General features: G+C 60.2%; 53 protein-coding genes and 1 pseudogene (1 of these 54 cut by a window edge). 22 read left to right on the top strand and 32 right to left on the bottom strand.

All coding sequences use genetic code 11. The features are described 5' to 3' along the window. From KM295_RS10465 to KM295_RS10430, 8 genes are all read right to left on the bottom strand, one after another. A protein-coding gene (locus KM295_RS10465) for a potassium channel family protein (protein ID WP_256029898.1) crosses the window boundary here: on the bottom strand, window positions 1-972 show its 5' portion. It extends 687 nt beyond the left edge of the window; only the first 972 of its 1,659 coding nucleotides appear in the window; its start codon is at window positions 970-972; its stop codon lies off the left edge, out of view. Between the two features lie 96 nt (window positions 973-1,068). Beyond that, window positions 1,069-2,661: a TrkH family potassium uptake protein gene (locus KM295_RS10460; protein ID WP_256029897.1), complete on the bottom strand. Its 1,593-nt coding sequence runs from the start codon at window positions 2,659-2,661 to the stop codon at window positions 1,069-1,071. A gap of 99 nt (window positions 2,662-2,760) precedes the next feature. After that, entirely contained in the window at window positions 2,761-4,263 is a 1,503-nt protein-coding gene (locus KM295_RS10455; RefSeq protein WP_256029896.1) for a TrkH family potassium uptake protein, read from the bottom strand. Between the two features lies 1 nt (window position 4,264). Next, window positions 4,265-5,602, bottom strand: coding sequence for a Trk system potassium transporter TrkA (gene trkA, locus KM295_RS10450; RefSeq protein ID WP_256029895.1), 1,338 nt, complete (start codon window positions 5,600-5,602; stop codon window positions 4,265-4,267). 88 nt (window positions 5,603-5,690) lie between these two features. Beyond that, window positions 5,691-6,116 (bottom strand): DUF2391 family protein, encoded by a 426-nt coding sequence (locus KM295_RS10445; protein WP_256029894.1) that lies wholly within the window; start codon window positions 6,114-6,116, stop codon window positions 5,691-5,693. A 62-nt stretch (window positions 6,117-6,178) separates the two neighbouring features. Further along, entirely contained in the window at window positions 6,179-6,913 is a 735-nt protein-coding gene (locus KM295_RS10440) for a profilin-fold protein (protein ID WP_256029893.1), read from the bottom strand. Between the two features lie 84 nt (window positions 6,914-6,997). Beyond that, window positions 6,998-8,875 carry a molybdopterin biosynthesis protein gene (locus KM295_RS10435; RefSeq protein WP_256029892.1) on the bottom strand — a complete coding sequence of 626 codons (1,878 nt, stop codon included), beginning with the start codon at window positions 8,873-8,875 and terminating at the stop codon, window positions 6,998-7,000. Beyond that, a complete protein-coding gene (locus tag KM295_RS10430) occupies window positions 8,868-10,076 on the bottom strand; it encodes a molybdopterin molybdotransferase MoeA (protein ID WP_256029891.1) in 1,209 nt (402 codons plus the stop codon). The genes KM295_RS10435 and KM295_RS10430 overlap by 8 nt, the downstream gene beginning before the upstream one ends. Before the next feature lie 106 nt (window positions 10,077-10,182). Between KM295_RS10430 and KM295_RS10425 the strand changes: the two genes are divergently transcribed. Beyond that, window positions 10,183-10,467: an amphi-Trp domain-containing protein gene (locus tag KM295_RS10425; protein WP_256029890.1), complete on the top strand. Its 285-nt coding sequence runs from the start codon at window positions 10,183-10,185 to the stop codon at window positions 10,465-10,467. Between the two features lie 9 nt (window positions 10,468-10,476). Here the strand turns inward: KM295_RS10425 and KM295_RS10420 are convergent, their stop codons facing one another. Beyond that, window positions 10,477-10,908 (bottom strand): universal stress protein, encoded by a 432-nt coding sequence (locus KM295_RS10420; RefSeq protein WP_256029889.1) that lies wholly within the window; start codon window positions 10,906-10,908, stop codon window positions 10,477-10,479. A 176-nt stretch (window positions 10,909-11,084) separates the two neighbouring features. Between KM295_RS10420 and KM295_RS10415 the strand changes: the two genes are divergently transcribed. Both KM295_RS10415 and KM295_RS10410 read left to right on the top strand, forming a co-directional pair. Then, entirely contained in the window at window positions 11,085-12,197 is a 1,113-nt protein-coding gene (locus KM295_RS10415) for a thiamine pyrophosphate-dependent enzyme (RefSeq protein ID WP_256029888.1), read from the top strand. 2 nt (window positions 12,198-12,199) lie between these two features. Next, a complete protein-coding gene (locus KM295_RS10410) occupies window positions 12,200-13,183 on the top strand; it encodes an alpha-ketoacid dehydrogenase subunit beta (RefSeq protein ID WP_256029887.1) in 984 nt (327 codons plus the stop codon). A gap of 30 nt (window positions 13,184-13,213) precedes the next feature. Here KM295_RS10410 and KM295_RS10405 read toward each other — a convergent pair whose 3' ends face one another. Continuing rightward, window positions 13,214-14,656 carry an MATE family efflux transporter gene (locus tag KM295_RS10405; protein WP_272494375.1) on the bottom strand — a complete coding sequence of 481 codons (1,443 nt, stop codon included), beginning with the start codon at window positions 14,654-14,656 and terminating at the stop codon, window positions 13,214-13,216. Between the two features lie 55 nt (window positions 14,657-14,711). On the opposite strand from KM295_RS10405, the gene KM295_RS10400 reads away from it, so the two are divergent. The 4 genes from KM295_RS10400 to KM295_RS10385 all read left to right on the top strand — a co-directional run bounded on the left by KM295_RS10400 (window position 14,712) and on the right by KM295_RS10385 (window position 18,722). Next, window positions 14,712-14,909, top strand: a complete 198-nt coding sequence (locus tag KM295_RS10400) for a hypothetical protein (protein WP_256029885.1) — start codon at window positions 14,712-14,714, stop codon at window positions 14,907-14,909. A 142-nt stretch (window positions 14,910-15,051) separates the two neighbouring features. Continuing rightward, window positions 15,052-16,008: a transcription initiation factor IIB gene (locus KM295_RS10395; protein WP_256029884.1), complete on the top strand. Its 957-nt coding sequence runs from the start codon at window positions 15,052-15,054 to the stop codon at window positions 16,006-16,008. 348 nt (window positions 16,009-16,356) lie between these two features. Beyond that, window positions 16,357-18,267, top strand: a complete 1,911-nt coding sequence (locus tag KM295_RS10390; protein ID WP_256029883.1) for a methyl-accepting chemotaxis protein — start codon at window positions 16,357-16,359, stop codon at window positions 18,265-18,267. Between the two features lie 50 nt (window positions 18,268-18,317). Beyond that, entirely contained in the window at window positions 18,318-18,722 is a 405-nt protein-coding gene (locus KM295_RS10385; protein WP_256029882.1) for a hypothetical protein, read from the top strand. On the opposite strand, the gene KM295_RS10380 is transcribed toward KM295_RS10385, so the two are convergent. Further along, complete coding sequence (locus KM295_RS10380; RefSeq protein WP_256029881.1) at window positions 18,719-20,089, bottom strand: adenylosuccinate synthase; 1,371 nt, start codon at window positions 20,087-20,089, stop codon at window positions 18,719-18,721. The two genes, KM295_RS10385 and KM295_RS10380, sit on opposite strands and share 4 nt — an antisense overlap. 308 nt (window positions 20,090-20,397) lie before the next feature. On the opposite strand from KM295_RS10380, the gene KM295_RS10375 reads away from it, so the two are divergent. Continuing rightward, entirely contained in the window at window positions 20,398-20,703 is a 306-nt protein-coding gene (locus KM295_RS10375; RefSeq protein ID WP_256029880.1) for a hypothetical protein, read from the top strand. 50 nt (window positions 20,704-20,753) lie between these two features. Here the strand turns inward: KM295_RS10375 and KM295_RS10370 are convergent, their stop codons facing one another. Further along, window positions 20,754-23,075, bottom strand: coding sequence for a DUF7527 domain-containing protein (locus KM295_RS10370; RefSeq protein WP_256029879.1), 2,322 nt, complete (start codon window positions 23,073-23,075; stop codon window positions 20,754-20,756). An 80-nt stretch (window positions 23,076-23,155) separates the two neighbouring features. Beyond that, window positions 23,156-23,425 (bottom strand): DUF7111 family protein, encoded by a 270-nt coding sequence (locus KM295_RS10365; protein ID WP_256029878.1) that lies wholly within the window; start codon window positions 23,423-23,425, stop codon window positions 23,156-23,158. A 91-nt stretch (window positions 23,426-23,516) separates the two neighbouring features. On the opposite strand from KM295_RS10365, the gene KM295_RS10360 reads away from it, so the two are divergent. Then, window positions 23,517-23,813, top strand: coding sequence for a PadR family transcriptional regulator (locus KM295_RS10360; RefSeq protein ID WP_256029877.1), 297 nt, complete (start codon window positions 23,517-23,519; stop codon window positions 23,811-23,813). A 98-nt stretch (window positions 23,814-23,911) separates the two neighbouring features. Here the strand turns inward: KM295_RS10360 and KM295_RS10355 are convergent, their stop codons facing one another. From KM295_RS10355 to KM295_RS10345, 3 genes are all read right to left on the bottom strand, one after another. Next, entirely contained in the window at window positions 23,912-24,421 is a 510-nt protein-coding gene (locus KM295_RS10355; RefSeq protein WP_256029876.1) for a PIN domain-containing protein, read from the bottom strand. After that, window positions 24,422-24,745 (bottom strand): hypothetical protein, encoded by a 324-nt coding sequence (locus tag KM295_RS10350; RefSeq protein ID WP_256029875.1) that lies wholly within the window; start codon window positions 24,743-24,745, stop codon window positions 24,422-24,424. Between the two features lie 85 nt (window positions 24,746-24,830). Then, the gene (locus KM295_RS10345; RefSeq protein ID WP_256029874.1) at window positions 24,831-25,973 is read right to left on the bottom strand and encodes an acyl-CoA dehydrogenase; all 1,143 of its coding nucleotides are present in this window, start codon (window positions 25,971-25,973) and stop codon (window positions 24,831-24,833) included. Window positions 25,974-26,239: 266 nt separating this feature from the next. Here KM295_RS10345 and KM295_RS10340 point away from each other — a divergent pair, with 266 nt between their 5' ends. Further along, window positions 26,240-27,580 (top strand): outer membrane protein assembly factor BamB family protein, encoded by a 1,341-nt coding sequence (locus KM295_RS10340; RefSeq protein ID WP_256029873.1) that lies wholly within the window; start codon window positions 26,240-26,242, stop codon window positions 27,578-27,580. A 4-nt stretch (window positions 27,581-27,584) separates the two neighbouring features. Here the strand turns inward: KM295_RS10340 and KM295_RS10335 are convergent, their stop codons facing one another. Beyond that, window positions 27,585-28,721, bottom strand: a complete 1,137-nt coding sequence (locus KM295_RS10335) for a CapA family protein (RefSeq protein ID WP_256029872.1) — start codon at window positions 28,719-28,721, stop codon at window positions 27,585-27,587. Window positions 28,722-28,784: 63 nt separating this feature from the next. Further along, complete coding sequence (locus KM295_RS10330; RefSeq protein WP_418904784.1) at window positions 28,785-28,946, bottom strand: hypothetical protein; 162 nt, start codon at window positions 28,944-28,946, stop codon at window positions 28,785-28,787. Window positions 28,947-29,044: 98 nt separating this feature from the next. On the opposite strand from KM295_RS10330, the gene KM295_RS10325 reads away from it, so the two are divergent. Together KM295_RS10325 and KM295_RS10320 are read left to right on the top strand one after the other, a co-directional pair. Continuing rightward, on the top strand, window positions 29,045-30,430 hold the full coding sequence (locus KM295_RS10325) for an ATP-binding protein (protein ID WP_256029871.1): 1,386 nt from the start codon (window positions 29,045-29,047) through the stop codon (window positions 30,428-30,430). A gap of 176 nt (window positions 30,431-30,606) precedes the next feature. Beyond that, on the top strand, window positions 30,607-31,593 hold the full coding sequence (locus KM295_RS10320; protein WP_256029870.1) for an SDR family oxidoreductase: 987 nt from the start codon (window positions 30,607-30,609) through the stop codon (window positions 31,591-31,593). A 67-nt stretch (window positions 31,594-31,660) separates the two neighbouring features. Here KM295_RS10320 and KM295_RS10315 read toward each other — a convergent pair whose 3' ends face one another. Next, the gene (locus KM295_RS10315; RefSeq protein WP_256029869.1) at window positions 31,661-32,056 is read right to left on the bottom strand and encodes a PIN domain-containing protein; all 396 of its coding nucleotides are present in this window, start codon (window positions 32,054-32,056) and stop codon (window positions 31,661-31,663) included. After that, complete coding sequence (locus tag KM295_RS10310) at window positions 32,053-32,301, bottom strand: hypothetical protein (RefSeq protein WP_256029868.1); 249 nt, start codon at window positions 32,299-32,301, stop codon at window positions 32,053-32,055. Before KM295_RS10310 ends, KM295_RS10315 begins: the two co-directional genes overlap by 4 nt. Before the next feature lie 339 nt (window positions 32,302-32,640). Between KM295_RS10310 and KM295_RS10305 the strand changes: the two genes are divergently transcribed. Together KM295_RS10305 and KM295_RS10300 are read left to right on the top strand one after the other, a co-directional pair. Next, on the top strand, window positions 32,641-33,813 hold the full coding sequence (locus tag KM295_RS10305; protein ID WP_256029867.1) for an NAD-dependent epimerase/dehydratase family protein: 1,173 nt from the start codon (window positions 32,641-32,643) through the stop codon (window positions 33,811-33,813). 106 nt (window positions 33,814-33,919) lie between these two features. After that, complete coding sequence (locus KM295_RS10300; protein WP_256029866.1) at window positions 33,920-35,713, top strand: ABC transporter ATP-binding protein; 1,794 nt, start codon at window positions 33,920-33,922, stop codon at window positions 35,711-35,713. A 117-nt stretch (window positions 35,714-35,830) separates the two neighbouring features. On the opposite strand, the gene KM295_RS10295 is transcribed toward KM295_RS10300, so the two are convergent. Further along, on the bottom strand, window positions 35,831-36,205 hold the full coding sequence (locus KM295_RS10295; protein WP_256029865.1) for a DUF7718 family protein: 375 nt from the start codon (window positions 36,203-36,205) through the stop codon (window positions 35,831-35,833). Between the two features lie 416 nt (window positions 36,206-36,621). Here KM295_RS10295 and KM295_RS10290 point away from each other — a divergent pair, with 416 nt between their 5' ends. Beyond that, window positions 36,622-37,038 (top strand): hypothetical protein, encoded by a 417-nt coding sequence (locus KM295_RS10290; RefSeq protein WP_256029864.1) that lies wholly within the window; start codon window positions 36,622-36,624, stop codon window positions 37,036-37,038. Here KM295_RS10290 and KM295_RS10285 read toward each other — a convergent pair whose 3' ends face one another. Both KM295_RS10285 and KM295_RS10280 read right to left on the bottom strand, forming a co-directional pair. Further along, window positions 37,039-37,923: an NAD(P)H-binding protein gene (locus KM295_RS10285; RefSeq protein WP_256029863.1), complete on the bottom strand. Its 885-nt coding sequence runs from the start codon at window positions 37,921-37,923 to the stop codon at window positions 37,039-37,041. A gap of 42 nt (window positions 37,924-37,965) precedes the next feature. Beyond that, window positions 37,966-38,382 (bottom strand): PadR family transcriptional regulator, encoded by a 417-nt coding sequence (locus tag KM295_RS10280; protein WP_256029862.1) that lies wholly within the window; start codon window positions 38,380-38,382, stop codon window positions 37,966-37,968. Window positions 38,383-38,844: 462 nt separating this feature from the next. Here KM295_RS10280 and KM295_RS10275 point away from each other — a divergent pair, with 462 nt between their 5' ends. The 5 genes from KM295_RS10275 (at window position 38,845) to KM295_RS10255 (ending at window position 45,983) form a co-directional block, all read left to right on the top strand. Further along, window positions 38,845-39,981: a hypothetical protein gene (locus KM295_RS10275; RefSeq protein ID WP_256029861.1), complete on the top strand. Its 1,137-nt coding sequence runs from the start codon at window positions 38,845-38,847 to the stop codon at window positions 39,979-39,981. Between the two features lie 1,751 nt (window positions 39,982-41,732). Further along, entirely contained in the window at window positions 41,733-42,761 is a 1,029-nt protein-coding gene (locus tag KM295_RS10270; protein WP_256029860.1) for an SDR family NAD(P)-dependent oxidoreductase, read from the top strand. Next, window positions 42,758-43,702, top strand: a complete 945-nt coding sequence (locus tag KM295_RS10265) for a dTDP-glucose 4,6-dehydratase (protein ID WP_256029859.1) — start codon at window positions 42,758-42,760, stop codon at window positions 43,700-43,702. Before KM295_RS10270 ends, KM295_RS10265 begins: the two co-directional genes overlap by 4 nt. Window positions 43,703-43,707: 5 nt before the next feature. Next, window positions 43,708-44,895 (top strand): DegT/DnrJ/EryC1/StrS family aminotransferase, encoded by a 1,188-nt coding sequence (locus KM295_RS10260; RefSeq protein ID WP_256029918.1) that lies wholly within the window; start codon window positions 43,708-43,710, stop codon window positions 44,893-44,895. A 35-nt stretch (window positions 44,896-44,930) separates the two neighbouring features. Beyond that, the gene (locus KM295_RS10255) at window positions 44,931-45,983 is read left to right on the top strand and encodes an N-acetylneuraminate synthase family protein (RefSeq protein WP_256029858.1); all 1,053 of its coding nucleotides are present in this window, start codon (window positions 44,931-44,933) and stop codon (window positions 45,981-45,983) included. Here KM295_RS10255 and KM295_RS10250 read toward each other — a convergent pair. Continuing rightward, on the bottom strand, window positions 45,977-46,687 hold the full coding sequence (locus tag KM295_RS10250) for a methionyl-tRNA formyltransferase (RefSeq protein WP_256029857.1): 711 nt from the start codon (window positions 46,685-46,687) through the stop codon (window positions 45,977-45,979). The genes KM295_RS10255 and KM295_RS10250 overlap by 7 nt on opposite strands. A gap of 80 nt (window positions 46,688-46,767) precedes the next feature. Here KM295_RS10250 and KM295_RS10245 point away from each other — a divergent pair, with 80 nt between their 5' ends. Continuing rightward, window positions 46,768-47,445, top strand: coding sequence for a PIG-L deacetylase family protein (locus tag KM295_RS10245; RefSeq protein ID WP_256029856.1), 678 nt, complete (start codon window positions 46,768-46,770; stop codon window positions 47,443-47,445). Between the two features lie 22 nt (window positions 47,446-47,467). Here the strand turns inward: KM295_RS10245 and KM295_RS10240 are convergent, their stop codons facing one another. From KM295_RS10240 to KM295_RS10225, 4 genes are all read right to left on the bottom strand, one after another. Next, window positions 47,468-48,715: a methionyl-tRNA formyltransferase gene (locus KM295_RS10240; RefSeq protein WP_256029855.1), complete on the bottom strand. Its 1,248-nt coding sequence runs from the start codon at window positions 48,713-48,715 to the stop codon at window positions 47,468-47,470. A gap of 77 nt (window positions 48,716-48,792) precedes the next feature. Further along, the gene (gene pseG, locus KM295_RS10235) at window positions 48,793-49,800 is read right to left on the bottom strand and encodes a UDP-2,4-diacetamido-2,4,6-trideoxy-beta-L-altropyranose hydrolase (RefSeq protein ID WP_256029854.1); all 1,008 of its coding nucleotides are present in this window, start codon (window positions 49,798-49,800) and stop codon (window positions 48,793-48,795) included. Between the two features lie 6 nt (window positions 49,801-49,806). After that, a complete protein-coding gene (locus KM295_RS10230; protein ID WP_256029853.1) occupies window positions 49,807-50,460 on the bottom strand; it encodes a fumarylacetoacetate hydrolase family protein in 654 nt (217 codons plus the stop codon). A 36-nt stretch (window positions 50,461-50,496) separates the two neighbouring features. After that, window positions 50,497-51,147, bottom strand: a complete 651-nt coding sequence (locus tag KM295_RS10225; RefSeq protein WP_256029852.1) for a cytidylyltransferase domain-containing protein — start codon at window positions 51,145-51,147, stop codon at window positions 50,497-50,499. A gap of 170 nt (window positions 51,148-51,317) precedes the next feature. On the opposite strand from KM295_RS10225, the gene KM295_RS10220 reads away from it, so the two are divergent. Next, entirely contained in the window at window positions 51,318-52,688 is a 1,371-nt protein-coding gene (locus KM295_RS10220; RefSeq protein ID WP_256029851.1) for a surface carbohydrate biosynthesis protein, read from the top strand. Window positions 52,689-52,985: 297 nt separating this feature from the next. Here the strand turns inward: KM295_RS10220 and KM295_RS17070 are convergent, their stop codons facing one another. From KM295_RS17070 to KM295_RS10200, 4 genes and pseudogenes are all read right to left on the bottom strand, one after another. After that, window positions 52,986-53,360: a hypothetical protein gene (locus KM295_RS17070; protein WP_418904783.1), complete on the bottom strand. Its 375-nt coding sequence runs from the start codon at window positions 53,358-53,360 to the stop codon at window positions 52,986-52,988. A 657-nt stretch (window positions 53,361-54,017) separates the two neighbouring features. Beyond that, on the bottom strand, window positions 54,018-54,965 hold the full coding sequence (locus KM295_RS10210; RefSeq protein ID WP_256029850.1) for a hypothetical protein: 948 nt from the start codon (window positions 54,963-54,965) through the stop codon (window positions 54,018-54,020). Window positions 54,966-54,986: 21 nt separating this feature from the next. Further along, window positions 54,987-55,931, bottom strand: coding sequence for a hypothetical protein (locus tag KM295_RS10205; RefSeq protein WP_256029849.1), 945 nt, complete (start codon window positions 55,929-55,931; stop codon window positions 54,987-54,989). A gap of 260 nt (window positions 55,932-56,191) precedes the next feature. Continuing rightward, window positions 56,192-56,812, bottom strand: a pseudogene (locus KM295_RS10200) (hypothetical protein); the annotation flags it as partial. Window positions 56,813-56,893 lie beyond the last annotated feature (81 nt).

Raw genomic sequence — 56,893 nt, 5'->3', positions numbered from 1 at the left:
GTCTAGCTGGTCTCTGTGGCCGGAAACGAGCAGCACGGTCCCTTCGGCCAGCCGGATGTCAGGAGCGGGAGCCGGCGTGAACTCGCCGTGGAGCCACGCCCCGATCACGTTGACCCCCGACCGCTCCCGGATGCCGCTGTCGGCCAGCGTCGAGCCCGCCAGGTCGCTGCCGTGGCGGATCGATATCTCCGCGAGCTGTAGCTCGTCGCCGACCGAGATCGTCTCGTCGATTTCGGTGCGGGTGGCGGCCGTCACCTTCGCCGCCAGGCTCTCTCCGAGCAACGAGCGCGGCGAGAGGACGTGATCGGCCCCGGCGAGTCGGTGATACGTCTCGGCGTCCGGGTCCTCGACGACGCTCACGACGGGCACATCCCCGGCGATTTCTTTGGCGGCGAGGACGATGCTCGCGTCGACCTGATCGGACACGTCCGCGAACAGGGCCCGGGCCGACGACAGCCCGGCAGCGGCCAGCCCCTCGGTCGATTTGGGATCGGCGTTGATCACACGCTGGCCGTCGTCGTGCAGTTCGTTCGCCCGCCCGCCGTCGGATTCGACGATCACGTAGGGGACGGCGTTCGCGTCGAGTTCCTTGATGAGTTCCTCCGCTCGGGTCGTATCCGAACAGATGACGACGTGATCCGTGAGGGACCGCTCCAGTTCCTCGGGAGCCGACGGCGAGAGCGTGTTCTCCACGAGCGGCCCCACGAACACCGGCAACGCGCCGACGAGTATCGCCATCCCGACCAGATCGGCGACGGTAATGAAGGCTTGCATCTGGGGGCTCTCCCACGGCGAGTCCCCCCCGAACCCGGTGGTCGTGAACATCTCGACGGCGAACTGGAGCGAATCGAGGAACGTTCGGGGCCGTCCCTCGTATACGGCCATCCCCCACTGATACCCGCGTGCGGTTACCACGAGTGCCAGACCAACGAAGACGAAGTATCCGATGGCCCGCCGTTTCCATCCTTGCATAGCTGTGGATCATACCACTCCCTGCTGGAACATGAGCGTTCTCCGTCGACGGTACTCCTGGGTTATCCTCCCCACGACCGGCGGGAACCGACCGCGTCAACCTACGTCCTCGACCCCGGCGACCAGCACCGCGAGGACGGGGACGATCTCCAGCCTGCCGAGCCACATCAGAACGACCATCAGAAGCTTCGAGCTATCCGGAAAGAACAGATAGCTACCGAACGGCCCGAGCTTTCCGAACCCCGGGCCGATGTTCCCGATGGTCGCGAGCGATGCGCTGACCGCCTCGAGCGCGGAGAGTTCGACGCCGATCCGGGCCGAGTCAATCATGATGAACACGGCGCCGAAGATCAGGAGGATGAAATAAAGCAGCGTGAACACGACGATCCCCCGGACGGCATCCTCGTCGACGACCTGGCCGCCGAGACGGACCGGTCGGACGACGTCCGGGCGTGCCGTCGTGTAGAGTTCGCGTCTGATCGCCCGGAACACGACGAGCCAGCGGATGACTTTGACGCCGCCGCCGGTCGATCCCGCAGAGCCGCCGATGAACATGGCGAACAACAAAAAGAACTGCGTGTGGCCATCCCACTGGGCGAAATCCGCCGTCGCGTACCCGGTCGAGTTCAACAGCGATCCGATCTGAAACGCCGCCTGCCGGAGCGCGTTTTCGGTTACTCCCTCCGTCGTCCCCCCGAGTTCCAGCGGTGGTGCCCCGCCGCGGAACAGGAGCACCGAAAGCACGGCGGTGATGACGGCGATCGCGCCGGCGTAAGTCCGGAACTCGGCGTTTTTGAGCATGACGTCGACCTCGCCCCGAAGGAGATGCCAAAACAGCGCGAAGTTGACGCCGGCGACGATCATGAACGGGATGATGACCCACTGGACGACGGCGCCGAAGGCGGCGATGCTGTCGGCCTGCGGCGAGAACCCTCCGGTCGGGAGCGTGGTGAACCCGTGGGCGACGGCGTTGTACAGGTCCATCTCCGGGGCCAGCCCGACCACCGAAAGCGTATACAGAAGTATCACGAGCAGCACGGTGAATCCGAGGTAGATGAGCCAGAGCGCGCGGGCCGTCTCGGCGATCTTCGGGGTGAGCTTCTGTAACTCCGGGCCGGGGGCCTCCGAACTCATGAGCTGTGCGCCGTTGACCGCGAGTTCGGGCAGAATGGCGATCATGAGGACGATTATCCCCATCCCGCCGAGCCACTGGGTGAGCTGTCGCCACATCAAGAGGGCGTGGGAGTGTCGGTCGAAACTGATCTCGCCTAACACCGTCGCACCGGTCGTGGTGAACCCGCTCATCGACTCGAACAGCGCGTTGACGATCGAACTGCCGAGCGCGCCCAGGATCACCGCCGCCCCGTCACCGAGCGGTAGCTGCAGGCCGACGGTCGATTGGGTCCCGTACCCGGCGAGCAGATACGGGATCGTCCCGACGACCGCCACGCCGAACCAGGATATCGAGACGAGCACCAGCGCCTCCCGCGGGCCGAGGTCCGGCTCGGGATCGAGTCGTTCGAGCCCGACCCCGATCGCGACCGCGATCGCGATCGAGACGACGAACACCCAGACGTCTTCCATGTATACGACGGCGACGGCCAGCGGGATCACCATCGTGGCGGCGAGATACTTGATGATCGTCCCCAGAAGGCTGACGCTCGCCCGGAGATCGACTCGCCATCTCATATGGGATACCGGAGGGATTCACGGATGAGGTATGAACCCATCGATTCGACACATCACCGGGGCAGCCGGGACCCGATCCGGGCGGGCGCTCGGTCGTCTTCAGGACCGCCAGAAAGCCGCGGTGAACAACACGAGCACCGGGATGATCTCGATGCGGCCGATCCACATCAGGAGAATCATCGCCGTCTTCGTCGTCATCGGAAAGCCGTTGTAGGTTCCGTACGGTCCGGCGTCGCCGAACGCCGGGCCGATGTTGAGAAACGTCGAGGCGGCCGCGCCCATCGCCTCGAACTCCGAGACGTTCGCGCCGACCCGGGCCGAGTCGACGACGATGAAGACGGTGAGCAGCGTGAAGATGATGATGCTCAAAAGGAGATACGCGTAGATATCCCGGATCGCCTCCTCCTCGATCGGTTTTCCTGAAAGCCGGACCGGCCGGACCGCCTCGGGGTGAACGCTCGTAAAGAGGTTCCGTTTGAACGCCTTCAGCGCGACCAGCCACCGAAGCGACTTGATCGAACAGGTCGTCGACCCGACCATGCCGCCGAGGAACATACACAAAAAGAGCATGTGCTTGGCCGCCGAGGACCACAGATCGAAGTCGGTGCTCGCGTACCCGGTCGTCGTCACCATCGAGGCGACGTTGAAAACGGCGTGCCGGATCGTCGCCTCGCCGCCGAAGCCGACGGTCGGATCGATGAAAAGCGCCCCCGCGACGACCGCGGCGAAGACGGCGATGCTGCCGAGATAGAAGTGAAACTCCTCGTTTTTCAGCAGTCGCATCGGATCGCCCTTGAGTGCGAAGTACATCAGCACGAAACTCGTCGACCCCGCGATCATGAAGGGAACGACCGCCCACTGGACGATCGGCGCGAAGGCGCCGACGCTCGCGGGCTCCGGCGAGAAGCCGGCCGTCGCGACCGACGTGAACGCGTGGGCGACGGCGTTGTACAGGTCCATCTGCGGTGCGAGCCCGGTGAGATGGAGCGTATAGTAAACGACCGCCGCAAGCGCCGTCAACCCCAGATATAGCCCCCAGATGAGCCGTGCGGTCTCGGAGATGCGTGGGGTCAGCTTGCTGACGTTCTTGCTTTGGGTTTCGGTGTCCATCAGCTGTGCGCCGCCGACCCCCAGCTCCGAGAGGATCGCCGTCGCCAACACCAAAATGCCGAGCCCGCCGAGCCACTGGATGAGCTGTCGCCACATCAGGATCGATCGGCCGTGGACTGAGAAGTCCTCGAGGACGGTCGCGCCGGTCGTCGTCAGCCCGCTCATCGACTCGAAGACGGCGTTGATCGGGTGTGCGAGCGTCCCCGTCGCGGCGACGGCGAACGGGATCGACCCGACGACGGCGACGAGCAGCCAGATCGAGGCGACCGCCAGAAACGCCTCCCGCGGCCCCAGGTCCCCGGGATCGCCTGGAAGCCCCCGGAGGAGCCCGCCCAGTACGAGCGTCGCCCCGATCGCCGCGAGGAACGGAAGGGTCGACTCACCGTAGAGCATCGCCAAAAAAAGAGGAAACGAAAGCGGCCCGGCGAGATACAGGAGCACTCGGCCGGTGAGATCGAAGCTCGCCCGCCAGTCCACCCGGATCAGTCCCATACTATGCCATCGAGGCGAGCGCTTCGACGAACGAGGACTCGACGAAGACGACGATGTGATCGCCCGCCGCCAGTTCGGTGTCCCCGCGTGGGGTAATCAGTTCCCGGTCCCGGGTGATCGCGCCGAACACCAGGTTCGTGTCGATTCCGGCTGCGGCTTCCTCGATCGAGCAGCCGACCAGCTCGCTGTCTTCGGTCAACTGGAGCTCCAGCACCTCGGCCTGGTCGTTCTCCAAGACGGCGATGTTCTCGGCGACGCCGCCGTAGGTAAAGCGGATGATCTCCTCGGCGGTGACCTGCCGGGGGTTGACCGCCACGTCGATGCCGATCTCCTCGAAGAGCGTCACGTACTCGCCGTTATCGACGACAGCGACGACCCGGTCCGTCCCGAGCCGTTTGGCCAGCACCGACGCCAGCAGGTTCCGCTCGTCACTGTCGAGCGTCGCGACGACGAAATCGGACTCGTCGACGTGTTCGCGCGCCAGAAAGTCGGTATCGGTCGCGTCGTGTTCCATCACGAGCGTCCCCGGCAGCTCCTCGGCCAGCCACCGGGCGCGGTCGTGATCCTGTTCGATGAGCCGCGGGGAGAGCCCCCGTTTCTCGAGCAGTCTGGCGGTCTGATAACCGATCTCCGAGCCGCCGATGATGACGATCTCGTCGGCCTCGTCGGGTGTCTCCTCGGGCGCGAGGTCGTTCGCGAACGCCTGGACGCTCTCGGGGCTCCCGATGACGACCGCCCTATCGCCCGTCTCGATGGCGGTGTCTCCGCGGGGCAGGATGATCTCCCCGTCGCGGAACAGCCCCGCGAAGGTCAGCGACTCGAAGCGGTCGGCCTCGGCGACGGTCTGGCCGGCTACCGGGCTGTCGGCGTCGATCTCGAATTCGGCCATCTGGACGAGCCCGCCCGCGAAGGGGTCGACGTCGACCGCGGCGGGTAGCCCGACGACGTCGACGATGCTTTCGGCGCTCAGAAGGTCCGAACAGACCATAAAATCGACGCCGAAGGCGGATTCGGTCAGCTCCCACGTTCGGAGGTACTCGACGCTTTTCGTCCGGGCGATCGTGAAGGGGTCGCCCACCGTTTTCGCCGTCCCGCAGGCGACGAGGTTCGTCCGGTCGTCGTCGGTGCTGGCGATGAACATGTCCGCCGCTCCGACCTCCGCGTCTTCGAGTGTCGCCAGTGAAGCGCCATCGCCCGCCAGCGTCATCACGTCGAGTTCGTACTTGAGTTGCTCGGCGCGGTCGGGGTCGATGTCGATGACGACGACGTTGTGGTCGGCCGCCAGGTTCGCCGCGATTGAGGTTCCGACCTCGCCGGCGCCGACGACGACGACGTGCATACCGTCTCTGTCTCGGGCGTGCCTCAAGTCGGTTACTATCCGAACGGCCGAAATCGGCTGGTGCCGGAAGGCTTCGAACCGACGCCGGTCAGAAGACTGAGTCGGCGGTCGCGGCGCCGACGACGCTGAACACCGCGCCGACGCTGATCGCCTTCAGCGTGACGACGAGCCGATCGAGCCCGGAGAGGTCCGCGAGGAACGTACCCGGCGCGCCGAACGCGAGCGTCAGGATGGCGACGGCCCCATACGAGACGAGCATCAGCGAGATGAACCGTGCCGGGATGCCGCCGACCTCGACCTCGTCTTCGGGGTCCCGGTCGGCCGCCTTGTACAGCGTCGCGTACCCGATGGCGAAGACGATTACGACCGTCGAAAGCGACTGGAGAAGCGACATGTCGGTGGCGAGGACCCACACCTCCTCGGTGACGACGAAGGGTCCGGCCAGAAGGAAGCCGCCGACCACCTGCTGGGTGGAGTCGGCGATCCGGAACCGGGGGCGGGAGAACGATCGCATACCGTCCGAACGGCGCCGGGGCTAAAGAACGGTTCGACCGGAAAGCGCCGGCCGACGGCCGGTCAGGGCTCGATCCCCCGGAGGTCGGCTTCGAGTTCCGCGGCGTGTTCGTTGTAGGCGCCGACGAACCCGCCGAACCGCGGGGCGTACTCCCGGACGTCGCTCGCCGACGGCGGCCCGTACTGCGAGAGGAGGTAGGTGCCGTCGGAGCCGCCGACCCGGAGATAGGAGACGCCGCCGCCGTCGCGTTTCAGCTTCCAGCGCATCGAGCCGACCCGGACCGAGAAGGTCCCGTAATCGGTCCCCTCGTAGCGGTAGAGCTGGCCCGCGATCCGCTCACAGCAGTCCTCGATCGCCTCCACGATCCGGTCGCGCTCGGCGACGACCGAATCCGTCGAGGCGACCGCCGGAAACGACGCCTCGGCGTCGACGCCGTCGAGGATCCCGTCGACCGTTTCGACGTGTTCGTTGTACGCCTCGACGAACGCCGGATAGTCCTCGAGCGCACGCGAAAGCGCCGCCGGTTCGGCCGGCCCCTTCGTCGAGACGACGTAGGTCTCCTCGCCGCGCGTCGGATCGTACTTGAGGAACTCCAGGTCGCCAGCCTCGTGTTTGACCGTCCACTCCCCGCGGTCGGTCGAAAACGACCGACGGCCGTAGTCGCCGCCGTCGACGCGGGCGAGGTCGTAGGCGATCCGCCCGGCGTGGCTCCTGATCGCCTCGAGGATCTCCTCGCGGCGCTCGGTGATCGCCCCGATATCGGCGACGGGGACGTCCAATTCGGCGAGCGTGGTCATTACGTTCCTCTGGCGGCCCGACCGGATATCAGTTTCCGGTCCGTCGGCGGCCGTCGACACCGCGCCGGCGGGCGCGACAAGCCGTCACCGCCGGTAGCCGGACAGCGATGCGAAGATCTCCTCGTCGTCCTCGATCGCTTCGGCGAGCCGTCGAACCCCGGCCTTGTCGGCCCGGTCGGGATCGGCGACGGCGACGACGCGTTCGGTCCCGCAGTGGACAAAGCCCGTCCCGAGCGCGTCGGCGGTCGCCTCGAGTCCGAGGCCGGCGTCGGCGTCACCAGCGAGCACCTTCCTTGCGGGCGATTCGTGGGCCCGGACGGCGAGTTCGAAGCCCTCGATCGACTCGGCGAGTTCGCGCCGATCGACGCCGCGATCGGCTGCCAGTTCCTCGAGGGCGTCCTCGAGCGTCGATCGCAGCCCCGAGTCGGTCGTCCGGTTGACGAAGGCGATCTCGCCGTCGACGAGGTCGGCGAGCCCTTCGATCCCCTGGGGGTTGCCCGCCGGGACGATCAATCCCCACTCGCGGCGCCACGCGCCGAGTTCGACCGTCTCCTCGGGGGCCGACTCCCCTGTCAGGACGGCGAAGTCGGTCACGCCGTCCCGGAGCCGGCGGCGGCCCTGTCTGGCCCCGACGCCGAGATATCGGGGGCGATCGAGCCGATCGAGCAGCCGCGAGAGCGCCGGGTCGTCCTCGCCGGCCCCGAAGGCCGTCGGCGGTCGGACCTCCGGCGAGAAGAGCTGGACCTCGACGCGCTCGCCCGCATCGAGATACTCCACGTCCGGCGGGACGGCGACGATCCCGTCGGCCTCGACGAGGCTCGTCGTCGCGCCGCTGCCCTTGTCGACCGGATAGACGAGCGTCTTGCCGTCGCCGTCGGTGACGAGGCCGACGGGCATGTACCGAAGCCGACCCTCGCTGTACCGTTCCCGCCGTGCCATCGTCCCCTCGACGGTCGCTGTCTCCGGTTCGGGGCGGCCGGCCGCCCGCCGGATCGCGGGCGCGACGAACACACGGAAGATGGTCAACGCCGAGACGGGGTAGCCGGGGAGCCCGACGTAGGCGCTTTCCTTCAGCCGGCCGACGAGCATCGGCTTGCCCGGTTTGACCGCGACGCCGTGCAACAGGAGTTCGCCGGTCTCCTCGACGACCCGGTAGATCACGTCCACTGCCGAGGCCGACGTCGATCCCGACGAGAGAACGAGATCGCATTCCTCAGCCGCCGTCCGCAGCGCCGACTCCATCGCGTCGTAGTCGTCGCCGGCGTGGGGATACAGCTTCGCCTCGCCGCCGGCCTCCTCGACGGCGCTCGCGACCGTGTAGCTGTTGACGTCGTAGATCTCCCCGGCGTCGCTGTCGAGGTCCTCGCCGGGTCGGACCAGCTCGTCACCCGTCGAGATGATTCCGACGGTCAGCTCGCCGCGGACCGGAACCGACTCGACGCCGATCGCCGACAGCAGCCCGATCTCCCTGGCGGTGACGACGGTCCCCGGACCGAGCGCTCGCTCGCCGGCCGCGATGTCGGCCCCGGAAAACATCACGCTGTCGCCGGGCGCCAGCGAGGTCCGGACCAGCACGTCCCCGCCGTCGCGGTCGGTCCGCTCGACCATGACGACCGCGTCGGCGCCCGGCGGAACCACCGCGCCCGTCGATATTTCCGCACACTCGCCCGAACCGATCTCGACGTCCGGCTCGGCTCCGGCGTGGACCGTCCCGGCGTGGGTCAGCCGGGCCGGATCGGCCTCGTCGGCGCCGAAGGTATCGGCGGCCCGCACCGCGTAGCCGTCGACGCTCGCCCGATCGAACCCCGGCACGTCGAGGCCGGCGTCGAGCCGCTCGGCGAGGGCGCGCCCCCGCGCCTCCCGGAGCGAAACGGTCTCGGGGTCGGGCGTGAGATCGAGCGATCGGATCGTCTCGCGGGCCGTTTCGGGATCGGCCAGCTCGCGGAACTGTTTTCTATCCATTGTACTCCCAGTTTTCGACCGTCACTGTCTCGCCGGCCGCGATCCCCTCCGCCGATTCGGGGACGGCGACCCAGCCGTCGGCCAACGCGACGCTCGAGAGGACGCCGGAGCCGCCCGCCCGCGTCGGCGTCGCCTCGAGGCCAGCCTCGCTTTCTTCGAGTTTCACCCGGGCGAACGTCCGGACGCCGGGTTCGCTCTTGAGCTTTCGAGTGAGCGTCGCCTCCCGGCTCGGGAGTGGTTCGATCGGCATCCGGCCGAGGTGTTTGACGAGCGGCCGGAGGAACTGGACGGCGTTGACGATGCACGCGACCGGGTACCCCGGGAGCATGACGACCGTCACGCCCTCGATGCGACCCAAGGCGACCGGGTGGCCGGGCTTCAGGGCGACGCCGTGGACGAACACCTCGCCGAGGTCGGCGACGACCTCGGGGATGAGGTCCCGCTCGCCGACCGAGGAGCCGCCGGTCGTGACGACGACGTCGCGGGTGAGATCGCGCTGGACGGCCGCCCGGAGCGTTTCGTGGTCGTCGGTGACGATCTCTCTGCGGGTCACATCGGCGCCCCACCGCTCGGCGAGCCGCGATATGGTAAACCGGTTGGTCTCGACGACCTCGCCGGGCTCGGGGTCGGCCTGGACGAGTTCCTCGCCGGTCGGGATCACGGCGACCTCGGGCTTCTCGACGATCTCGACGGTGTCGATGCCGGTCCCCTTCAGCAATCCGAGATCCGAGGGCCGGAGCCGGTGGCCGGGGTCGTAGAGCCGCTGGCCGGCCTCGACGTCCTCGCCGACCGGGGCGACGTTCTCGCCGGCCGCGACGGCGTCGAAGACCTCGAGTTCCTCGCCGATCCGGTCGACGTCCTCGATCATGACGACCGCGTCGGCATCCTCGGGGAGTTCGCTGCCCGTATGCACCCGGACGGCCCGATCGGGACCGACGGTCTCGCCCGGCCGGAGGACGGCCGGCGAGCGGTCCGACGCCCCGAAGGTGTCCTCGGCTTTGAGCGCCCACCCGTCCATCGCCGCGCGGGCGTAGTGAGGGACGTTCCGGACCGCCTCGATCGGTTCGGCGACGGTCCGGCCGTCGGCGACCGAAAGCGACAGTCGTTCGGTGCGGTCGATCGGCGGGGTATCGAGCAGTCGGTCCCGGGCGTCTTCGATCCGGGTCCGGTCTTTGAACCCCGCCTCCTGCAGATCGCTCATATATCGGTGTGTGGTCTCCGTCGGCAAAAAGGGTCAGTACGGGGGACGACGACCGCGGCCCCCCCGAGGCGACCGTATTTAAGACGCTACGTCTCCAAGGGACGGTATGCCCGAGGAAGTCCTCTTCGAGTCCGAAAGCCGACAGTCCAGAGCCGATATCGCGACCTACCTCCGACGCGTCGCCGACAACCTCGAAGCCGGCGATCCGATCACGCTCTCGGCGGGCGAACAGTCCGTGACGATGGCGCCGCCGGCACGCCCGACCTTCGAGGTCAAAGCCGAACGGGAAGGCCCCGCCGACGCCCCCGGGGAGTTGAGCGTGGAGTTCGAACTCGAGTGGGACGAGGACGGCGGCGACGACGGCGACGACGGCGACCTCGAAATCCAGTGACGGACGCGCTCATTCCTCCTCGTCGTCCGGCCGGACCGTCAGCACGGGCACGTCCGAGATCCGGACGAGCTTTTCGGTGACGCTCCCGAGGAGATAGCGGCCGAGCCCGGTCCGGCCGTGGGTGCCGACCACCATGAGATCGATGTCGTTCGCGTCGGTGTACTCGAGGATCTTCCGGTGGGCGACCCCCGTTTCGACGGCCGTGACTGCCGTCAATCCCTCCGCTTCGGCCTGTTCGGCCAGTTCCGAGACGATCTCCTCGCCCGCCGCCTCCATCGCGTCGAGCACCTGGCCGGCCCCGCCCTCGGCCACCGCGACGGGTTCGACGACGTACAGTCCGTGTACCGTTGCGTCGTGTTCGGCCGCCAGGTCGATACCGAGCTGTGCGGCGTCTCGGGCCGGGTCGCTTCCGTCGACCGGAATGAGTATGCGATCGAACATGCGTGACTGTATCTCCCGTGTAGCGGTAAATATTGTTAGGCTCCGTCCCGGGCGGTGGAACCTCCCGGGCCTTCGCTGGCGGGTTTCCTCCGCGCTGGCGGGACCGGGAACCGACCGTCCGTGGCTTCCGCAGACACACGTTAACATATATATCCCGGACGCCCGACGGCTCCCCCATGGCACGCTTCCCGGAGGAGTACGACGACTGCGAGCGGATCCTCGCCCCCGACGGATCCTACGACGCCGAGGCGGTGGCGGCGCTCGATCTGACCGACGAGGAACTGCGGGGGATGTACGGGTCGATGATACAGGCGCGCGCCCTCGAAGAGCGCGGGCTGACGCTCCAGCGACAGGGCGAGTTCCACTTCTGGATGGAGTGTCGCGGGCTGGAGGCGTCCCACGTCGGCCCCGCGGCGGCGCTGTCGGATCGCGACTGGATGAACACCGAGTGGCGCCAGTACGGCGCCCAGATCCAGCGCGGCCGGCCGCTCGAGGACATCCTGCTGTTTTGGCTCCGCGGATACGAGGAGTGGGCGGCTGACTCCATCGCGGAGATGGAACCGTACGAACGGCGGATGCCACACATCGTCGCCGTCGGGACCCAACTCCCCCAGACCGCCGGGCTCATGTGGGGGCGGAAACTGCAGGGCAAAGACGAGGTCGGCCTCGTCAGCGTCGGCGACGGCGGCGCCAGCAAGGGCGATTTCCACGCCGGGTTGAACTTCGCCGGCGCCCTCGAGTTACCGGTCGTCTTCTTGTTACTCAACAACCAGTGGGCGATCTCGACGCCGGTCGAGCGACAGACCGCGGCCGACACGTACGCGGACCGGGCGGCCGGCTACGGGTTCGAGGGGACGCTCGTCGACGGCAACGACGTGCTGGCGACCTACCGGGCGACCAAGCGGGCCGTCGAGGCCGCACGGGCGGGCGAGCCGCATCTCCTGGAGGTTCTGACCTACCGCCGCGGCGCCCACTCCTCCAGTGACGCCGACGACTACCGCGAAAACGTCGACATCGAGGCCTGGCGGGAGCGGGACCCGATCGACCGCTACGAGACGTTCCTCGAAGATCGGGGGCTCCTCGGTCCGGACGATTTCGAATCGATCCGGGAGGCGGCCGAAGAGCGGGCGCGGGAGGCCGCCGAGAGCGCCCTCGAGATCGCCGAAACCCAGTCCCCCGAGGAGGTGTTCGACGAGGTGTTCGCGAACCCGCCCGACTACGTCGACGACCAGCGCGAGGAACTGCTCGATCTCGTCGATCGCCACGGCGAGGCGGCCTTCAGGTGGTAACCATGGCGGCCGAAAAACTCACCCTGGTCGAGGCGGTCGCCGAGGCGATCCACGACGAGATGGCCGAAGACGAGTCGGTCGTCCTTCTGGGCGAGGACGTCGGCCGTTCCGGCGGCGTCTTCCGGGCGACCGAGGGCGTCTACGACGCGTTCGGCCCCGAGCGGGTGATCGACACGCCGCTTTCGGAGACCGGTATCGCCGGCGCGGCGATCGGGCTGGCGGCCTCGGGGATGCGCCCGATCGCGGAGATCCAGTTCATGGGCTTTACCTACGCCGCCCTGGAGCAACTCTTCACCCGCGCCGCCCGCATGAACGCCCGCTCGCGCGGGCAGTTCCCCTGTCGGATGGTGCTGCGGGCGCCCTTCGGCGGCGGCGTCCGCGCGCCGGATCTCCACGGCGAGTCGATGGAGGCGATCTTCGTCCACCACCCCGGCTTCAAGGTCGTCGCCCCGAGTACACCACACGACGCGAAAGGGCTGCTGACGGCGGCGATCCGGGATCCCGACCCCGTGATGTTCTTCGAACCGAAGAAGATCTACCGCTCCTTCCGCGAGGACGTCCCCGAGGGGACCTACGAGACGCCGATCGGCGAGGCCGCGGTCCGGCGCGAGGGCTCGGACGTCTCGGTGTTCACCTGGGGCGCGTCGACCCGGCCGACACAGGAGGCCGCCGAGGCGGTCGCCGGCGAGGGGATCGACCCCGAGGTCGTCGACCTCCGGACGCTGTCGCCGATGGATACCGGGACGATCGTCGAGTCCTTCAAGAAGACCGGCCGGGCAGTCGTCGTCCACGAGGCGCCCAGGACGGGCGGGCTCGCCGGCGAGATCACCGCCCTGCTACAGGAGGAGGCGCTGTACTACCAGGAGGCGCCGATCGAGCGCGTCACCGGCTGGGACGCCGTCTATCCGCTGTACGAACTGGAGGACTTCCAGTTGCCGAACGCCGCCCGGATCGAGGAGGCGATCCGAAGCGTCGTCGAGGTATGACGGCGACGGGGGTGTTCGAGCCGGATCCCGTCAGTCGTTCCCCGCGTCGAGGTCCTCCGGGGGAACGGGCTTCGGATCGTCCCCGTCCTCGCCGGCCGACTCGAGGACCCCCTCGGTCCAGCCGCCACGCCGGAACCAACCGACGGCAACGAGAAAGCTGACGAACGAGCCGGCGGCGTAGGCGACCCAGACGCCGACGACGCCGACGTTCGGGCCGACATCGAGGACGAGCGCCGTCCCCGGGACCGTGACGGCGCCGAACGCGAGCACGAGCGCGATCGGCACGCGGAACACCCACCGCGAGAGAAACGACAGCACCATCGCCACCTCGGTCCGGCCGGCCCCGCGGAAGGCGCCCTGGATCACCATCGTCCCGCCGAAGAAGGCCCAGAAGGGGGCGGTGACCCGCAGAAAGACCACGCCCTCGGCGATCACGTCGGGGTCGTCGACGAAGACGCCGAGGAAAAACTCGGGGGCGAACACGCAGGCGGCCGCGACGGCAAAGAGGACGGCCATCGTCCCGCCGGTCGCGACGCCCGTGACACGCGCCGCCCGGTCCGGCGTCCCCGCGCCGAGGTTCTGGCCGACGCCGGTCGCCGTCGCCTGTCCGGCCGCCCCGGCGACGGTCCAGGAGACCGACATCAGCCGGACGCCGATCCCGTAGGCGGCGATGGCGGCCGTCCCGAAGGGCGCCACGAGGGCGGCCATGACCACCGCCGCGAAGCTTCGGGCCCAGCCGTCGATCGTCGAGGGGTAGCCGATCGAGACGAGCCGGCGGAGGACGGGCAGGTCGGGCCGGAGATCCCCCACCCGGAGCCGGACGCCGAACCCGCCGACCAACAGGACGTAAATCCCGGCGACGACGGCGACCCCGCGGGCGAGAAACGTCGCCCACGCCGCGCCGCGGGTGCCCATCGCGGGGAACGGCCCCCACCCGAGGATGAAGACGGGATCGATCACGACGTTGAGCCCGGCCGAGAGCAGCATCAGCCACATCGCGGTCCGGGTGTCGCCGGCTCCCTGCAGCGAGGCACGGAAGGCGAAAAACAGGAACGTAAATGGCAACGAGAGGAAGATGATCTCGATGTAGGCCAGCGACGCCACGAAGACGGCCCCCTCGGCGCCGATAAAGGCAAGCAGTTGTCGGCGGGCAGCGTACCCGGCCGCGGCGAGGGCGACCGAGACGGCCAGCGTCAAAAGCAGCGTCTGGGCGACGACGTGGTCTGCACGGCGATCCTCGCCGGCGCCGACGTGCTGGGAGACGAGCGCGATCGTCGCCGCCGTGATCCCGATCGCCGTCGAGACGAACATCCACGACAGCGGGAACATGAGCGAGACGGCGGCGACGGCGTCGGGGCTCACGCGGCCGACCCAGAACATATCGGCGAGGTTGTAGAACGTCTGGAGCAGGTTGCCGACGACGAGCGGCCACGCGAGTCGCGCCAGCCGCGGCGCGATCGCGCCACTCGTCATGTCGACCCGCTTGCGCTCGGTCTCTGCCACTGCCGGACCTTCGGCGGCCAGCGAAATGAACCCGGCGCCCGAGGAGGACACAGGCCGCGAGCGCGAAGAGAGCGGCCGGCGAGACGATCGGTCCTTGGTCTTCGGTCTCGACCGGCGGCTCCGTCACGGGGACCGTCGTGACGGCGGCCGCTGTCGCCACGAACGTCAAAAGGAGCGAAAGAACCACCACAGCACAGTCAATCGAGGCGAGCCGTCGTCGTGAACCCGGCGTCGGACCCATGCCCTTGCGTCGGGGCGGCCGGAAAAGCCCTTTTGTGTTGTCTCTTTTTGGTCGAAAACAAACGGGGCAAAAAGCCGGGTGTGCAAAGCATTTATATGTAGAGTAGGCAAATCATATAAGTATAATGCCAGGGCCTACCCGTCAGAGAGAGCGCACCAGCGAGGACGAGACGGAGACGGAAGAAGAGACCGGCTGTCCCGAGTGCGATTCGGACTCGCTGGTACGCAGCGCCGATGGGGGCGGCGAGTTGGTCTGTGAGGACTGTGGGCTCGTAATCGAGGAGGAAAACATCGATCGGGGGCCCGAGTGGCGGGCGTTCAACCACTCCGAGCGTCAGTCGAAATCCCGCGTCGGGGCACCGACGACCCAGACGATGCACGACAAGGGGCTGACGACCCAGATCGACTGGAAGGATAAAGACGCTTACGGGCGATCCATCTCTTCGGAAAAACGCTCCCAGATGCACCGGCTCCGGAAGTGGCAAGAGCGGATCCGGACCAAGGACGCCGGCGAGCGGAACCTCCAGTTCGCGCTCTCGGAGATCGACCGGATGTCCTCGGCGCTGGGCGTCCCCCGCTCCGTCCGGGAGGTCGCCTCGGTCATCTACCGGCGGGCGCTCGACGACGACCTCATCCGGGGCCGTTCGATCGAGGGCGTCGCCACCGCCGCGCTGTATGCGGCCTGCCGACAGGAAGGGATTCCGCGAAGCCTCGACGAGGTCGCCGAAGTCGCCCGCGTCGAGCAAAAAGAGATCGGCCGCACGTACCGCTATATCGCACAGGAACTCTCCTTGGGACTCGAACCGGTCGATCCCGTCCAGTACGTCCCTCGCTTCTGTTCGGAACTCGGCCTCAGCGAGGAGGTCGAACAGAAGACACGGGAGATCATCGAGGTCACCGCCGAGAAGGGGATGCTCTCGGGGAAATCCCCGACGGGCTATGCCGCGGCCGCCATTTACGCCGCCTCGCTTCTCTGTAACGAGAAGAAAACACAGCGGGAGGTCGCCGAGGTCGCTCAGGTGACCGAAGTGACGATCCGCAACCGGTATCAAGAGCAGATCGAAGCGCTCGGGATCCACTGATCGGGGGGATCGGTTTCGGCGGTCGGACCGACAGTTCGGCGGGAGGCGGACAACGCTTGCCCGGGCCGGAAAGTCTTGTCTCGGTCACTCGCGGTCTCGCCGGTGGCGACACGGGCAGCGATCCGATCTCGATTTTAGATTTTTGACACGTAGACGACGCTGAGTGTAACTGTTCTCGTCGCCGTCTCCGATGTACCGTCCATCGAAGAGAGTATCAGATCATCGAGAAACTGACAATAACAAGCTGAAACCGTCGGTTTCGATCGAATCCTCAGTATAAGCCTAACGGCTCATTTATACCTCGTTTTTGTTACGGTACTTATAGTCACTGGCAAAAAGAGGAGACCAATGACCACGGGTCACTCACAGTCCGCGATCGGCCAGTACATCGAAAACACACCGAACGGGACTGAAATCCCCGAGGAATCGTTCGGAAAGCGCCACCGTGGTATCATCGGATTTACCGCCGCGCTCGTCCCGTTGGTGTTCGGCATCAGTCGGATGACCGGCGTCCAATCGGTCACCGGTGCCGAACTGCCGGCCATCCCGATGACGCACTCGCTCGCCGGGAGCGGACTCGTCGTCGGCCTCCTGATCGCGGCCGCGCTGCCGCAGTTGCCGCGTCGCGCCCGGTCGGCGCTGGCGGCGATGGGATTTATGACAACCGCGTCGACCCTCGCGTACTTCACTGGGGGCTTCATCGAGGCGCACTTTCTGTACTTCGTCGGCGTCGGCGTCGTCGCGCTGTACGAGGACTGGGTTCCGTTCGGTATCACGATCGGATACGTCGCGATCCAGCACAGCGTCTTCGGGCTCATCGAGTGGTTCATGGTGTACAATCACCCGGCAGCCATGGCGAATCCCGTCGTCTGGGGTGGGATCCACGCGATCGGCGTCCTGATGCTCGCGACGGCGATCACGTTCCTCTGGCAGTCGATCGCGATCCAACGGCAACGGACCCGCGAACGGATCCAAGAGAAGGTCGACGAGATCGAGGAGGCGAAGGAGGTTGCCGAGCGGAAACAGCGGGAAGCCGACCGTCAAAAGGAAGAGATCACGGCGTTACACGAGGAACTTGAGTCTACGGCCGAGCGGTATCAGACCACCATGACGGCGTGTGCCGACGGCGATCTCACACAACGACTCGACGACGCCGTGGAGAACGACGCGATGGCCGCGATCGCCCGGGCGTTCAACGATATGATCGCTGATTTCGAGCAAACGGTGCTCGATATCCAATCGTTCGCCGACACGGTCTCGACAAACAGCACCGACATCGCCGATCGATCGACGGAGATCAAGGAGTCGAGCGCCGACGTCGAGCGATCGGTCTCGGAGGTCGCGGCTCGCGCCGAAGAACAGAACGACCAGCTCCGAACCGCGGCGGACGAGATCAGCGACATGTCGGCGACGGTCGAGGAGATCGCGTCCTCCTCACAGGAAGTCGCAGCCACGGCCAACACCGCCGTCGAGCGCGGCGAAGCGGGCCGCGAGTACGCGAACGACGCGACCGAGGAGATCGCAGCGATCGAGGCACAGGCCGAAGAAGTCGCCAAGGAGATCACGGCACTGAACGAGCAGATGAACGAGATCGGCGAGATAGCCGATATGATCGGCGAGATCGCCGCCCAGACCAACATCCTGGCGCTGAACGCCTCCATCGAGGCCGCCAGCGCCGACGGCGACGGCGACGGGTTCGCGGTCGTCGCGAGCGAGGTCAAATCCCTGGCTGAGGAAGCCGCCTCGGCCACCGACGAGATCGAGAGCCGCATCGAGACGGCGCGGAGCGCGACCGACGAAACCGTCGCCAGCATCGAGGAGATGAGCGACCGCGTAACGACCGGCGCCGAAACGATCGACGAGACGATCGCCATGTTCGACGACATCGCCGCCGCGATCGAGGAGGCCGAGGACGGGATCACCGAGATCAGCGACGCGACCGACGAACAGGCCGCCTCGGCCGAGGAGATCGCGTCCATGGTCGAGGACGTCTCGTCGACCGGGGAGTCCACCGCCCGCGACTCGGCGGACGCCGCCGAGCGGACCGCTGCGCAGGTCGACTCGCTTGAGGACACGGTCACCGACGTCCAGGAACTCGCCGACATGGCGACCGATCTCTCGGAGCAGGTCGCCGCGTTCACGACGGGGGGCCGGGACGAGACCGACGACTCGGCGGACCCGGCGTCCACGCCAGCACCGCAGGCCGAATCGGAGCCCTCGCCCGCGACGCGGGCCGACGGCGGCGAACGGGACGAATAGACCTCGCTATCGAGGACAGAATTAAACCGCCGCTGTTCGTCCTCCGGAGTATGTCTAGAGCACTGTTCGGCATCCTGGGTACTTTCCTCGCAGCGTTCCCGGATCGCACGGTAGACCTCTATGAGACGCTCGCCTTCGAGAATCCCGAGGAAGCGACGCCGAAAGGGTGGCTCGGTCCCACCGTCAGGGCCGAGGGAATCGCCTACGTCCTCGTCGCCGTCGTCGGCGGACGGGTCTACGACCGACTGCTGGACGTCGTCGGGGTCTTCGCCGCGCTCGCGCTGTGTTTCCCGCGGCGGTACCTTGAAACGGGCGGCCGTCTGGTCTACGAGGACGCCGACTCGCTGGCGTGGCGCGAGGAATTCGTCACTGCCGCACGCGTCCTCGGGGCGGTATTTCTCGTGCTGTCGGTGCGGGCCTACCGGAAGCGATCGGACGCGGACGACGGGAATTAATAGGGCGACTCGACGACGATCGTTTCCTCGCGGCCGGGGCCGACGCCCACCGCGTAGATCGGCGTGTCGAGTTCCTCGGCGATGTATTCGAGATACGTGCGGGCGTTCTCGGGAAGCGCGTCGTACCCGGATCTGGCGACGGCGTCCCACTCGACGTCGGGCCAGCCCTCGAAGGTCCGAAACTGGGCCTCACAGTCGCCCCACTGTTCGGTGGTCGGCGGCATCGTCAACAGTTCCTCGCCCGCGAGCGTGTAGGCGTGCCCGACCTCGACTTCCTCGAGCCCGGCAAGGACGTCGAGGTGATTGACGGCGAGGCCGGTGAAGCCGTTGACGCGGGCGGCGTGCCGAAGCATCGGCATGTCGAGCCAGCCGACCCGGCGCGGCCGGCCGGTGACGGTGCCGTACTCGCCGCCCTCGTCGCGGATGTACGTGGCCAGATCGGCCGCCGACGGTCGGCCGCCCTCGGCGGGAGTCTGACCGTCGACCGATCCGAGTTCGGTCGGCAGCGGTCCCGTGCCGACCCGCGAGAGGTACGCCTTGACGATCCCGATCACCTCGCCGCTCCCGACGACGGTCGGGCCGAGACCGGTGCCGACCGCCGCCCCGCCCGCGGTCGGGTTCGAGGAGGTGACGTACGGGTAGATCCCGTGGTCGATGTCGATCGAGGTGCCCTGGGCGCCCTCGAACATGATCTCATCGCCCGTCTCCAGCCGGCGATCGAGGAAGGCCCCGCAGTTTATCGCCATCCCCTCGCGTTCGAGCCGTTCGCCGAACGCGCGATAGGTCTCGAAGAGCGTCTCGGTATCGAAGGCCGCCCGGTCGACGTCCTCGCCGATCGAAAGGTCGTAGACCTCCTCGACGAGCGCGCGCTTCTGCGGGACGACGTACTCGAGCCGTTCGCGGAGCGTGTCGGGATCCAGGAGATCGCCGATCCGGATCCCCCGGCGGCCGGCCTTGTCCTCGTAGGTGGGGCCGATCCCGCGGCCGGTCGTGCCGGCCGCCAGATCGTCGTCCGATTTGACGTCCTCCTCGAGCCCATCGAGGACGCGGTGATAGGGCAAGATCGCGTGGGCGCGTTCGGCGACCCGGACGTCCGGGGAGAGCCCCCGCTCTTCGAGCGTGTCGATCTCCTCGAACAGCGTCGAGGGGTTGACGACACAGCCGTTGCCCAACACGCCGACCTTGCCGCGGACGGCACCGGAGGGCACGAGCGAGAGCTTGTACTCCTCGCCCTCGTAGACGACGGTGTGGCCGGCGTTGTCGCCGCCCTGATAGCGCACGACGACGTCCGCGGCATCGCCGTAGACGTCGACGATGCCGCCCTTCCCCTCGTCGCCGAGCTGCGAACCGACGATGGTTACGGTCATCGGACCTACCTTCCGGTCTATCGGGTAAACAGATTACGGTCTGTGGGACACACCCGGGGGCTCGGCCGCCGAGCACCGAAACGGAATCAAACCGGAAGCGATCCCGCAAGCGGCGATCGGTGCGGCCGCTGGGCCGTTCTCAACACCTGCCCCGGCGACCGAACGCAGAACCGTTCGCACACGTGTAACAGTCACAAGGCATTTATATATTACACGAAAACGCTGACGTACGACGGGTCGAACCCCCCCGAGAGCAGTCCGAACGGACAGCAACATTTAAAACCTGTAAACACAAGTTAACAAATGCCATGATAGATAGGCTTGAGAAGGAAGTAGACATGCTGGAACGTCACCTCCGTGTTCTCCGGATGGTCATCGAGAACGAGCCGATCGGGATCGTCAAGATGTCCAACGAGACGGGGTACCCCCACCACAAGGTCCGGTACTCGCTGCGCGTCCTCGAGGAAGAGAACCTCATCGAGCCCTCGAGCCAGGGTGCCATCACGACGGAGGACACCGCCGGGTTCGTCGACGATCTCGACTCGAAGATCGACGACATCATCGACAAGCTCGAAGGGATGAAGATCGACGACGTCCCGGAGATCGAAGGCTAACGCGGCTCTGTTTCTGTCTCGTCTCTTTGGTCCAAAAGCGGCGGCGTCGGCTATAGATCCGGCTCCGTCAGGTTGAACGAGCCCTCGCGGGCCTCGACCAGACAGAGGTGATAGCCGTTCGACCGGGAGAGCTTCACGTAGCTCCGGTGTTTGCTCCGCGAGAGGAGGCTGGAACTGGTCGCCTCCTCGGTCGCGCTCATCGCGTCGGCCTCGAAGTAACTCGAGGTGACCGCGATAGCTGCCGCGAGCGTCCCGTGAGCCTCACAGATATCGGAGCTGTCGGCGACAAACGGGCCGATCGTGTCCGCGTGGGTCGGGTCGCGCTGCTGATCGAAGTGGGCGACCACGAGGGGATTGCCCTTCTTATCGCGGGCGACGATGTCGAACTGTTTCGTCTCGGGATCGTCTGATTCTCCCGGCACGGTCGGGAGCTCTTCGCCGAACCCGATGCGATCAATCGCCGGGAGCGCGTCGTACAGCGGCCGGAGGCCGCCCTGTGCGCCCGTCGATCGGATCTCGAAGAGCAGTTCGGTGACGAGCCACTCGGCGAACTCGTAGGGCGGTGACGACCGGAGCCACGTCTCGAAGGGATCGTTTTCGACGGTCACGTCCGCCGAATCGAACGTCGTGTGGTAGTCGATCCGGAGGTTCGAGACGACCGTCTCTCGATCCTCAGTTCCGTCGTGGGCGTCCTCGAGGGTCGCCTCGCCGCGCGTTCGCTCGCGGACGAACAGGCTCGTCTCCGCGAGCGCCTCCTCGGGAGCGTAGGATGTCCCGGTCGCGGGACCGTCGTCCATCGCTTCGAGCCGGGATTCCAGGTCGTCACGCTCGGACCGTACCGTCTCGAGTTCGGCTTCGAGGTCCTCGATCCGCGCTTCGTACTCGTCGGTTCGCGCCTCGTACGCCTCGATCCGGCCCTCGTACTCCTCGATCGTCGATTCGTGCTCGGCGAGTTCGGCTTCGAGGTCTTCGATCCGCGCTTCGTACTCCTCGAGTTTCCCGCTCGAGGATCGCCCGGCGGCGCCGGGCGCCCCCGGATCGGCGCTCGACACGTCAGCCGAACGGGAGGCGTCGGCGGTCCGGCCACGGCTGGCGGTCGATCCGGTCCGATCGGTCCCGGGCGGTTCCGCACTTTCCTCTCTGCTCCGTTCGGGGTCAAGCGACGGGACCGATCGGGTTGCGAGCCCGCCAATCCCCGAGGCGGTCTCGGTCGGCTCGCTCCCGTTCGGCTCCTCGGCCGGCTGTCGGTCGGTTTCGCCGGTTCCGGGTCCAGACTGTCGTGTGCTGTCGCTCCGGTCGGTCGATCCTGCCTCGCCGCCAGCCGAGGGGTACGGGTCCTGGGCGGGCTCCCGCGTCGGTTCGTCGGCCTCCGTTTCGGACTGTCCGGTCCCGCCCTCGTCGGTCGGATCGTCCGAACGATCCGGCCGGTCCCGATCGGTGTCTACGCCTCGCGTGTCGTTGTCCCCGTCGTCTCTGTCGCCGTTTTCGTCCCCGTCTCTACCTTCGCCTTCGGCTTCGTCTTCGGTTTCACTGTCGTCTTCGCTCTCGACTCCCTCCTCGTCCTCGGCTTCGGCTTCGTCTTCGGAGGTCGTCTGCGCTACGACCGGACCGGACTCCCCGTCGGCGTCGGCGTCAGCGTCAGCGGCGGTTGTCGTGTCCGCCGACGTGTCGTCGGTCGGGGAGGCGGCCGGTTCGGCGTCCGACGCGTCGTCGGAACCGGCTGTCGGGGCGATTCCTGCGTCGGTGTCCGGTTTCGTTTCCGGCTCTGCCCCTGCGTTCGTTCCCGGACCAGTGGCGGCATCCGATTCCGTCTCTTCGGGCTCCGGAAGCTCCAGTTCCGGAAGCGAGACAGCCGTCACCGCGTAGATGCCGACCTCGTTTTCGGCTTTCGTCCGGGCCTCCTCGCCGTAGAGCCGCTGGCCCGAGCCGACGACCCCGACGTGATCGACCGCGCCGTCGACGTAGACGTAGTAATAATCGCCGCTGAGGACGTTCTCGGAGAGTTCGACGTAGCCGGTGAAGCTGCCGCCCGAGAGCGTGTCGTGGACCGCCGAAAGCGGCGTGTCGTCGGTGAAATACCGGCCCCGGACCTCGCCGTCGAGGGCGAACATCGCCGCGAGGGTTACGGCCGCGGGGTTCGGCGCCTCGTGCTTCTGTCCTGAAGCGTCCTCGAAGGCGTCGATATCGCCGGAACGGGGATTCGCGTCGAGATCCGCGAGGACGGCGACCGGCTCGCCGTCGCGGAGAAACAGCCACTTGTCGGCGGCCTCGACCGCGCCGTCGAACCCGCGAGAGCCGAGATCGGCGAGCCCGTCGAACCCTCCGTCGAAGGGGGTGACTTCCCAGTCTTCGAGCACGGAGTGGGCGTTCATACACACGAAAAGCCACACGACGGTGAAATAGCTACCGACCGATCCCCGCCGAACCCGCGTCCGAACAGAAACGCGCTCGTCTACATGCCCATGTCAGCGGCTTCCTCCGGCACCGGCAACTCCTTGGGTGCGACGCCGAGCAACTCCGCGGCGTGATCCAGCGCCATCTCGAAGCCGTAGTAGCGTTCGAGTTCGTCGCCGTCGGCTGTCGGCCGCACCTTCAACATCGCGTACCCCTCGATGTTCTGGGCGATCGCGGCGCTTTCGCCGTCGGCCTCGAACTCTAACAGTCGTTCGCCGTCGGTCTCGCGGTAGCGGGCGGTGATCGCCCCCGATTCGGCCGTGACCATGGCCAACGATAGGAACCGACGGACCGGAAAACTACCGGTTCCGGCCGTGGCATCCGGAGCGCCTTTGGGGGTCGGTGCCCCGAACGGTAGTATGGAATGGCTCACGAGCGGGCTCCGCCGCGACGTCTGTATCCTTCTGTACGGGGAGGAGCGGCGCGCCCAGGCGCTGAAGTCGGCCCTCGAGTCGCGGTACGATCGCCGAGTGACCCCCGACCGGTTCTACGGGGCGCTGGATGCCCTCGAATCGGCCGGATTCGTCGAAAAGCACGTCGAAGGCCTCGAGGACGTCTACTCGCTGACCGAGGCAGGGAAGGACGCCGTCGAGGCGCAGTTCGAGTGGATGGACGAACGGCTGAACGAATCGGAACACTCCGGGGGGAGCGACTGATCGGGAGGGCCGACTTGAGGTCGGTTCGTCCCCGGTCGAACCCTGATCTATTGCGTTGGGAAGCTCGATCTACCGGGCGCGAGTCGGATGAGCGGAAGTCACTGCTGGGCCAGCGTGGTCCGTGCTCTGTTCACGTAGGCGTTCTCAGACCAGCTCCGCGCCTCGCTTATGGCTGTGAGAATAGCCTCTGTGTCCGCACCGGAAAGCTTCTCGCGTCTGGCGAGCAACACGAGCAGTGTCGGTGTCGTTACCAGCCGAGCAGTCGTCAAGGAAGCGTGTACGAGCGCGAGCTGATTGAATTCGTCACAGAAGAACTGAGTGGCTCCGATCTCGTTTGCCAGCGTGACGGCAGCGTTCTCCCCGTCGTCTAGCGGGAAGGTCTCGTCCAGCTCGACCGAGTGGATCTCGAACGTTTCACATCGGTCGAGCGTGTTTCGGGCTCCTCGGCCGGAGGGGTCGTCGTAGACAGCCGTCTCCTCTAATTCATCGATGACCTGTTCGGGAACGGACAAGGTGTGGTCGCTGAGTACGTAATCGAGAGGGGAATGATCCCTGTCAGCTACTATCCCTAAACTCACGAGTGCCGAGGTATCGGCGACGACCTGCATCTACGAATCGACGAGCTCCTCCCCGGCATCTTCGAGGAACTCCTCGCTCAGTTGCGTTTTGAGGACGCGGAAGTTGGCAGCCTCCTCGTGACCGACGAGGTCTTTCAGTTGTCCGAACGAGATCTCCTCCCCGTAGTAGGCCTCCGCGATCTCCTGTTTGAGCTCGTCGTTGTGAGCAGCGTCCCGGAGGTACTTACGGAGCGCCGAGATGATGACGTCCGTCCGATCGGTTTCGAGCACGGTCGCTAACACGTCCGTTCGTTCGACGAGCCCCTCCGGTGCACGGAACTGGACTCGCCGCTTGTCCTTCGATCCGGAACTCATATGTGTACATCGTGAGCCAGCAAATAAAACACTGTCGTCGGCCGCCACGAACCGACCCTTTCTCGGCAGATACACGACCTGTCGTTCACTCCAGCAGTTCGCTCGCGATCGTGTTCCGCAGCACCTCGCTTGTGCCCTCGTAGATCTCGTTGAGCTTGGCGTCCCGGTAGAAGCGCTCGGCAGGGAAGTCCTTCGTGTAGCCGTAGCCGCCGTGGATCTGGATGCCCTCGTTTGCGACCTCCCGGCTCACTTCCGACGCGTAGAGTTTGGCCTGGGCGGCCTCCTTGACGAACTTCTCGCCGGCCATCTTCTTGTCGGCCGCCGAGTGCATGAGCAGGCGGGCGGCCCGCGTCTTCGTGTCCATGTCGGCGAGTTTGTGCTGGATCGCCTGGAACTCCGAGATCGGATCGCCGAACTGCTCGCGCTGTTGGGCGTACTCGCGTGCCTCGTCGAGGGCGGCCTGGGCGATCCCGACCGACCGGGCCGCGATCGTGATCCGTCCGCCGTTGAGCGTCTTCAGCGCCTGCACGAACCCCTCGCCCTCCTCGCCGAGCCGCCTCGATTCCGGAACCCGGAGGTCATCGAAGCGCAACTCGGCAGTCGGACAGCCCTTGTCGCCGAGTTTCTCCTCGGTTCCCTCGACGATGAAGCCGTCGTCCTCCTCGGGCCGGACGATGAACGAGGAGATACCCTTGTTGCCGGCGTCGGGGTCGGTCTTGGCGAAGAGCGTCACCGTGTCGGCGACCGAGCCGTTGGAGATCCACAGCTTGCCGCCGTTGATCACGTACTCGTCGCCGTCCTTCTCGGCGGTCGTCACCATCGCGGGCACGTCGCTGCCCGCGCCGGCCTCCGAGAGCGCGAAGGCGCCGATCTCTTCGCCTTCCGCCAGCGGCGTGAGGTACTCCTCTTTCTGTGCCTCGTTGCCGAAGGCGTAGACCATGTTGCCCGCAAGCGAGATGTGGGCGGCGACGATCGTCCCGAGCCCGCCCGACCCTCGCGAGATCTCCTCTAGGGCCGCCGGATAGGCGTGATAATCCAGCCCGGCGCCGCCGTACTCTTCGGGGAAGGGCATGCCCATCAGCCCGAGTTCGGCGAGCTGATCGACCAATTCGTGGGGGAACTCGTCTTTTTTGTCGATCTCGGCGGCGATCGGGACGACCTCCTCGTCGACGAACTCCGAGACCATCTCGGTGATCTGCTTCTGTTCGGCCGTGAGGCTGAAATCCATACCTTGTTCTGCGGCGCTCGGGAACTTTACCTTATTGATCAGGAGATATCCTCCCCTGTACGGTGTAACCGAGGGAGCGGCACACGAGAACTCGAGAAAGAAATCGTAATTTCGGAACTCGCGATTTCTGAAATTAGAACTTCTATTCTACAGTAGTCAGCCCAGTTGATCGCGCACGAGTGACTGACATCGCATCGACGCGGTCCGGCCGGCGACCGACTTTTCAGGGGTTATATAAGCGGTCCACGGCTATGACGGGGAAGAACATGAAGCGCGGACTATCACGCCGTGCGGTGTTGGCGGCCAGCGTCGGTACGTTCGCGGCCGCCGCCGGCTGTCAGGCCCCGAGTTCCGATTCCGGTAACGGCGACGGCGGCGGAAACGAGGACGGGTCCGGAGAGACTGGCGGAAATCCCGATCTGCCGGAGCCCGCCGAGACGGTCGAGGATCCGGCGGAACAGACCGTCATCGAGGGCGTCAGACAGTTCCGGCGGTCGCTGGAGAACTGGGGGTACTTCCCCGAGCAGACGGTCCCGGACGCCGTCGACATCGAGTGGCGGATCTCCGAACACAACACGGACGACCACTCGGCGCCGAAAGCGAGCGCGGTCCCGCTTCCCGACGGCGGGGTCGTCTTCCCCGGAGACACGGGCTATCTGACCGCGCTCTCGCCGGACGGCGAGGTCCGCTGGCAACAGGAGACCGACATGGACGGTCGGGGCATCCACGGGACGCCGGTCGTCACGGAGGGGACGGTGTACATCGGCGCCTACGACGGGATCCTCTATGCGTTCGACGCCCAGTCGGGCGAAAAACAGTGGGAGAACGAACTCGGCGGCTCGATCGGCGGCAGCCCGGCGTACGACGGCGACCGGATCTACGTCGGGGTCGAGTATCCGGACCCCGAGGGGAGCACCTTCGCCGTCGATCCCGACTCCGGGGACGTACTCTGGGAGGACAGCGAGAGCCGGCCGACGGACCATCCCCACTCCACGCCGGCGATCGACCCGGTGACCGGAACGATGACGCTCGGATCGAACGACGGCACCCTCTACGCCTGGGAGTATCCCGAACTGGAGTTCAAGTGGTCCTTCGAGACCGACCCACAGAACGACACGGACGGGGAGATCAAGGCGCCGATCACCGCCTACGACGGCGCAGCTTTCTTCGGCTCCTGGGACGAGCACATCTACCGGGTCGATCTCGAGAGCGGCACCGAGGACTGGTCCTTCGAGACGGGCGGGCTCTCGATGGTAGGGCCGGGAGTCGACCCCACCCGCGACGAGATCTACGCGGGGAGCCACGACGGCAACCTCTATGCGCTGGACGCTCAGACGGGCGAAGAACGGTGGCGGTTCGGGACGGACCGGCCGCTGACCGGCTGTCCGACCGTCTGTGCGGATCGGATCGTCTTCGGCTCGAAGGACCAGACGCTCTACGCCGTCGAAACGGAGACGGCCGAGGAGGTCTGGCACGTCGACACCGACGGCGTCGTGACGAGCACGCCGCGCGTCCACGACGGCGCGATCTACTTCGCCGAGCGGGCCCCGGACCCCGAAAACGGAGAGATCGACGGCGGTGCGTACAAGCTGGTGGCCAGCGAGTAAGACGCTACTCCCCACCAAGCGGAACGGAGAGCCTCTCGTCGGTGCGTTCGATGGTCGTCCCGAACGGCTCGGAGCGTTCCTGTATCGTTTCACGAGCCCACTCGGTCGTCGTCTCGTCGGCCAGCGTCGCCGTTTCGTCCTCGATCTCGGTGGGGACGACCCGGAGTTCTTTGAGCGACCTCTTGGAGACGACCAACTCGAACAGCGCGCCGCGCTTGTTGTGGAGTCCCTCCTTGTCGACGTAGTCGTCCACGAAATCGCCCGCATCGTAGATGATCGGGCGGCCCTGGTGGACTTCGATGCCCTGCAGGACGTGCGCGCTGTGGCCGTGGACCACGTCGACGCCGCGCTCGACGAGCCACCGGGCGAAGTTCTGCTGTTTCTCTCCGGGCGCCGTCTCCCAGTTCGGCCCCCAGTGCAGCGAGGCGACGACGAGATCGGGGTCCCGCTCGCGGGCGCGTTCAAGCGCGCCGTCGATCAGCTCGCGGGTCTCGGACGCGGACGAATCGAGCGTCACGTGGGCGGTACCTGGCTCGGTTTCGGTCGAGGCGTACGTCTCGTACCGGCTGGTCAGTGCGATCGTCGCGACCGTTAGTTCGCCGAATTCGGTGATCGCCGGCTCGAACGCTTTCTCCCGGTCGGGGCCGGCGCCCGCGTGTGCGACACCCGTATCCGCGAGGTGCGTGCGCGTGTCCTCCAGCGCCGTCTCGCCGAAATCGAGGATATGGTTGTTCGCGAGCGAGGCGACGGAGGCGTCCGCCGCCCGGAGCGCCGGCACCGCGAACCCCGGATCCGCACGGAAGTAGTAGACCTTTCCCGGCCACTTTTCTCCGCGCTCGGAGATACAACACTCTAGGTTCAACACGAGCCCATCGAGTTCCCGGAGCCGATCCAGCGTCGATCCCCACACGCCCGCCGGGTCGCCGTCGCTCCAGCGGTCGTTCACGCTGCGTCCCAGCATGACGTCGCCGACGAACCCGATCCTGGTGTCGGTGTCTTTCCGGTCCGTCCCGTCCGTCTCGGCGGCTGTTCCGTCCGTTTCGTTATCGCTTCGGCCCTCCGTCCCCGTCTCGGATAGGCTCGAACAGCCCGCCAGCGTCGAGCCCCCCGCCGCCAGCAATCCCCGGCGCGTCAACCTCATCTCCCGGCAGGTACAGCGTGATTCGACTTGAACGCTGTGCTCGTCGGGTGTGGCTCCGGAGATTCAACTTCCGGCATCAAGATCGGGTTCGTCGAACTCGAGTGCCTCCACAACTGCCTCTGGCAACTCCGGGCGCGGTGCCGACTCATGCCGTTCGACCTTCTCGGTCTTGCGCGTGTTCTCGTAGAGGGCACGGGCGACCGGAAGTCCACGAGACGAGGTCATAGTTTCATTTGTATATTCTATATTAGCCTATTCTATGTTAGCCTATTTTGAATCTGCTTATCCAGAAGTATTAATTTGGTTCGACGGGTTGGGAACGTATGGACGAGTTTGTCAACCGCGAAACGGAGCTCTCACGGTTACGTGAAAGTTATGAGTCCGACGAGGCAGCGATGGCAGTTATTTTCGGTCGACGGCGGCTCGGGAAAACACAACTTGTCCAACACGCTCTCGCGAACCGCGACGACGCTGTCGTCTATCAGGCGACCGAGACGACACCACAGCTCCAACTCGACGAGTTCGTCGACGTTGCTGCCGAATCCTTTCCCGGAATCACGGAGATCAAACAGAACTGGGAAGCACTCCTTGGCTACCTCGGAGAGCAAGACGCGATCGTCGTCCTTGACGAGTTCCCGTACCTTATCGACGCCGACGAGAGTCTTCCCTCAGTGATTCAACGGCTCTGGGATCACCGGTTTCAGAACACCTCTGGCACACTGGTTCTCGTTGGGTCCTCGATTAGCATGATGGAAGACGCAACGCTACTCGGAAACAGTCCCTTGTATGGTCGGTTTACGACGAAGCTCGATGTCCGCCCGCTCGACTTTTCGGCCACACAGGTATTCGTTCCGGATGATTACACTCCCGAAGAGCGTATCTTCACCTGGGGCATCTTCGGCGGTGTTCCGTACTATCTCGATGGGATCGATCTCGATCGGGATCTCGGCACCGTCCTCACCGACGAGGTGCTCTCACAGAACGGCTATCTCCACAACGAACCCGAGTACGTACTCCGGACCGAACTCACGGATCCGAATCGATATTTCGCGATCCTCACTGCGATCGCCGCAGGCAAGACGACATCGAACGAGATCGCCCAATCGATCGGGATTGACGGCAAGCAAATTTCGACCTACACCCAGAAATTAGAGCGATTACGCCTCATCGAACGCGAAGTCCCGATCACCGAAGAGAAAGCTAAATCACGCCGTGGCCGATATCGCATTCTCGACCCGCTTTTCCGATTTTGGTTCCGGTTCGTCTACGGAAACGAAGATCGGTACGAACGCCTCGGCGAAGACGCCTACGCGGCCGTGATCGAACCCGAACTCCCCGATTTCGTCAGTCAGGCGTTCGAAACCCTGTGTCAAGACGCGCTCCCGGGGTTGTATCCGGACGCGACACTTCTCGATATCGGTCGCTGGTGGTATCATGATCACGAGGTTGATGTCGTCGGATTCACAGCGGACGGCACGATGATCGTCGGCGAGTGTAAATTCACGGCATCGCCGCTCGATTATAGCGCGCTCGCTTCACTCGAAGAGCACGCTGCAGAGATTCGCTGGTCACCCAGTAGCGGAGCTGAAATCGACGTGAAGTATGCCTTATTCACCCGGAGTGGGGCGACGCAATCAGTACAGAACGCCGTTTCCGAGCGGGATGATCTTCGGCTGTTTCCCCTCGAGGAGATCACTCAACACGCTTGACATCCTCTCCGCCCTGAAGGGAGAAGATTCCTCTGTTGGGATAGTAGGGGTCACTCGACACCCGTCGTTCGTGCATCGAAATGTCGCCTATCTTGAGGTCGGCCAGACGCAATTCGCAGCCATCGAACCACCACGAACGCGAGAGACTTTTCACGGATGCCCGACTCGTCCCGATAATGCGAATTCTCGTCACCGGCGGCGCGGGCTTTATCGGTGGGCATCTTGCCGAGCGGTTCGTTCGCGACGGCCACGACGTCACCGTGCTGGACAACTTCGATCCCTTCTACGATACCCGGATCAAGGATCACACCGTCGAGATCTGTCGGGACCGCGCCGAGGCAGGTGAGGGGACCTATCGGCTCGTCGAAGGCGACGTTCGAGACGCCGAGTTGGTCGCCGAGCTCATCGACGATGTCGAGTTCGTCTATCATCAGGCCGCCCAGGCGGGCGTCCGCCCGAGCGTTGAGGATCCACGCACGTACGACGCGGTCAACGTCGACGGCACGCTGAACGTGCTGGATGCCGCCCGCGACACCGGCATCGAGCGGGTCGTCCTCGCCTCCTCGTCGTCGGTGTACGGCAAACCGCAGTACCTCCCGTATGACGAAGCCCATCCGACGACGCCCGTCTCGCCGTACGGGGCCTCGAAGCTTTCGGCCGAACGGTACGCCTGCGCCTACAGCGAGGTGTACGACCTGCCGGCGGTCGCACTGCGGTACTTCACGGTGTACGGGCCACGGATGCGTCCGAACATGGCGATCTCGAATTTCGTCTCGCGGTGTCTCAACGACGAGCCGCCGGTCGTCTACGGCGACGGCACCCAGACGCGGGATTTCACGTATATTGATGACGTGGTGGGCGCGAACGTGACGCTGCTCTCGGCGGACGCAGCGGACGGGGCGGCGCTCAACATCGGGAGCACCGACAACATCGAAATTCTGACGCTGGCCGAAGAGATCCGCGATCAGCTCGCGCCCGAGTTAGAACTCGAGTTCGCAGAGCGCCACGACGCCGACGCCGAGCATACCCACGCCGACAGTTCGAAGGCGAGGGAGTTGTTGGGGTATGAGCCGACCCGGACGATTAGGGAGGGCGTCGCGGAGTTCGTCGAGTGGTACAGAGAGAACCGGGAGTGGTACGAGCCGTTAGTGCGGGCCTCATAGTGTCGTTTCGAACTCCGGTGCTGTTTCGGCCCGGAATTGATGGTCTGTTCGGACCGTTCGATACGAGTCAGTAGACCTCGACAGACACGCCCAACGCTTCGAAGTCTTCGACGTTGTCCGTCAGGACGGCATCGCCGAGAACATCGGCCATCGCAGCGATATATGCGTCGTTCGGTCCGACACCGGCGTTCCCTCCCGCGTAATCGTCTGCCGCTGCGAGGAGTTCACCAGCTGTCCGCGCGATCTCTTCGTCGACATCAATGCGTGGGTATCCGAGAAGGCGATTGCGAACCTCCTGTACGGTGGTATCGCTGCGAACCGTGGCGACGCCGTAATATGTCTCGGAAACCACCGGCGTCGGTAACCACTGCATTTCCCCTCTCTCGACGAGTTCCGCGCCCTTCGAGAACGCGTCCGGATCCCCCGCCATCAGATCGAACAGGTACGACGAGTCGATGATCATTCGTCCTCGCTCTCGCGTTCGAACGCGCTGCGGGCGGTATCGAGGCGGTCGCGGTCACGCCCGCGAAGACGGTCTATCGCCTCCTTGGCGTCCGCTGCCTCTTCTTCCGATAGAAGCCCTGCCACGTCGTCGGGATGTGGCCCTCGCGTCATCCGGCGTAACGTCTCCTCCATCGTCTCGTCACTCTCCTTGTGGGCGTGCAGCCACTCGTGATACTCCTCCGAGACCCGGATGGTTTTGACCATAGAATATATTGGGATATATGGTTTTAAGAGCGTTACGCAGCCGTTCTTCTCGTGTGGGACGTTGCACGTGAATTCATAGCCGTGTCGGCGAATGCACAGATCTTGCGACCAACATCTTCGGAATCGAGCACGCCAATCTCGGCCGTTGCACTACAATATTTCATCTCGTACGGTCCACAGATGTGCCCAAACGTGACGATCCCGGCGTTCATCGAATGGTCTCGGGAGAACCAGGAGTGATACGAGCCGCTGGTGCGGGCGTCGTAGCGTCGGGGCGCGACGGGGTACGGACGCAAGGAGAAAGGTTTTATCGACACTCGCGCACGTGCCGAGTAACGTATGTCCATCCTTCTTACGGGTGCGGACGGGTACATCGGCTGGCCGACGGCACTTCGGATCGCGTCTCGGACCGACGAACGAATCGTCCTCGTCGATAACTTCGCGCGGCGGGAGTGGGTCGAGTCGGTCGGCTCGACGAGCGCCGTCCCGATCGCGAGCATCGACGAGCGCATCGACGCCGCCGAAGACGTTCACGGCTGTTCGAACCTCTCTTTCGTGGAAGGCGATCTGACCGATCGGGCGACTGTCGATCGATTGTTGTCGGTCCACGAACCGTCCGTCGTCGTCCACGCCGCCGCCCAGCCCTCCGCCCCCTATTCGCAGATCAACGGCGAGCGGGCGAACTACACCCAACACAACAACCTCCAGGCGACGCGGAACCTCCTGTGGGGCCTTCACGAAAACGGGCTGGGCGATACGCACTTCATCGAGACGACCACCACGGGCGTCTACGGCGCGCCCGAGTTCCCGATCCCCGAGGGTGGCGCCACGATGGAGAGCCAAGGCGAACGCGACGAGGTGCCGTTCCCGGCAATGAGTGGGAGCTGGTATCATATGACAAAATCGCACGACGCAGCGAACATGCGCCTCGCCCACGAGCAGTTCGATATTCCGATTTCGGACGTCCGGACGGCGATCACCTACGGGACCGAAACCGAGGAGACGGCGGCCGACCCCCGGCTCGCGACCCGTTTCGACTTCGATTACTACTTCGGCGTCGTCGCCCACCGCTTCTGTGCACAGGCGGTCGCCGGCTACCCGATGACCGTCTACGGGAAAGGCGAACAGCGCAAGCCCTTCATCGCGCTCGAGGACGCCGTCGAGGGCCTGGCACGGTTGGCCCTCGGCGATGTGGAGGATCGCCCCGACGCTCACGTCGTCTACAATCAGGTGACGCGCCCGATCAGCATCGTCGAGATCGCCGAGACGATCGCGGACGTCTCGGGGGAGTTCGATCTCGACGTCGACGTCGAGCACTTCGAGAACCCCCGTGACGAGGACGAAACGCACAAGATGGAGATCGAAAACGACCGCTACGCCGAGCTGATCGGCGGCCAATCGACCACGTTCGAGGAGGGCGTCCGGGAGATCCTGGGTTCGCTCGTCGAGCATCGAGGGACGATCGAAGCCCACGAGGACCGGTTCCTGCCGGGCGTGTTGACTGAAGAGTAGCGTTCTTCGGGACGTATGTTTGGATCGCCCGTTTGTGTCTCTCCACGACGATACGACGCCGAACAGTCACCCTTTTCAATCGAGCAAGGATACCAGTAGTAACTGAATGGCAGACGCAGACGATCTCACGTGGCAACAGAAGTTCGACGCCCTGAAGCGGGTCGCCCGATACCGCCCAACCTTCACCCTCGGGCTCGTCGTGTTCGGCGGTTTCGTGGCCTTCCTCGAGGGCGTCGGCCTGGGGTTCATCTACCCGATCATCCAGGTCGCCCAGACCGACGGCGCCGTCGAAAGCGGTGGCCCCGTCTTGAACGCCTTCCTTGCGACCTACGAGATTCTCGGCATCCCGTTCGAACTCGGCTATCTGATTCTCGGCGTCGCAGCGGTGATGGCCGGACGGTTCACGATGTCGTTTCTCGTGGCGTGGCTGAAGGCCATCCTCGCGAAACAGTACGAGAGAGACCTCCGAACACGTGCCTTCCGAGGGGCGCTCGACGCCGAGGTGGGCTACTTCGACGAGGAGGGCTCCGACGACGTGTTGAACGCGATCATCACGGAAACGGGATATTCGGCTCAGGTCATCTCAAAGGGTGTGACCCTCATGGAGACGACCTTCCTCGTGGTCATGTATCTCGGTGTCATGTTCTACATCGCGTCAACGATGACGCTGCTCGCAATCGGGATCCTCGGTGTGATCACCATCGTTTTGCGGAAAGTGATCGAACCCGCCGTGACCGTCGGAACACGCGTTGCTGAAGCGAACGAACGGGTACAGGAATCGGTGCAAGCGGGGACGCAGGGGATACGGGATGTGAAGCTATTCGGACTTGGCAAGGAGATCTTCTCGGACTTTCGGGACTCGGTTGAACAATACGCTAGCTCGTCGGTCGATCTCACGCGCAACCAAGAGGCGGTACAGAACTTCTATCAGTTGTCTGCAGCGATGACGATCTTCGCGTTGATCTACGTCGGGTTCGTGTTCACCGAATTGTCGCTCGGCGAATTGGGCGTGTTCCTGATCGCGATGTTCCAGCTGGCGCCGCGGGTGAGTCGGCTGAACAGCCAGCTCTACTCGGTAGAGGGGAACGTCGCCCATCTCGTCCGCACACAGCAGTTCCTTGACGACCTCGACGGGCGGATCGAGACGGACGGGGATCGATCCGTCGACTCAGTCGACCGGGTCGATTTCGAGGACGTTCACTTCTCGTACAACGAGGAGGAGACGGTTCTCGACGGGATCTCCTTCGACGTCGAACGCGGGGAGTTCGTCGCCTTCGTCGGCCAGTCCGGCGCGGGGAAATCGACGATCGTCTCGCTGCTCGCGCGGATGTACGACCCCGATCGCGGCGAGATCCGAGGCGACGGCGTGTCGATCGAGGAATACGATATTGAGGAGTGGCGCGAACGGATCGCGGTCGTCCGCCAGCAGCCCTTCATTTTCAGCGATACGCTGGAGAACAACGTGACGATCGGGAACCGCGAGGCGACTCGATCGGACGTCGAACGGGTGTGTGAAATCGCGAAGGTCGATGAGTTCCTCGACGAGTTGCCGAACGGCTACGAGTCACAGCTCGGTGATGACGGAGTTCGACTCTCCGGGGGACAGCGCCAGCGGGTGGCGTTAGCGCGGGCGCTGCTGAAGGACGCCGACTTTCTCGTGCTCGATGAGGCTACCAGCGATCTGGATTCGAGCCTCGAACGGGAGGTACAGGACGCGATCGAGTCGATGGACCGCGATTACGGGATGATCGCGATCGCTCATCGGCTCTCGACGGTCAAGAACGCCGATCGGATCTATACCGTCGATCAGGGCGAGATCATCGAAGAAGGGACCCACGACGAGTTGCTGTCCGATGACGGGGAGTACGCGGAGCTGTATGCGATCCAGTCCCGGAATTGATCTGCTGCGGCGACCGGCGTTAGGCGTCGGAGTCTTCGGTTTCTTCGGCCAGCAGGTCACGTACTCGGTCGAAGTGACTGCTGATGCGCTCAGGCATCGACTCGAACTCGTCGTCGCTCACGGGTCGCTCCTGTCTTTCACTCCGTGCCATTTTTCAAACCTCTTGATCAATCGTTCGATGTTCTCGCGTAAATCTTCTTCGGCGTGATCGAAGGCCTCATTCGCCGGGATCGGCGGGGAGACTTCTTCCGTGTCGTATTTCTCGCCGTCGCGGTACACGTCCCGATGCACCCCCTCTTCGGTCACGTCGTGCCCACCGGGTGCGTCCCGGTCGTGATCGTACCGAACGACTTCGTGCCAGTCGCCGTCGAGCCAGTACTCTAACTGGATCATGAACTTCGTGACCTCGCCGCGTTCTGTGGAGAATGCTGTGCGCAACTGCACGCGGTCGGCCAGTCGCTCGGGCGGGGGCGTTACCTCGTAGTCAGTCATTCTTCGTCACTAGCCGGCGAGTTTGCCGAGCATGAGTGGGTGTCCATCGACAAGCCCCAGCCTCCACGAGCGAGCGGCAGTTCATCTGCCCGAGCGAAGTAGGCCTGGGGTTGTTGACGGTCCGTTAGGAGTCCGTGCTCTGCCATATCCGTGTTTCCCACCGATACATATTACTCTGGATGGTCTAGCTTAATTATGCACGGAATAGAGTAATGTTACTATATACGGTACTATTTAACGATAGCGCACTCTCGAGAGCGTGATATCCACGGGGGCACGTATCGTCTGGTGTCAAAATGAGATATTTCCTGTGATTCCCCGTCTCAGCTGCTGATCGCGACCGGTTGTGCGTGCATTCCAGTATAACAACACCGCCGCTCGCAAACACTCAAATCCCCGACGCACCTAGAGGGCACGTGAAACAGTCGCTTCTCGTCTACGACGGTAGCAATCCGCTGTTCCGCGCGGTCGTGACGGCGGCGACCCGACGGTCCGAGGAGATCGTGGCCGTCCGCTGGAGTTCCGAGCCGATACAGGCGTTCCTCGAGGCGCAGTTCGACGCCCGTCCCTTCGCGTTCATCCTCATCGAGGGCGACTCCGTCCACGTCGGCGAAGAGACGGTCGAGCGGATCCTCTGTCGGGCGGGCCTCGCCGACTCGATTGTCGACGCACTGAAGCGAACCTACGCGGTCGGGGGCGCTCCCTTCGGCCGGCTGCTCCACGGGCGAACGGTGGCGGATCTCGATGGGACGTTTCCGCTGTCCGCGGAGGCCGCAGCCCACCTCACGGATCTCCGTGGGGTTCGGGAAATCCCAGTCGAGGAAGACCGCTGATCAGCCTTCTGCGAGCGCCCGCCGGATCGCGACCTCGACCGGTGTCTGCTCGATGGGAACGACCGACTGCAGGTCCCGTTCGGGGTCGACCGTCACGGGGTTTCGCATACTCTCGACCAGCGGCCGGGCGATGGCGTACTGGACGTCCGTCGTCAGCCGGAGCCAGTGCGAAGAGAGGGCCGGAGACATCACCGGCACCGGTACGATCAGGAGACGCCTTCCCTTCTCTTTGGCGGTCAGCTTCAGCAGCGACTCGTAGGACCACACGGTCGGCGCGCCGATGTCGTAGACGCCGCCCCGGGTTTCTTCGACGTCGAGGACGCCGATCAGGTAGGCGACGGCGTCGTCGATGCCGATCGGCTGACACGGCGTCCGAACCCACTTCGGGACCGTCATCACGGGAAGCCGGTCGGTGAGATCGTCGACGATGCGGAAGCTCGCACTTTCCGCACCGATGATGATCGCCGCCCGGAGGACGGTCAGATCGAAGCTCCCGGCCTCGAGCACCGACTCGACCTCCCGGCGGGAGGCGAGATGTGGCGAGAGGTTCCGCTCGCCGCTGCTGATACCGCTCAAGTAGACCACTCTGTCGACGCCGGCTGCCGACGCCAGCTCCCGGAACCGGCGGGCGTAGGTCCGGTCCAGCTCCGCAAAGTTCTCGGCCGTCAGCGAGTGGATCAGATAGTAGGCTACATCGATCCCTTCACAGAGCCCCTCTAATGAGGCCGGATCGCCGAGATCGCCTTCGAATATCTCGACGTCGTCAGAAAATTCCGTCCCGCTCGCGCTTCTGGAGAAGGCGACGACGTCGTGGCCGGCCGATCGCAGCGACCCAACGAGTCGGCTGCCGACGAATCCGGTCGCTCCAACGACGAGTACGCGCATTACCGAATACACGGACCGCTACGGCAAGGGTGTTCGGTTGGTTCACCCGTTATCACTTGGACGCGGCGCGTTCTCGTATTTAACCATCTTCTCGGGCTTATCGGAGATGGTCTCGTAGATCTGCTGGAGCGTCTCCTCGGCGGCGAGCAGATTGTGCTTCTCCAGGAACTCGCGACCCTCTTCGGTAAGCCCGTAGAACTTTCGGGGGTACCCCTGCCGGCGCTGGTCGTCATCCAGGGCGGCCTCCTTGACGATGCCGGCGTCGATCAGCTTCTGGATATGCTTGTAGACGGTGGCATCACTCACGCTGGGGTTGGGCTCCTCGAGCTCGTACATCGAGGGCAGCTGCTTGGGGTGTTGGAGGATGTTATTGATGAGGGAGAATCGCGTCTGCTGGGTGACAAAGTGGATCAGTTCGCGAGACCCCATCTTCTCAGCAGTCCCAAGTTCGGTGCTCATACCGTACGTACACGACGCAGTGGCAAGTAGTTTACTCTTGAGTAAAAAACTCTGTGGTGAACCATAACCACCTGAGCAAGTGATTTACTTCATACATTATACCTCTCCGCCACAAGAAGCTCGCATTATGCCTGATGAGGAGTCGCCTGTTCATGATGACGTTCTCAAAAGTGCCAAAGACCAACTTGACGAGGAGGACATAACGCTGGCCGACAACGAGGAAGTTCTTCACGAAAAGTCACGTCCTCAAGCGGAAGTACGAGGACGAAAAGCACCCGTTCGGCTGGATGCAGGACGGTGTCTTCGACCTATTTGACCAGGAAGGGCGGCTATATTGCTGGCGAACCGAGGAGGACCTCGTTGACGTGACTGGCGAGTTGCCGTAACAACGGGTGGGACGATCGATACTGCCTGAATTAACAAACGCAAGCGCGGTCTTGAGAGCCCTGTTGGTTAATCAGATTGTCACGGTCGGCCGCCAAGGAGACGGCGTTCGAAGCCGCCTTCGACGTGGTCCGGGATCGCTCGCGTCTTGAGCACGGGATCGACCTCGCGCCGACACAGCGGGGAACTGTATCCACGACATCGGCGGCGGAACAAGATGACCACACGGACGATCCGTCGTCCGAACCGACCGCACCTGCGGATTCGCTGTTGCCGTACACGAAGCGGCTGCCGAAGATGTTGGAGTACGACGGGGATCGCCACGCGCTCCTTTGTTCGGAGTGTGAGTCCCGATACGATCCCACCCGGGAGGGCATCGAGCGGGCGATCGAGTGCTGTCACGATTTTGAGTCGGTCGATCGGGACGACATCCCGGTGTGTGGGGTGAACCTGAAGCTCTCCCGTGACGAGCGGATTCAGAGCCGGTGTACCGACGCTCAGTTGCGATTTTTACACGCAGTCTATGCCGCCCACCAGCGGCGGTTCGATCCGGAGTTAGAGTATGACCTTCTTACTGATAGCATGATCCGGTTGCGCGAGTACGTCGGCATCGAGAAGCCCGCCGTCGACGAACTGCTGGAGGCTGGGCTGTTACGGAAGGACTGTCAGTACCCGCACGTGCTGTACACAGTGACGCCGGAGGGTCGATCGGAGGCGAAGATCCGCCATCGGGAAGGCGTCGCTCACGGCGACGGTGTGGGCGATCTGAGCGAATCGAGTTTCCACGTCGCGATGGTCGCACTCGGCGAACAGTATCTCGAGGAGACGTTCCTCGAGGACCCCGACTCGGCGGTCGTCGAGGTGCGTCCCTATCACGAGACCGAGGAAGGCCGGTTGGATCTGGCGGGGCTCGACGCCAACGGCGATGTCGTCGTCGCCCTCGAGGCCGAACGATCGAATCACGATACGTTACAGGCCGTCCCGGAGGATTATGACAAGATGGCCGCACAGGAGCCAGACGAGGCGATCTGGATCGTCAAAAACCGTGACGGAGCACACGACATCTTGGAAGCGTTAAACGAGCCGGCGGAAGGGAAGGTACGCGTCGAGAAAACGTATAGTCGGAGTTCACCACCCCAGCGATTCAGCATTGATACCGATGGACTGACTGAGATCCACATGTTCACGTATCTACGGGATTCAAAGCTCGGGTGATCTGGGGACACCAATCGGGACCGCTCACCCCACGACGGACAGGGACTTGCTGCCATCGCCGTCGAGACCGTCCCGACTCTCAGAGAGTGATGATTTTCCCGTCGCCCACGAGCGAAAGGTATTACTTACGATCCGCGCTGTGGAGGGCATCGATCACGTCCTCGAGATCGAAGAGGGAGAGATCGGAGCGATCGGATGCCGCTTCACGAACGGAGCGTGCAAAGCCGTTCTTGGCGAACAGCGCGTAGCTGAGATCCGGTGCCCTCTACTGTAAGTGCTACGAGTAGTAGAATCTCATTTCGCAGAAATGAAATTCGCAGAAATAAAACTATGTTACTTATTCTCTTGGATTCGGACTTGATACTCGATTTCCACTCGAAGCCCAACGATAATCGGAGGAACGTATTGGAGGCATTCACGCCGTTCCGGAGTAAAGAATTTCCTCAGATTATCGTATCAGAATGAAAATATATTCTCGATTGATGGCTGGTACTGATCCATGTGATCGCTCGGTTCGTCACTCAAAAACCGACTACCCAAGTACTCCAATTTGAGTTTGAGATACTGGCTTGTTTTCTCTCGGTTGTGTGGTCCTCCTCGTTCCGTCGTCTCGAATGCTCTGACGAGTGTACACCCCCGAATACACCCGTTTATTGCTCCGAATTCAGGGGGTTATCAGGTCTACGCCCCCGAAAACACTGGTGTACACCCAGGAAGATCCCCGCAGTAACTCCCCTGCGTGAGGTCGTGGCATCTCACATCTCTGTTTCGAGTTGAAATCACTCTTGCTGGCCGATCGAGAGGCTGAAAATTCGGACGTTTTAGCAGTTCTACTCTTGATATTCGAAATCCCCGGGATCACAACGGTCGAAACTGGCACCAAACAGACGGCCGTTTCAAAGACAGGATTTGACTGATACACCCCATGTAGAACGGGTGTATCGCCGTTTGAGTGGGCCCGAATATGGGCCTCGCGACGAGACACGGACACGGGGCTGTCGATCGGCTATTTCGCCCGATTTCAGCCAGTTTAGTGCCGATATTTGTGTTCCATGGGAAACGGAAGGGGGTGTTTCAGCGAGCGTAGACCGGCCGGAATCGTCGGTTGAGTAGAAAACAGCCGGGAAACTGGCCACGTTGCGGGGGCTGCGATGGCTGTATACACTCGATAACACTCCGTTCATTCTGTGTACACGTCCGATTTTGCGTTTCGAAGGGGTGTACGACCTGATCCACAGGGATATTTGTTTCAGACAATAAAACGGAATTAAAACTCAATATCGAGTCCATCTCGACCGAAGCCGCCGACCGAAATCGCCAACGGAGCGCGATCCAGGGATTCTGTTGGTGGACTGAAAATCATGATCTAAATCTGATAAGATGGCTGATCGACGCTCCCGATGGAAGTTTCGCGTTGGCGACTGTCGGATTCGCGAAACCGGCACGACTCGCGGATGGGTATCTCTCCAGCGACGGATCGAGATCGTCGGGATCGCCATCCGCAAATGAGACTTCTTTGTCCCCACGACGGAGTCCACCTGAAGCCCGTAGCTAGATGCCGGTCTCGGTGTCGGGTGTGGAATCGTAGAAGACACAGCCAGCGAGCGGCTATTCCCAATCTTTCAACTGTTTGAGTACGAGGCGCAGGCTTGCGTGATCTCTCAGCCGCAAAAGATGACTGACTGAACTTCGGAAGATCGTAACGGCGCCAAACTAAAACAACTTTGTCAGAGGAGTCCGTGTTCCAATTAATGATAACGAACAAAAATATTCTCGTGACGGGGGGTGCCGGTTCGGTGGGTCGGATTCTGGTTCGTCGTTTTCTCGAACGAGACCCAAACGTAATTCGAATTCTCGATCAGAGTGAACCCGGATTAGCGGCGCTGAAAACAGAGCTTGATGATGAACGCTGTCGATTTTTAGCTGGGAATATCCGGGACAAGGATCGGTTAGCCAGAGCCGTCGATGGAATCGATATCGTCGTTCATACGGCGGCGATGAAACACGTCGATGTTAGCGAATACAATCCGTTCGAAGCGGTCAAAACGAACGTGATGGGATTACAGAGCCTGATCGACGTCTCGATAGATTCCGGGGTCAACCGGTTCGTTTTCACGAGTAGTGACAAGGCCGCTCATCCCGCCAACACGATGGGAACCACAAAGCTCCTCGGAGAAAAGCTTGTGACAGCTGCAAATAAGTACAGCGGGGGACACGATATCCGACTGGCATCGGTTCGTTTCGGAAACGTCATAAACTCCTCACAGTCGGTGATTCCGGTATTCAGAGAACAGATACAGAAGGGTGGGCCGGTGACGTTGACTGATCCACGGATGAGCCGATTCTTTCTTACCTACGACGATGTCGCCGAACTAGTGACCGGAGCCATAAAGCACACCCAGGGTGGAGAGCTATTCATACAAAAGATGGACGCCATCCAGATCGAAGATCTTGCGAGGGCGATGATCGACGCGTTCGCGCCGAAGTACGGACACGATCCCGCAGCAATCGAGATTACGGAGACCGGTCGACGCGTCGGGGAAACGTTCGACGAGAAGATACTAACCGAGCGAGAAGTGTCGCGGACGATCGAAAACGAGTCGCTGTATGCCGTTCTACCGGAACAAACCGGGGAAAACGGCTATCTTACTCACGACGGAATCGATGGGTTCGAACCCGTCGATAGCGTCGTTCGATCCTCCGAAAACGCCGATAAGCTGGTGCGAGAGGAGATATTCGAGCTACTTCGAACCGAATTCGAGGAGGGGATCGCCCGATGACACGTGGTACCGTCGTAGTAACCGGAGCAGCCGGGTTTATTGGCCGCTGGGTGGTCAAGGAGCTGCTCGATCGTGGATTCAGTGTCCGTGGACTCGACGATCTCTCGAACGGTTCTCGACGAAACGTTGCTTCGTTCGAGTCTACCGAACGGTTTGATCTTACTGTTGGGGATGTTTCCGAGTCCGGGGTTGTTGAGGAACTGCTGGATGACGACGTAGACGCCTGTATCCACCTCGCGGCCGAAATCGATGTTCAGGAGAGTCTTGACGATCCCCAATCTCACTTTGAGACGAACGTCGTCGGGACTGAACACGTTTTGGAAGCGTGTCGGACGACAGATACTCGCCTCGGACTCGTCGGAACCTGCATGGTGTACGATATGGTTGATTCCGAAGCTGGGATTGATGAGTCACATCCGGTGAAACCGGCCTCTCCGTACGCCGGGACGAAACTGGCTGCGGAGAATATCGCGGAGAGTTACTATCACGGCTACGATCTTCCGGTGACGATCCTGCGTCCGTTCAATACCTATGGGCCCTTCCAGAAGACGGGGATGGCCGGCGGCGTGGTGTCGATCTTTACAAGCCGAGATCTGCAGGGTGAGCCGTTGAAGATTTTCGGCGACGGGACACAGACCCGAGATCTCATGTACGTGACCGATTGTGCGAGGTTTATTGTCGATGGAACGTTTTCTGACGACGCTGTCGGTGAGGTTCTCAATGCTGGTACCGGTTCGGATATCTCGATTAACGAACTCGCAGAGACGATCGCGACGGAGGGAACTGAGATTACCCACGTCGAACACCACCATCCACAGAGCGAGGTTCAGAAATTACTCTGTGATCCGACCAAGGCGAAGGAAATGCTTGATTGGGAGCCTAAGGTCTCTCTTGAGGAGGGGATCGATCGGCTCCGTGACTGGCTCGCCGAACAGGAGTGATCGGTATGTCAAACAAACCTGCGTACTATGGTGGCGAACCGGTTCGAGAGAGTGTATTGGGATATGGTAGCCAAAGTATCACAGAGCACGAAAAGGAGGCTGTTCTGGAGGCGCTCGAAGGCGACTATATTACGCGAGGCCCGACGGTCGATGAGTTTGAGGAACGAGTTGCAGAGATGGTTGGTGTCGAACATGCCGTCGCGACGACTTCAGGGACGACAGCGTTACATCTCGCCGGTGACGCTGCTGGGTTTGGTTCCGGTGACGAGGTGATTACCACACCGCTGACGTTTACTTCGACTGCCCACGTAGCGACGTATAACGATGCAACGCCTGTGTTCGCGGATATCGATCCGCATCGCCGGGCGCTCGATCCCGACGCTGTTCGGGAGCAAGTGTCTGAGGATACTGTCGGTCTCGTTCCGATGCATTACGCCGGACATCCGGCAGATATTGAGGGATTGCTAGATGTCGCTGACGACCACGATCTGACAGTTATTTGGGATGCCTGCCACGCTTTCGGTGGGACGTGGCGCGACGAAGCGATCGGCGCCCAGCGTGATATGGCGATGTTCAGCTTCCATCCGGTCAAGAACATCACGACTGGCGAGGGCGGAATGGTTGTCACGGATGACAACGAGCTCGCGGAGCGACTCCGTCGACTCCGGTCGTTCGATATGGAGTACGATCCTGCCGGTCACGAGAACGAACCGTGGTATCAGGTAACTGAAGGGGTGGGGTACAACTATAATGTAACGGATATCCAGGCCGCACTAGGACTCGCACAACTCGATCGGCTTGAGGAGTTCAAGCGGTGTCGTGATGAGATCATTGATCGGTATGACGAGGCGTTTGCGACAATTGATGGGATTCGTACACCTCCCGATCCAGTCGAATCCGATCCGATGTACCATCTTTACGCGGCTGAGATCAGCGAAGCGTTCGGCTGTGGCCGCGAGGAGTTCGTCAACGCAATGCACGCGGAAAATATCGGTGTACAGGTGCACTACGTCCCACTTCATTATCACCCGTTTTTTCAAGAAGAATACGGTTACGAACAGGGGATATTCCCCGAAACAGAGCGTGTGTATGAGCGTCTCGTAAGCTTGCCGCTGCATCCGGAGATGAGTCCGAGCGATATCGGAGATGTGATTGATGCAGTGTGTCGGCTATACGATTTCCACGCTGAGTAGGTGGGTTTTTGCCTCGTGGTTTCTCTTACGGCAGTATGGACACGTTTGAGATCGGCGATCGTACTGTTGGGCCGGGAGAGCCCACGTTTGTTATCGCGGAGGCTGGATCGAACCACAACGGCGATCTGGAGATGGCGAAGAAACTTATTGACGTCTCTGTTGACGCGGGAGCTGACGCGGTGAAGTTTCAGACGTTCCGGGCCGAGGACATGTACGTCGAAGACAGCGGGGAGGTGGAATATCTCGATGACGATCGCTCAATTTACGATATTATTGAATCGATGGAGATGCCCTACGAGTGGATTCCGGAGCTTCATGGATATTGTGATGAGCAAGATATTCACTTCCTATCTACCCCATTCGATGAGGAGTCCGCGGAGGTACTCAAAGAGTACGTACCCGCGTGGAAGGTCGCAAGCTACACGAGCAGCCATCATCCATTTCTCCGCTCGCTCGCAGCGTCGGAAAAACCAATTATCATGTCGACTGGTGCCCACGAACTTGACGAAATTCGGGAATCTGTCGATTTGTTAAAAGACACGGGAGCGGAAGATTTCGCATTGCTTCAGTGTGTCGCCTCCTATCCGACTCCCATTGAGGAAATTAACGTGAAGGTTGTCGAAACACTTGTCGACGAGTTCGAGGTACCTGCTGGTCTTTCCGACCACACGCTTGATCCAGTTACTGCTCCTTCGGCCGCGGTCGCACTCGGGGCGAGCATCGTTGAAAAACACTTTACGCTTGATAAGACGATGGAGGGTCCCGACCACCAGTTTGCGCTTGAACCCGAGGAGCTATCTGAAATGATAACGGCAATTCGGGACACCGAATCCGCGCTCGGGACGGGAGAGAAATTCGTCCTTGATGCCGAAGATGAACTTTACAGGAAGGCTCGGCGTGCTATTCACGCTGTCGAAGATATCTCCGCCGGCGAGTCATTCACTTCGAAGAACGTGAAAATTCTTCGCCCTGGCGAACGCGAGGCTGGACTTCATCCAAAGTATTACGAAGAAATCCTCGGAAAGATTGCAACGCGTAATGTCGAACAAAGTGCTGGAATACGGTGGAGCGATGTGAAAGATCAATAGGACGACAACAACCCATCGTTCTTGTCTTCTGACTCGTTCACCGCCTTTCTTATATCAATATCTACGTAGTATTTTTCACCATCAATCTCGATATAGGCGTTGTCGAAGGGAGGGAACGTCAACGCCCGGAGTCGGTCCAGAAACGCTTTAATTCGGACCTCATTTTGGGGATCAAGTTCGCAGAGATCGATGAAATCAGCTTTGGAGTGATAACTCTCGGCTCTGTCTCCTTGTGGGGTTCTTTCTATTTCACCGTCTTCAATCTCCGGCCATACCTCGGTGAGTAAATCAAACTGCGCCTCTTCGAGACGTTCGTGAAGGTCTTTCCCAGTATCGGAAAAATCTGTTTCTACTTTTCGTTGTGCGATGATATCCCCCGTGTCGAACTTTGTATCCATATAGTGAAGCGTCACGCCAGCTGGTGTTCCTTCGATGAGCGGCCAAACGTTCGGATTCATTCCGCGGTTGTATGGGAGGAAAGACGGATGAAGATTAAGTGCGCCTTCGGACGGCACGTCAAGAATTTCTGGAGGAACAAGATAGCTAAAGCCGATAGAGACGACAAGATCTGGTTCTTGTTTCTGGATTAAATCAAGCTGATTTTGCTCCGTAAGCATGGCAATCATTTCGACACGATCGCGCTGACACAGCCATTCGTATATCCGAAACCCTATGTCGTTGACACCGAGAAAGATCACGTCCATATTGCCAGAGTAGATGAGACTTAGCAACATAATGATGACGAACCGGTACGTTCTATATGGTTGCTTCTGATAATAGACTCATGTCCGTTCTCTGTATTGTCGCTCACCCTGATGACGAGGTCCTCGGTGTCGGTGGGACGCTAGCCCGCCATACAGCCGAGGGAGACGACGTACACATCTGTATTCTTTCAGATGGGGTGACATCACGGTATGAAGACACAGACGCCGCTGACGCAGAAATCGAACGACGTCGTGAAAGAGCCGAACGAGCTGCTAGGATCCTCGGTGCAACCGTGAGCTTGCACGATTTCCCAGACAACCGTTTTGACACGGCGCCGCTACTTGATATCGTTCAGACAATCGAAGCGGAGATTACTGAACACAACCCCGATATCGTCTACACACACCATTACGGAGACCTCAATGTGGATCATGAACTAGCTTGTCAAGCTACGGTTACTGCGACACGGCCACTTGCTGACAGTAGTGTCGATCGAGTACTTGCCTTTGAGACACTTTCAGCTACAGAATGGTCTGTTCCAAAGCCGGATAATGCATTTCAACCAACATCTTTTGTTAACGTGAACCAACATCTCGACACCAAAATTGACGCACTCTCTGTCTACGAGGCTGAACTTCGGGATTCGCCACATCCGAGGACTATTGCTACTGTTCGACAGAATACAGAGGTATGGGGTAGTAAAGCAGGCGTTCCGGCTGCCGAACCGTTTGAAATACTTCGTGAAGTACGACGGTGACCCCTTTTTGGTGCACTCTGTATTAGTGGACGAATACTTTGAGATATCGAGTGTCCAGTAACTCTCCATCTTCCTCGAACCGAACCTTTATCGAGTGAGTACCTGTCTCTGTAGGTCTATATCTGACGTTCTCGCGATATTCGTTTGAAACGGTAACTGAGTCTTCGAATATTCGATTGCCATTTAGAGAAACGAAAACATCGAGATTATAGTTCGATTTGGCGAAGGAGACAACTGTTATTTCACCGGACTTCCCGAGCTTGAGGTTCGTATCAAACGATATCGTATTTTCTGTTCCTCGGATCCCAGTATATCGCCACGTATCCGGCGCATGATGACGACCGAGGCGATCCCCCGGTGACAACTCTATTCCACGGGCATAGCGGTCAGCCCAGCGAGATGGGCGATCACTAGCTTTGATACGTGTGATCCGAAACGCTCCATCGCCAGTTCGAACATCTATACCCTCTTCAGCGCCCACCGCAAGTACTTCGCCGGTTGCTGTATCCCGTGGTGATATATCAACCGGTTTTCCCTCCCATACCGTTAGCTGCTCGCCCTGATAGAACGTATACGCGCCGGGATACGGTTCAGTCTGTGCGCGGATCCAATTGTATTGTTCTGTTGGGTTGTGATTCCAGTTTATTATTCCGTCTTGAGGTTGTCGACGGGGCCGATACGTGGCATCCGAAAGGGACTGAGGGGCGGTGTCTATGTTCGCTGCTCTTAGTTCTTCTTGAACTGAAGAAATGAGCTGACATGCCTCATTTGCCAGTTCATCAAACACGGTCGCGATGTCATCACGGTACTCAACTGGTACTGAACCTTGTGCAACTATATCACCAGCATCCACACCTGGCTCGTAGTAGAATAGAGAGATACCCACTTTATCTGCTCCGCTAATAATGCTCCAGTTTACTGGTGCGCCCCCACGACCCGCAGGCAGGCAACTGGAATGTAACCCTAAAAAACCACGCTCGGGTATATTCAATATACGTTTTTTAATGATCTGGGACCAACCGCCACTGAGGCAAATATCCGGGTCAATCCCTTGTAGCCAACTCAAGGTTTCTGCATTATTGATATCTTCCACCTTGTGTAATTGACAATCCGTACCAGCAACAAGCTCTGAGAACGGCACAAAGTTCGCTTGCTTTGCCGCTAAATCACCTTTTGGAACGATAGCTCCAACGATATTCCAGCCTTCATCGAGCGTATGTCGAAGGAGATGCCAAGCCATCTTACGATTTCCAACGATAACTGTTCGCATTATGATTACATCCCCGGAAGCTGACGGATGAGATTGTAACGTCGTACGATTGAAAAGTCTAATTCATCATCCATGGATTATCGATTAGCCACGTCGATCATAGCATCTGCTATTCGTTTTGCGCCTTTGCCATCCACCAACTTACGTCCAGATATACGTCGTGCCCGACGTAGCTGAGTGTTATTAATATACTCCTCAATCGCATTAGTGAACGCTTCTTCGCCGTCCTCGCTTTCCAGCACAGTTGCAATGTCTCGGCTCCGGAGTGCTGTAGCAATCGGCTGTTGGTTTTCTGCCACTGGAATACTCACGATGGGTGTTCCAAGGGCGAGAAGTTCATAGGTGGTGCTACTGGCCGTACTCACCGCGAAATCGGCTTGGAACATGCGTTCAGCCAGATCATTTGGATCACGGATAACATGTATATCCGTGGAACAATCATTCGCTGCTTGGCGAACATTTCGCTCGTGCTCTACAGAGCATCCTGGGCCGATAATCGCATCTACGTGGAGATCAACGCCATCAAACGCTTTGACGATCGTTGGAGTTAAACGAGCTATATCGCTTCCTCCCATCGTGACGATAGCACGCTGGGGACGTTTTCGCCATGGTGGATCATCATTTCTACGTCCCTGAATCTCGCGTCGAAGGAGTACGTAGTCGGTCCCAAGGCAGGTTTTGGGGATTTGCTCCACGAACTTGTAATTAAGATCTGCCGCATGTAGGTTGCCGTTCACGAATAGATCCGTACAGATGGCATGGCGGGCGTCATCCTGAAAAACAGCAAGTGAGACGTGACCTCGTATCGTACGCTGATACTTCGTGTCTATTGGATATGCATCCGTGAAAACAATGTCCGGCAAAAGAGTTTCAAGCTCCTTGACGAATGGTGTGGGATCATTTCTAGACGGGAGTTTGATTGTCTCTATATCGGCGGCGAATACTGTTTCGGCCGGTTGAGGAGTTGTCGTTGCGACCGTAACTTCATATCCTCGGCTGAGTAGCTCTTCAGCGAGAGCCTCTGAACGAACTAGATGGCCATAACCGATTTTTGGCCCACCATCAGCACGAATTACAACATGCATCTATCATTATACGCGTTCGATTGGGTTTGTCAACTCACCGATCCCTTCTATTTTGCAGGTTACAGAGTCGGCGTTATCAAGGAAGTTCGTTGGATTGCCAGGATCACCAAGGGCGATGACGTCATTTTCGTGAAGTTCGCAGATGTTGCTTGCAAACGATACCATTTCAGGGATTGAAAACGCCATTTGAGCAGTCGATCCTGAGACAGTGATATCGCCGTCAACGCGAACCTCAACGGAGAGGTTATTGTAGTCTGCTTCCTCACTTTTTTCAACGTATTCACTGAATATCGGGGAGAACGTTGGGAGCAGTTTGTATCCGACTCCTGTGATCATACCGTGATCAGGATCAGACCAACCGGGCCAGTCACCCGATGCAGTCACATCGTTGGAAATAGTAAATCCCTTGATTGCGTCCCAGGCTTCTGTTTCGTCGGCCTCGTAGATTTCCTCTCCAATGACTGCCGTTATTTCGGATCCTGGCTTTACTTTTTCGACGCGCTCTGGTATCTTAATTGTCTCCTGTTCATTGATTACTCCCTCGGAAGGGACAATCCAGAGATCCGGCCATCGATATGTTCGATCTTTCTCGTCAAGATGCGACCGAAAGGTCCCACCAAGGGCTACGAACTTTCCAATGTCTTCTTTCGGAAGTTCCATTATTAATACCTGATAAAGAAAACAATATAAGTCCTTCTACTGGGAAATCCATTCGGCGATCGAACGCGGGTCATCTCCAACAGCATCTAGCGCGTCGACTAGCGACCAATAATCTCTTGGAGTGTCAACAGCAATATGAGCATCTGAGACCGCACTCCATGATGTATTTTTGCTCCAAGCGATATCCCAACCTTCAGGGTTTGTACGTGCCCGCTTCACCGGATGGGTTTCCCCAAGAGACTTGAATTCGGCAAGAAGACTAGGATCAATAGCATCTACACCGATTCCGATCGGCATCTCATCTACAACATTTGTGGTGTATCGAGAATCGTTTGACAAGTGTTCTTTGACAACTCTGTCGATCTCTTCGCTTGGGACGAACGGACAATCGGCAGTGATACGGACAAGCAAATCGCAGTCGGTTTGATCTATGACAGTGAGGTGCCGTGTCAGAAGATTATTTTCTGGTCCTACAATATAATCAATCCCTGCACGCTTGCAGTACTCCCTGACTGCGTCATTTTCGGACTGATTGCCGATAGCAGCCACCGTTTCATCAACAGTCTCAGAAGCTTTTGCTCGGTCAATTGGCCACTGCAGTAACCGACGGTCACCGAGATGGAATAGAACCTTCCCGGGGAGCCGAGTCGACCCGAGTCTCGCCTGAACACTCGCAACGACATGCATGGTTAACTCTGTACCTGCTGCGTATTAAACGTAATTTCAGGCATTCAGTCCACCAAAGTATTATACATTTAATTTAATCATTTATAATGGTGGGAACTACGGTGATAAGAAACCATAGTCGTCAGATGAAGCGATAAAAAAATACGCATGTAGCCGGAAAGTAGAATGAGATGTCTGTTATCGGTATACCTATTGAGATTAAAGCAAGGGAGTTCCACGGTAAACTCTGGCTAGCAGCAAAGTTGGCGAGAGCAGGTCATAAAGTAGCTTTGGGTGATAAATCTCACCTGAGAGCAACCCTATTCGAAGAAGTGAAGCCAGACATTTATATCTCAAAATCAATGTGTAAAGGTGGGGGAACGGAAAAGATATTTGAGCAGTTAAAACAGTATGGGGCGAGTGTTACTGTACTGGATTCTGAGGGCGGTTTGGGTAGTTCTAAAAATAAGTGGTTAGAGATGCGGGTCACAGAAGAGTTATTAGAATATGTTGACGCGATCTTTGCCTGGGGAGAAATTCAAGCAAGTGCCTTGGAGGAAACGACATATTCTCCGGAAAATATCCATGTGACTGGAAATCCGAGATTTGACCTTCTTCGCCCTGAACTTCGAGAGTTCTATTCGGAACAAGCAAAAAAACTAAAAGAAGAGTTTGGCAACTATATTTTAATAAATACGAACTTCGGAGTGACCAACTCTTACAGCGAAGAAAATATAAATCAAGTATTTGATGAAAGAGAAATTAATATAAGTGAGCACAGATTGGAATATCGATCAAGGATTTTTGACGAGTTTCTGTCGGTCACCGGTGATCTGAGCAACGCTGTTGAAAAAGAGATTATTGTACGGCCGCATCCTGGTGAAGATCACGAAACATATCAGTCAGAGTTTGATGACCCGTCCGGTATACACGTAGAGTTCTCAGGTGATGTTCGACACTGGATAATGGGTGCAGATGCGGTCATCCACAACAACTGCACCACCGGAGTCGAAAGTGCCCTCCTGAATAAAAAAGTAATTGCGTTCGAGCCGGACGTAGGAATGAAAGCTAAGGAATTTTCTCTTCCGAATTTCGTAAGCTACTCCGCAAAGACCCTCAACGAAGTGCTGCAATACATTAATGCATCCGAAAACAAAATTGAATACAAACTCACTGATAAGCAAAAGTCGGAATTGAAGATGTGGCTCGCGAATGTAGATGAAATGGCTGCCCCGAAAATGGCAAAGGTTATACATAGACTAACGAAAAGTGGGGGATCAGCCAAATATCCGCCCCTGTCAATTTCACAAAAAATGAAATCTATAGTGAAACAGCAGCCGATAACTCCACATATTCTTGGTATAAGTGGCCTAGACAAACGAATGAATAAAGAAAGAACTGGGAAGGGGAAACAAAAAGTCCCGGATCTAACTATAGAGGAAGTCAAATCAAACTTGGATAAAATGAATATAAATGCGAATAATATAGTCATAAGTAGAGTCACACATACAGACAATGTTTTCTGGATAGATGGTTCATCCGCATCTTCAGATCAAGATTGAGTCGAAATGCTTAATCATCACTAGGCATTGGAGGCTCTAAATCACGCACTGTTAATAGAAGACCAAGAGACTCACTCATTCACATTCTCAAATGATAGTAATACTTCAGGCAAACTAGTCTTTCACAACGCTTAGAGTATGAGAAAGTCGTATTGTGAATCGGCCGCTGTAAGTTTGAGGCATCCAATAGATTAAGGTAGTAGAGGATAGCACAGGAAAGATAACACTCCTATGAGCGAGGAGTAGCAGACGGGTTATGACTGCTACGTCTCGCAGAGTCATCCTTTGTTCGCAGGGCTATTCAAACACGTGGATACAGTCCCCCAGGCATTGTTTGAACATCTTGACTTCTCGTTTCTGAAGGAGTCCCCCGTTTTCGTCCCCAATCCGTTGAGGCAAAAACGGAAGCATGAAGCACCTGAACTGTTCAAGGGAGTCCTCTACTGTTTCGGCCGCGACATCTACGGAATCAAGTAAGTCGCCAAAGAACTCCAAGATGAGATCATTTGGCGACAATGTGGCTCTGACAATACACTGTCTCATCAGTTGATTCGTCGGTTTTTCACCGACTTTTCGATTGTTGAGGAGGAGGCGTTCCACCACCTCGTAGAGCAGGTCACCGACCGCGACCTGCTCGACAACATCTTCCGAATCGATTCGATAGACATCCAAGTTGATCCTGCTGATGACGCCACGTGAAATTACGACTCAACAGCTGAGTCAGACGACACGGAAAACGAAGAGAGCGAGGAAAATCAAGAGAGCGACACGGAAAACGAAGACAATCAGGATGAAGACGACAAGGGTTACTACCGATATGGCTGTAGGATTGTCTCAACGGGTTCGAAAATTCCGGTTGAAGCGGCGTTTACACAGGGAAAACAGATCGATGTGGAAACGGCGAGACGCGTCACGCGTGACGCGTTACCATCGAAACTCAACGCTGGTTCCTCGGTGATCCGGAATTCGATATACTGGAGTGGCACGACTGGCTGGTAGAGTAGTCAGTCGTACCGAGATTCTCCAGAGATAAAATACTGCGTCGAAGAGCGGATCAAAGAACACAGCGACACTGTTCGTTTCTGGCAGCATCAACTCGACGAGACGTATGCAGAACGCTCACGGGTGAAACACCGATTAGCGTCTGCAATGATCTCGGCCTCGGATCCGTGGTCCCGAGGCAGAGTACGCGTCAAATCACCCGTCTTCACCGCTCTTTACCTTCGATTAGTCGTTGCAATTTCCAATCATCACCGAGGGAACGATGCCGCCAGCCCAACCATCGCAATATGAGAACAGTTCTGCATCACCGCCCTACAGAATAAAATATCACAGCTCGTAGCCAAGGTCTTCTAAATTGTAACTGACTAGTTTGTTTGTCTTCTGATTGCTCTCAGCAAACCTCTCGGCTGCGATCTCACTTATCGCTTCGTCTACCCTTGTTCCCAATTTTTGTTTAATTTTGGTCGGCAACAACTCAAGACGTCGCACGATACTGCCGGCGATCCACCTTGTTTTTGATGTACTGTACGGACTGTAATCATTGATGTAATCTTTCTTTCTGCATACGTTCAGGTACCGCCGAATCGGGGTTTGGAACGCCTCAATTCCGACGTTTGCCTGCTTGGTATCGAGATCGAAACTTCGGTCTGGAGTTACATCTGCGAACTCGAATATCTCGTCTGCATATCGGTGCGCATCCCGTTTCAATACTTCTAACGGGATCGTACAGACGTTTTCTGGACCGAACTGCTTATAATAATATTCGATAATGTTGTGATATTTAAACATCTCAAATGAGAAACTTGGGCCCCTATTGAAACCGGATACGTATCGTTTGTCTTCTGAATAACTCTCGTTCGGGAGAAAGAATTCCGCCGGAGATCTGAACCCGCCTTTTTTAATATACTGCCGATACACTGAGTTTAACATTGATCCCTGTTCACGAATTACAATAAGAACTTTCGCTTTAGGAAGGACTTCCGACAGCCGATCCGCAATGGTTTTTTGATCGTAACCTCCCGTGTACCAGTGACCGGACAGTCGCTCGTTGGCTATAACCAGCTCTTGGCTCTCTGCTTTATTTTGATTCACTCCATCCATTAAGGCTGTCCGAGCTTCATCCGCATCAAATTGGAACTGATTTGGAAACACGACAGTCTCGTTTACGAACCCGGGATCATCGTCGTACAGATAGTAGAATCCGGACCCATCCTGGGCAAAGATCCCCTGTGTCCATGTACTCGCTGCCTTGGCGTAACCAATGTGTAGTAACATAATTAATATTACTAACTATTGCTACAGCGTGTTTGATGAGAGCCACTCTTCCTCGGCTGGTTTCGGATGAATTTCAGATTCCCAGTCATCCCGCAACGGTTCACTTGCAGGTGTGAACTGGAACTGAATTATATCCCGAATATTTCCCTCATCCGGGAATCCTGCTCTGTGTAGGCACTGCTCAGTGTTGCCGAGGATTGCTGAGCCTGGTTTTCCAGTGAGTTTAACGACCGCCGGGTTTCCGCGCAACTGCTCTCTGATCTTGTCGTAATTCTCGAAATCAGAACCCGATCGAACGAGTGCTTCTGTCGCCGGCTTTGGAAGAATGTGAAGCGGTCCATGTCCGTCGGTCGTTTCCCGTAGCACTATGAACAACTTGAACCATGATGTCGGCTTTCCATCGTTGTGCCAAAAGTCTGAAAATACATCCCCTGCTTCTTCAATAACTGACTCAGGGACATGATAGTTACGCCACCCAACCAGATGGCGAACCTGGAAGTTGGCTCCGTAATACTGCCTTATGAGATGTTGTATTTCTGGGGTCAGCAGGTCACGTACTTCTGGAATCTGCTTCCACAAATTCACTACCATTCGGCTGTACACTGTTTCATCGTACTCAGATCGGACGAGCGATTTATCAGGATTTTCGACGATTTGATCAAATTTATCTTCTATCGACTTGATGAGAGAGGTATCGTACGGATTTCCGAGCGCAAGACACTGATTCTTTCGAAGTTGGTTTACTTCTGGAGTGTTTTTTTGTTTAACCGTTGATTTACGCTGTGCTCGTTTTATTTCGTACGCTCCTTGGATATTTCTAGTCGTTTTGACTCGATTTCCGGTGATCCGTTCGGTTAATGGATCACATCTCGCTATAACTCGCTCTGCAACGTGGCGGACACCTGCTTTTGGATTCTTCTGAGCTTGCTTGGCTGTTTTTCTGATATCCGATATTTCTGGTGACATCGTTTTCTCATCTGTATACTGCTGGCCGGTGTATTAATTTTCTTCTTTGAGAGTGTTATATATGGGTTCTCACACCGTGATGACGGTACTCCCCAGATTGTCTCCTCACCCGTAGTTGGTGATAGCAACGATGAGATAAAGACACAGAGCTATAGTAATCCCCAGAAGCGTTTGCTCACATTTTTTGATGGGCCGATCAATATCGGCAGATAGCGACCGGTTACGTCTTTTCGCGATGCAAAGAATTCCGGATTCTACTATAGGGAGACTTGCACCCGTATATGGGACGCGGCCTCGGACGAACCACGCCCAAGGCCACAGTGGTTGCCTGCGTCGTTGGTTCGTTCGACTCCACTCCGACGGTTGTACGTCTCGGCTAGAGGTGCTTGCTTCAGCCGTACGTCCTTGCTGTGTTTTTCGATACGATCTTCGACCTTGTATTGATGTCTTTCGGGTCGTAGTGTTTCGTGCGTTGTACGGAAGGACTGGCACGATCCCTGGCTAAGAGGTGGTAGTGCCAGCCAAGCGTGACGTAGATGTTGCCACCGATCTCCCAGATCAATTGCTTGACGGCGAGCGTATCATGTGTGATCCGCATCGCTGTCTCTTCTAGTACCTGTTTGCTTTCGGTGAACTCGGTTGCAATCGAGACTTTTCGCCCAGTCGGGCAAATCGAAGCCACAGCTGAGCCAGACAACCATGTTCCGGAGCCCTCGTTCAACTGGTCGAATACCGTAGATATCCCGATAGTAGCAATGGAGGAAGCCGCGCATCAGTTATAATGGTTCGTCTCGTGTCTACCTCGTCTCCGCCGAGAGGAATACGTTGAACTCTTAAAAAAGTTCGAAGGAGAGATACTTAAACAATGCTAGCGTCTCTATTTTTGCCTATGTTTAATCGCATGAAGGAAGTGGTATCTCCTGTTTTGCGGCCTTCTTCATGTTGTATACTGCACACATCAG

This window comes from Natronomonas aquatica, from assembly GCF_024449025.1.
GTDB lineage: Archaea > Halobacteriota > Halobacteria > Halobacteriales > Haloarculaceae > Natronomonas > Natronomonas aquatica.
Note: the sequence above shows the minus strand (reverse complement) of the source record. Positions and strands in the feature narration are given on the sequence as shown.

Excerpts from the sequence above, each read along its gene's own strand:
- KM295_RS10320 (WP_256029870.1), top strand. The coding sequence starts at position 30,607 with ATGCGAATTCTCGTCACCGGCGGCGCGGGCTTTATCGGTGGGCATCTT.
- KM295_RS10395 (WP_256029884.1), top strand. The coding sequence starts at position 15,052 with ATGCCAGGGCCTACCCGTCAGAGAGAGCGCACCAGCGAGGACGAGACG.
- KM295_RS10205 (WP_256029849.1), bottom strand. The coding sequence starts at position 55,931 with ATGTCACCAGAAATATCGGATATCAGAAAAACAGCCAAGCAAGCTCAG.
- KM295_RS10355 (WP_256029876.1), bottom strand. The coding sequence starts at position 24,421 with ATGCAGGTCGTCGCCGATACCTCGGCACTCGTGAGTTTAGGGATAGTA.
- KM295_RS10345 (WP_256029874.1), bottom strand. The coding sequence starts at position 25,973 with ATGGATTTCAGCCTCACGGCCGAACAGAAGCAGATCACCGAGATGGTC.
- KM295_RS10375 (WP_256029880.1), top strand. The coding sequence starts at position 20,398 with ATGATAGATAGGCTTGAGAAGGAAGTAGACATGCTGGAACGTCACCTC.
- KM295_RS10460 (WP_256029897.1), bottom strand. The coding sequence starts at position 2,661 with ATGAGATGGCGAGTCGATCTCCGGGCGAGCGTCAGCCTTCTGGGGACG.
- KM295_RS10380 (WP_256029881.1), bottom strand. The coding sequence starts at position 20,089 with ATGACCGTAACCATCGTCGGTTCGCAGCTCGGCGACGAGGGGAAGGGC.
- KM295_RS10370 (WP_256029879.1), bottom strand. The coding sequence starts at position 23,075 with ATGAACGCCCACTCCGTGCTCGAAGACTGGGAAGTCACCCCCTTCGAC.
- KM295_RS10360 (WP_256029877.1), top strand. The coding sequence starts at position 23,517 with ATGGAATGGCTCACGAGCGGGCTCCGCCGCGACGTCTGTATCCTTCTG.
- KM295_RS10245 (WP_256029856.1), top strand. The coding sequence starts at position 46,768 with ATGTCCGTTCTCTGTATTGTCGCTCACCCTGATGACGAGGTCCTCGGT.
- KM295_RS10265 (WP_256029859.1), top strand. The coding sequence starts at position 42,758 with ATGACACGTGGTACCGTCGTAGTAACCGGAGCAGCCGGGTTTATTGGC.
- KM295_RS10410 (WP_256029887.1), top strand. The coding sequence starts at position 12,200 with ATGGCGGCCGAAAAACTCACCCTGGTCGAGGCGGTCGCCGAGGCGATC.
- KM295_RS10390 (WP_256029883.1), top strand. The coding sequence starts at position 16,357 with ATGACCACGGGTCACTCACAGTCCGCGATCGGCCAGTACATCGAAAAC.
- KM295_RS10260 (WP_256029918.1), top strand. The coding sequence starts at position 43,708 with ATGTCAAACAAACCTGCGTACTATGGTGGCGAACCGGTTCGAGAGAGT.
- KM295_RS10385 (WP_256029882.1), top strand. The coding sequence starts at position 18,318 with ATGTCTAGAGCACTGTTCGGCATCCTGGGTACTTTCCTCGCAGCGTTC.
- KM295_RS10405 (WP_272494375.1), bottom strand. The coding sequence starts at position 14,656 with ATGACGAGTGGCGCGATCGCGCCGCGGCTGGCGCGACTCGCGTGGCCG.
- KM295_RS10445 (WP_256029894.1), bottom strand. The coding sequence starts at position 6,116 with ATGCGATCGTTCTCCCGCCCCCGGTTCCGGATCGCCGACTCCACCCAG.
- KM295_RS10420 (WP_256029889.1), bottom strand. The coding sequence starts at position 10,908 with ATGTTCGATCGCATACTCATTCCGGTCGACGGAAGCGACCCGGCCCGA.
- KM295_RS10340 (WP_256029873.1), top strand. The coding sequence starts at position 26,240 with ATGAAGCGCGGACTATCACGCCGTGCGGTGTTGGCGGCCAGCGTCGGT.
- KM295_RS10330 (WP_418904784.1), bottom strand. The coding sequence starts at position 28,946 with ATGACCTCGTCTCGTGGACTTCCGGTCGCCCGTGCCCTCTACGAGAAC.
- KM295_RS10335 (WP_256029872.1), bottom strand. The coding sequence starts at position 28,721 with ATGAGGTTGACGCGCCGGGGATTGCTGGCGGCGGGGGGCTCGACGCTG.
- KM295_RS10295 (WP_256029865.1), bottom strand. The coding sequence starts at position 36,205 with ATGACTGACTACGAGGTAACGCCCCCGCCCGAGCGACTGGCCGACCGC.
- trkA (WP_256029895.1), bottom strand. The coding sequence starts at position 5,602 with ATGCACGTCGTCGTCGTCGGCGCCGGCGAGGTCGGAACCTCAATCGCG.
- KM295_RS10240 (WP_256029855.1), bottom strand. The coding sequence starts at position 48,715 with ATGCGAACAGTTATCGTTGGAAATCGTAAGATGGCTTGGCATCTCCTT.
- KM295_RS10250 (WP_256029857.1), bottom strand. The coding sequence starts at position 46,687 with ATGGACGTGATCTTTCTCGGTGTCAACGACATAGGGTTTCGGATATAC.
- KM295_RS10230 (WP_256029853.1), bottom strand. The coding sequence starts at position 50,460 with ATGGAACTTCCGAAAGAAGACATTGGAAAGTTCGTAGCCCTTGGTGGG.
- KM295_RS10425 (WP_256029890.1), top strand. The coding sequence starts at position 10,183 with ATGCCCGAGGAAGTCCTCTTCGAGTCCGAAAGCCGACAGTCCAGAGCC.
- KM295_RS10400 (WP_256029885.1), top strand. The coding sequence starts at position 14,712 with ATGAACCCGGCGCCCGAGGAGGACACAGGCCGCGAGCGCGAAGAGAGC.
- KM295_RS10455 (WP_256029896.1), bottom strand. The coding sequence starts at position 4,263 with ATGGGACTGATCCGGGTGGACTGGCGGGCGAGCTTCGATCTCACCGGC.
- pseG (WP_256029854.1), bottom strand. The coding sequence starts at position 49,800 with ATGCATGTTGTAATTCGTGCTGATGGTGGGCCAAAAATCGGTTATGGC.
- KM295_RS10315 (WP_256029869.1), bottom strand. The coding sequence starts at position 32,056 with ATGATCATCGACTCGTCGTACCTGTTCGATCTGATGGCGGGGGATCCG.
- KM295_RS10305 (WP_256029867.1), top strand. The coding sequence starts at position 32,641 with ATGTCCATCCTTCTTACGGGTGCGGACGGGTACATCGGCTGGCCGACG.
- KM295_RS10270 (WP_256029860.1), top strand. The coding sequence starts at position 41,733 with ATGATAACGAACAAAAATATTCTCGTGACGGGGGGTGCCGGTTCGGTG.
- KM295_RS10310 (WP_256029868.1), bottom strand. The coding sequence starts at position 32,301 with ATGGTCAAAACCATCCGGGTCTCGGAGGAGTATCACGAGTGGCTGCAC.
- KM295_RS10365 (WP_256029878.1), bottom strand. The coding sequence starts at position 23,425 with ATGGTCACGGCCGAATCGGGGGCGATCACCGCCCGCTACCGCGAGACC.
- KM295_RS10280 (WP_256029862.1), bottom strand. The coding sequence starts at position 38,382 with ATGAGCACCGAACTTGGGACTGCTGAGAAGATGGGGTCTCGCGAACTG.
- KM295_RS10210 (WP_256029850.1), bottom strand. The coding sequence starts at position 54,965 with ATGTTACTACACATTGGTTACGCCAAGGCAGCGAGTACATGGACACAG.
- KM295_RS10415 (WP_256029888.1), top strand. The coding sequence starts at position 11,085 with ATGGCACGCTTCCCGGAGGAGTACGACGACTGCGAGCGGATCCTCGCC.
- KM295_RS10430 (WP_256029891.1), bottom strand. The coding sequence starts at position 10,076 with ATGAGCGATCTGCAGGAGGCGGGGTTCAAAGACCGGACCCGGATCGAA.
- KM295_RS10325 (WP_256029871.1), top strand. The coding sequence starts at position 29,045 with ATGGACGAGTTTGTCAACCGCGAAACGGAGCTCTCACGGTTACGTGAA.
- KM295_RS10285 (WP_256029863.1), bottom strand. The coding sequence starts at position 37,923 with ATGCGCGTACTCGTCGTTGGAGCGACCGGATTCGTCGGCAGCCGACTC.
- KM295_RS10220 (WP_256029851.1), top strand. The coding sequence starts at position 51,318 with ATGTCTGTTATCGGTATACCTATTGAGATTAAAGCAAGGGAGTTCCAC.
- KM295_RS10350 (WP_256029875.1), bottom strand. The coding sequence starts at position 24,745 with ATGAGTTCCGGATCGAAGGACAAGCGGCGAGTCCAGTTCCGTGCACCG.
- KM295_RS10435 (WP_256029892.1), bottom strand. The coding sequence starts at position 8,875 with ATGGATAGAAAACAGTTCCGCGAGCTGGCCGATCCCGAAACGGCCCGC.
- KM295_RS10255 (WP_256029858.1), top strand. The coding sequence starts at position 44,931 with ATGGACACGTTTGAGATCGGCGATCGTACTGTTGGGCCGGGAGAGCCC.
- KM295_RS10440 (WP_256029893.1), bottom strand. The coding sequence starts at position 6,913 with ATGACCACGCTCGCCGAATTGGACGTCCCCGTCGCCGATATCGGGGCG.
- KM295_RS10225 (WP_256029852.1), bottom strand. The coding sequence starts at position 51,147 with ATGCATGTCGTTGCGAGTGTTCAGGCGAGACTCGGGTCGACTCGGCTC.
- KM295_RS10300 (WP_256029866.1), top strand. The coding sequence starts at position 33,920 with ATGGCAGACGCAGACGATCTCACGTGGCAACAGAAGTTCGACGCCCTG.